General features: G+C 38.6%; 37 protein-coding genes. 27 read left to right on the top strand and 10 right to left on the bottom strand.

What is annotated here, in order from left to right:
• Positions 1-350 precede the first annotated feature (350 nt).
• The 24 genes from I2F54_RS13515 (at position 351) to I2F54_RS13630 (ending at position 42,945) form a co-directional block, all read left to right on the top strand.
• Positions 351-2,123, top strand: a complete 1,773-nt coding sequence (locus tag I2F54_RS13515; protein WP_229097199.1) for a YVTN family beta-propeller repeat-containing protein — start codon at positions 351-353, stop codon at positions 2,121-2,123.
• Positions 2,124-2,148: 25 nt separating this feature from the next.
• Positions 2,149-3,303 carry a chorismate transformation enzyme, FkbO/Hyg5 family gene (locus I2F54_RS13520; RefSeq protein WP_229097200.1) on the top strand — a complete coding sequence of 385 codons (1,155 nt, stop codon included), beginning with the start codon at positions 2,149-2,151 and terminating at the stop codon, positions 3,301-3,303.
• A gap of 29 nt (positions 3,304-3,332) precedes the next feature.
• Positions 3,333-4,013, top strand: a complete 681-nt coding sequence (locus tag I2F54_RS13525) for a cupin domain-containing protein (RefSeq protein WP_022218111.1) — start codon at positions 3,333-3,335, stop codon at positions 4,011-4,013.
• Between the two features lie 13 nt (positions 4,014-4,026).
• Positions 4,027-4,341, top strand: coding sequence for a VOC family protein (locus I2F54_RS13530; RefSeq protein ID WP_022218110.1), 315 nt, complete (start codon positions 4,027-4,029; stop codon positions 4,339-4,341).
• An 18-nt stretch (positions 4,342-4,359) separates the two neighbouring features.
• Positions 4,360-5,367, top strand: coding sequence for a dihydroxyacetone kinase subunit DhaK (locus I2F54_RS13535; RefSeq protein WP_009120459.1), 1,008 nt, complete (start codon positions 4,360-4,362; stop codon positions 5,365-5,367).
• Between the two features lie 2 nt (positions 5,368-5,369).
• Positions 5,370-5,984: a DAK2 domain-containing protein gene (locus I2F54_RS13540; protein WP_022218109.1), complete on the top strand. Its 615-nt coding sequence runs from the start codon at positions 5,370-5,372 to the stop codon at positions 5,982-5,984.
• Between the two features lie 36 nt (positions 5,985-6,020).
• Complete coding sequence (gene lsrF / locus I2F54_RS13545) at positions 6,021-6,896, top strand: 3-hydroxy-5-phosphonooxypentane-2,4-dione thiolase (RefSeq protein ID WP_022218108.1); 876 nt, start codon at positions 6,021-6,023, stop codon at positions 6,894-6,896.
• A 25-nt stretch (positions 6,897-6,921) separates the two neighbouring features.
• Positions 6,922-7,818 (top strand): beta-propeller domain-containing protein, encoded by an 897-nt coding sequence (locus I2F54_RS13550; protein WP_009120456.1) that lies wholly within the window; start codon positions 6,922-6,924, stop codon positions 7,816-7,818.
• Between the two features lie 24 nt (positions 7,819-7,842).
• Positions 7,843-11,835 carry an SUMF1/EgtB/PvdO family nonheme iron enzyme gene (locus I2F54_RS13555; RefSeq protein WP_195501466.1) on the top strand — a complete coding sequence of 1,331 codons (3,993 nt, stop codon included), beginning with the start codon at positions 7,843-7,845 and terminating at the stop codon, positions 11,833-11,835.
• 68 nt (positions 11,836-11,903) lie between these two features.
• Positions 11,904-12,662: a DAHP synthetase I family protein gene (locus I2F54_RS13560; RefSeq protein WP_022218106.1), complete on the top strand. Its 759-nt coding sequence runs from the start codon at positions 11,904-11,906 to the stop codon at positions 12,660-12,662.
• Between the two features lie 96 nt (positions 12,663-12,758).
• Entirely contained in the window at positions 12,759-15,077 is a 2,319-nt protein-coding gene (locus I2F54_RS13565) for a cytochrome c biogenesis protein CcsA (RefSeq protein ID WP_195501467.1), read from the top strand.
• Positions 15,078-15,173: 96 nt separating this feature from the next.
• Positions 15,174-16,310 carry a glycoside hydrolase family 88/105 protein gene (locus I2F54_RS13570; RefSeq protein ID WP_195501468.1) on the top strand — a complete coding sequence of 379 codons (1,137 nt, stop codon included), beginning with the start codon at positions 15,174-15,176 and terminating at the stop codon, positions 16,308-16,310.
• Positions 16,311-16,405: 95 nt separating this feature from the next.
• Positions 16,406-20,494, top strand: a complete 4,089-nt coding sequence (locus I2F54_RS13575; RefSeq protein ID WP_195501469.1) for a hybrid sensor histidine kinase/response regulator transcription factor — start codon at positions 16,406-16,408, stop codon at positions 20,492-20,494.
• A gap of 113 nt (positions 20,495-20,607) precedes the next feature.
• Positions 20,608-22,605: a glycoside hydrolase family 88 protein gene (locus I2F54_RS13580; RefSeq protein ID WP_039950163.1), complete on the top strand. Its 1,998-nt coding sequence runs from the start codon at positions 20,608-20,610 to the stop codon at positions 22,603-22,605.
• 24 nt (positions 22,606-22,629) lie between these two features.
• The gene (locus I2F54_RS13585; protein WP_195501499.1) at positions 22,630-23,853 is read left to right on the top strand and encodes a glycoside hydrolase family protein; all 1,224 of its coding nucleotides are present in this window, start codon (positions 22,630-22,632) and stop codon (positions 23,851-23,853) included.
• A gap of 19 nt (positions 23,854-23,872) precedes the next feature.
• On the top strand, positions 23,873-26,320 hold the full coding sequence (locus tag I2F54_RS13590) for a glycoside hydrolase family 2 TIM barrel-domain containing protein (protein ID WP_195501470.1): 2,448 nt from the start codon (positions 23,873-23,875) through the stop codon (positions 26,318-26,320).
• A 59-nt stretch (positions 26,321-26,379) separates the two neighbouring features.
• On the top strand, positions 26,380-27,486 hold the full coding sequence (locus I2F54_RS13595) for an alginate lyase family protein (RefSeq protein WP_009120447.1): 1,107 nt from the start codon (positions 26,380-26,382) through the stop codon (positions 27,484-27,486).
• Between the two features lie 25 nt (positions 27,487-27,511).
• Positions 27,512-28,813 (top strand): glycoside hydrolase family 88/105 protein, encoded by a 1,302-nt coding sequence (locus I2F54_RS13600; RefSeq protein ID WP_087425213.1) that lies wholly within the window; start codon positions 27,512-27,514, stop codon positions 28,811-28,813.
• 2 nt (positions 28,814-28,815) lie between these two features.
• The gene (locus I2F54_RS13605) at positions 28,816-30,978 is read left to right on the top strand and encodes a polysaccharide lyase 8 family protein (RefSeq protein ID WP_195501471.1); all 2,163 of its coding nucleotides are present in this window, start codon (positions 28,816-28,818) and stop codon (positions 30,976-30,978) included.
• 107 nt (positions 30,979-31,085) lie between these two features.
• Positions 31,086-33,356, top strand: a complete 2,271-nt coding sequence (locus I2F54_RS13610) for a glycosyl hydrolase family 95 catalytic domain-containing protein (protein WP_195501472.1) — start codon at positions 31,086-31,088, stop codon at positions 33,354-33,356.
• 9 nt (positions 33,357-33,365) lie between these two features.
• Positions 33,366-34,922: a hypothetical protein gene (locus tag I2F54_RS13615; protein ID WP_195501500.1), complete on the top strand. Its 1,557-nt coding sequence runs from the start codon at positions 33,366-33,368 to the stop codon at positions 34,920-34,922.
• Positions 34,923-35,179: 257 nt separating this feature from the next.
• A complete protein-coding gene (locus I2F54_RS13620; protein ID WP_118469292.1) occupies positions 35,180-38,341 on the top strand; it encodes a SusC/RagA family TonB-linked outer membrane protein in 3,162 nt (1,053 codons plus the stop codon).
• Between the two features lie 21 nt (positions 38,342-38,362).
• On the top strand, positions 38,363-40,168 hold the full coding sequence (locus I2F54_RS13625) for a RagB/SusD family nutrient uptake outer membrane protein (protein ID WP_195501473.1): 1,806 nt from the start codon (positions 38,363-38,365) through the stop codon (positions 40,166-40,168).
• A gap of 365 nt (positions 40,169-40,533) precedes the next feature.
• Positions 40,534-42,945, top strand: a complete 2,412-nt coding sequence (locus tag I2F54_RS13630; protein ID WP_229097201.1) for a hypothetical protein — start codon at positions 40,534-40,536, stop codon at positions 42,943-42,945.
• Between the two features lie 89 nt (positions 42,946-43,034).
• Here the strand turns inward: I2F54_RS13630 and I2F54_RS13635 are convergent, their stop codons facing one another.
• The 5 genes from I2F54_RS13635 to I2F54_RS13655 all read right to left on the bottom strand — a co-directional run bounded on the left by I2F54_RS13635 (position 43,035) and on the right by I2F54_RS13655 (position 48,906).
• On the bottom strand, positions 43,035-44,117 hold the full coding sequence (locus I2F54_RS13635) for a RagB/SusD family nutrient uptake outer membrane protein (protein WP_229097202.1): 1,083 nt from the start codon (positions 44,115-44,117) through the stop codon (positions 43,035-43,037).
• A gap of 193 nt (positions 44,118-44,310) precedes the next feature.
• Positions 44,311-45,543: a phage integrase SAM-like domain-containing protein gene (locus tag I2F54_RS13640; protein ID WP_195501501.1), complete on the bottom strand. Its 1,233-nt coding sequence runs from the start codon at positions 45,541-45,543 to the stop codon at positions 44,311-44,313.
• A 330-nt stretch (positions 45,544-45,873) separates the two neighbouring features.
• Positions 45,874-46,875, bottom strand: a complete 1,002-nt coding sequence (locus tag I2F54_RS13645) for a uroporphyrinogen decarboxylase family protein (RefSeq protein WP_195501475.1) — start codon at positions 46,873-46,875, stop codon at positions 45,874-45,876.
• Positions 46,876-47,094: 219 nt separating this feature from the next.
• Positions 47,095-47,568 (bottom strand): copper resistance protein NlpE N-terminal domain-containing protein, encoded by a 474-nt coding sequence (locus I2F54_RS13650; protein WP_195501476.1) that lies wholly within the window; start codon positions 47,566-47,568, stop codon positions 47,095-47,097.
• Between the two features lie 42 nt (positions 47,569-47,610).
• The gene (locus I2F54_RS13655) at positions 47,611-48,906 is read right to left on the bottom strand and encodes a hemolysin family protein (RefSeq protein WP_195501477.1); all 1,296 of its coding nucleotides are present in this window, start codon (positions 48,904-48,906) and stop codon (positions 47,611-47,613) included.
• Between the two features lie 93 nt (positions 48,907-48,999).
• Here I2F54_RS13655 and I2F54_RS13660 point away from each other — a divergent pair, with 93 nt between their 5' ends.
• Complete coding sequence (locus I2F54_RS13660) at positions 49,000-49,818, top strand: alpha/beta hydrolase (protein WP_195501478.1); 819 nt, start codon at positions 49,000-49,002, stop codon at positions 49,816-49,818.
• Here the strand turns inward: I2F54_RS13660 and I2F54_RS13665 are convergent, their stop codons facing one another.
• Positions 49,819-50,658, bottom strand: coding sequence for a DUF4595 domain-containing protein (locus I2F54_RS13665; RefSeq protein ID WP_195501479.1), 840 nt, complete (start codon positions 50,656-50,658; stop codon positions 49,819-49,821).
• An 8-nt stretch (positions 50,659-50,666) separates the two neighbouring features.
• A complete protein-coding gene (locus tag I2F54_RS13670; protein WP_195501480.1) occupies positions 50,667-52,097 on the bottom strand; it encodes a S41 family peptidase in 1,431 nt (476 codons plus the stop codon).
• Positions 52,098-52,268: 171 nt separating this feature from the next.
• Here I2F54_RS13670 and I2F54_RS13675 point away from each other — a divergent pair, with 171 nt between their 5' ends.
• Together I2F54_RS13675 and mnmA are read left to right on the top strand one after the other, a co-directional pair.
• Positions 52,269-53,555 (top strand): O-acetylhomoserine aminocarboxypropyltransferase/cysteine synthase family protein, encoded by a 1,287-nt coding sequence (locus I2F54_RS13675; RefSeq protein ID WP_195501481.1) that lies wholly within the window; start codon positions 52,269-52,271, stop codon positions 53,553-53,555.
• Between the two features lie 74 nt (positions 53,556-53,629).
• Positions 53,630-54,727: a tRNA 2-thiouridine(34) synthase MnmA gene (gene mnmA, locus I2F54_RS13680; protein ID WP_195501482.1), complete on the top strand. Its 1,098-nt coding sequence runs from the start codon at positions 53,630-53,632 to the stop codon at positions 54,725-54,727.
• On the opposite strand, the gene I2F54_RS13685 is transcribed toward mnmA, so the two are convergent.
• From I2F54_RS13685 to nhaC, 3 genes are all read right to left on the bottom strand, one after another.
• Positions 54,684-55,346 carry a response regulator transcription factor gene (locus tag I2F54_RS13685; RefSeq protein WP_039950174.1) on the bottom strand — a complete coding sequence of 221 codons (663 nt, stop codon included), beginning with the start codon at positions 55,344-55,346 and terminating at the stop codon, positions 54,684-54,686. The two genes, mnmA and I2F54_RS13685, sit on opposite strands and share 44 nt — an antisense overlap.
• 87 nt (positions 55,347-55,433) lie before the next feature.
• The gene (locus I2F54_RS13690) at positions 55,434-56,024 is read right to left on the bottom strand and encodes a DUF4251 domain-containing protein (RefSeq protein WP_022217625.1); all 591 of its coding nucleotides are present in this window, start codon (positions 56,022-56,024) and stop codon (positions 55,434-55,436) included.
• Positions 56,025-56,086: 62 nt separating this feature from the next.
• Positions 56,087-57,523, bottom strand: a complete 1,437-nt coding sequence (gene nhaC / locus I2F54_RS13695) for a Na+/H+ antiporter NhaC (RefSeq protein ID WP_087413668.1) — start codon at positions 57,521-57,523, stop codon at positions 56,087-56,089.
• Positions 57,524-57,671: the final 148 nt, after the last annotated feature.

Below are 57,671 nucleotides of genomic sequence, written 5' to 3' on the forward strand. Positions count from 1 at the left end.
GGAATAGATAATCCACAGTCGGTAACCGGATAGCCTGCAATTATAAAATGAGAATTTAAACCTTATGTTTCATTTGCCATCTATATAATTTCATTTTTCTCATTTTTTTAAGATACTATATGGAGTAGTACATTTTGAATTTGTTCAAATCAATATTAAGTCAGGAAACTAAGATGGCTGTCTTAAAGTATTTCTATCTATGCCTTCAAACAGATTATACCTAATATTTGATACACAATTGCAATTCAATGAGACGTTATTGATACTCATAAAAAGGTGTTTGCGCTATTTTTGTGAATTGAAAATAACGACTAAATTTAATGTCTATGATATGTAAAAATTACAATTTTATGAAAGCGGTTTTGTTGGTGACTGTATCGGTTGCCTCTTTATTTGCTTTTACTACACATACGGTCGAACAACCGGAAGGCACCCCTTTGTTTATTACAAGTATTGCTCCCTATAAGTCAGGAATGATTGTTGCACAGAAAGGTGTTCGTAAAGTAACACTTTATTCGTCCAATTATAAAGAACGTTTACATGAATGGGAACTAAATGAGATACCGACAGGAGTGACTGTGGATGGTGAGCAGATTATTACGACGGTTGCCGGTGAAAATGAAAACGGTGTTTATCTTTTGTCGGCTTCCGTACCCTCAGAAAAATGTTTTATAAAGACTGCTTCAGGTGCCTGTGCCCCATTAGTAGATACCCGTTCGGGAAAATTATATGTTTGTAATCAGTTTGCAGGAACAATTTCAGAAATAGACCGGAAAGGAAAGAAAGAATTGCGTACAGTGCGTGTATTGCGTGAACCGAAATCTATCGTATTGGATCCGGAAGGGAGATATTTGTTTGTAGCTAATTTTCTTCCGTCACAACGTGCGGATGTAGATACGGTGGCAGCTTGTGTTTCTGTTATTGATATTGCAAGTTTTGAAAAAATAAAAGATATACAGTTGGCTAATGGCAGTAATGCACTGCGAGGTATGACACTTTCTCCTGACAACCGTTATCTGTTGGTGACGCATAATTTGGGTCGTTTTCAGGTTCCGACTTCACAGCTGCAACAAGGATGGATGAATACAAGTGCTGTGAGCCTTGTCAATGTGCAAACATTGAATTTTGAAGGTGCAGTATTGTTGGATGAACCGGAACGCGGTGCTGCCGGTATTTGGGACGTAAAGTGTACGAATGATAAAATTGTAATCAGCCATTCGGGTACTCATGAAATTAGTGTGATTGATTATCAGGAATTTATACAAAAGTTTGAACAATATCCTCAAAAGGATGCTTTGGCGTATGATTTGAGGTTCCTTTATGGTATCCGTCAACGGATTCCTTTAGTTGGTAATGGCCCCAGATGCTTTATTATTAAAGAGGAGCATGCAATCGTACCTACTTATTTTTCAGATACATTAAATATTGTTGATTTGAATACAATTGATATTCAGTCTATTGCTATGGTGAAGAATAGGGTGGAGAGTAGTATTAATAAAGGTGAGAAATATTTTAATGATGCTGCGTATTGTTTTCAAAACTGGCAGTCTTGCAATGGTTGTCATCCCGGGGATGCCCGCATGGATGCAATGAATTGGGATTTGATGAATGATGGAATTGGCAATTCTAAGAATTGTAAAAGTTTATTATTATCTCATGTTACTCCGCCGGCTATGATTTCGGGAATACGCGCTTCTTCTTATGTCGCTGTCCGTACAGGATACAAATATATCCAGTTTATTGATCTTCCGGAGGAATTCGCTACTTGTGTTGATGAGTATTTATTATCATTAAAGCCTCTTCCAAGTCCTTTTTTGATAAACGGCGAACTTTCTGAGAAAGCAAAGCGGGGACGTAAAGTTTTTGAAAAATTTAAATGTGACGAATGTCATTCCGGTCCGTATTATACTGATATGCAGCTGCATCGAATTGGAGAGGACGTAGAGTTTGAGAAAGGTTGGGATACCCCTACTTTGCGTGAAGTATGGCGTACCGCTCCTTACTTGTTTGATGGAAGAGCAGCTACTATGAAAGAGGTTTTTGAGGTGTATAAACATGGTATTGATAAAAAGATATCATCGAAAGAAGCTGATGAATTGGCCGAGTATGTAAATTCACTTTGATGATTATGTGATGAATGACGGGAATATGGTAACGACGGAACAACATATAGAAATTATACATCGTTTTTATCAAGTGGAGAAAGCTTCCTTTGAAGAAATGACAGCATATTTGCTTACTGAATATTTGGCAACTTATATGCCGGTACGCATGGTTTTCTTTGGAGCATCGGCGGATAATAGCGAATATATAGCTCAGTTTAATTATTTAAGAAAGACGGTTAAAAAGTTTTTTGGGGATAAGCAACCGATAGTAAGTTATGTAGCTCAACCTGTCGATACCGGTGGTATGGCTATGGAGATACATGAACTGGTGCTGACAGGGCAGGATATGGTCATTTATCAGAAATGTGCAGATATCCCCTATATAGTAGTGGAACGTAAAGGATATAAGCGCTTATTTTTGGGAGGAGTTACCGGAGATGTGTTACATCAGAATATTCGTGAGCAATCGGATGATGTTTTTAGTCGTATCCGACAGGTACTTGATACTGAGCAGATACCTGTTTCTTCGATTGTACGTCAATGGAATTATATTGAAAAAATTACTAACTATGATAATGTGGGACATCAGCATTATCAGGATTTTAATGATGCCCGTTCTCTGTTTTATACAAATGTGGAATGGGAAACAGGCTATCCTGCCGCTACAGGTATCGGAACTCAGTGCGGGGGAATTATGGTAGATATGGATGTGCTGCTTTGCAAGGATGAAACGATTTTGTTAACAGGAGTGGATAACCCTCTTCAAGTGGCTGCGCATGCCTATTCCCAGCAGGTATTATTAGGTGAGACAATTTTACAAGCAAAGACAACTCCTAAATTTGAACGTGCTAAAGCCATATGGAAAGAAGATCATGGTTTTATTTACATTTCAGGGACTGCCGCAATTCGTGGGGAACAGAGTTTGGAAGGGGTTGGTATTGAAGAACAAACTTTAATAACTCTTGAAAATATAGATTATTTGGTTTCCAATGAGAATCTGCAACGAGCAGGGATTCCAGTTACTAAAAAGGGAGAGCTTACCAATTTTCGTGTATATGTGAAGTATTGGAAGGACTTAGATAAGGTGAGAAGAATATTGGAAGCAAAGTATCCGAAATTACCTGTTATTTATACACTGACAGATGTATGTCGTTCAGAATTGCTGATAGAAATAGAAGGGGTGGGACTATTACAATAAATAAAATTTTAATAAATAAAACTGAGAAAATGAAAGTAAAGAAAGTATTAACATTGGCAATAATTGCCGTTTGCAGTATGGGAATGGTTTCTTGTACAGCAGAAACTAAAAAAACAGAACAAGTTATGGCACAGGAAAAGACTACGTATCAGAAGAAGTACACGAATGCTGATTTTTACAAAGATGGCAAGTTTGATCAAGAAGCTGCAAAAAAAGCTTTTCTTGATATGTTTGATTTCTATGGTGTTCCTTTTACTCCACTAATGGAGAAGGATATCTGGTTTACGGATTTCGGGTTAGGTGATTTCGAACATGTAGGTATGGGTGGTATTTTCTGGATTAATGATCCTGAATATGGCTATTTTGCTCATAATATTTATTTATTGCCGGGACAGATGATTCCGGAACATGCACATGTTAAGACAAAGTTCCCTGCAAAACATGAATCATGGATGGTTAATCATGGTTGGGTTTATAACTTTTCCGAACTTGGAGATGAAACCCCAAATGCCCCTGAGGTTCCTGCAAGCCATGGCCCTATTAAGAGCAAAAATTTTGTTGTACAGAAAGTGGGGGATGTTTTGCGTCTGAAACAATTGGAATCATATCATTTTATGATGGCCGGTCCTGAAGGTGCTATTGTTGAGGAATGGGCATGTTATCATGACAATGATGGTTTACGTTTCACAAATACAAAAGCTGCTTTATAATAAATGTAATACCATGAGAAAGATAAATCATATTGGAATCCCGGTTCAGAAGCCGGTTTCCGGGGAGGTGTATAATGAGGGGATGCAAGTGTACCTGACAGATTTTACAAAGAGTCCCAATAAAATAGAGTTTCTTCGTTTTGATAAAGACAGTTGGATGCCGGAGAAGATTCAGACATTGGCTCATATCGCTTATGAAGTTGACAATTTGGATGGTGAGCTGGAGAATGCAAAGGTTTTGCTTCCCAAAACTATTGTGAATGAGCATCTGACGATTGCTTTTATCGAAGAAGAGGGCATTGCGTTGGAGTTAATGCAGTTTAATTAATATAAATAACAGGAAACTATGATTCATAAATTTATAAATGATCCGGATAATCTTACTTCTGAACTATTGGAAGGTTATGTAATGGCATATAGCGATCAGGTGGCTATTGGCGGAGAAAATATAATTGTACGTGCGCATGCCAAGTCGGAGGATAAAGTAGCCATAATTACTCTGGGAGGTTCAGGCCATGAACCGGCTTTGAGCGGATTTGTCGGTGACGGTATGTTGGACTGCTCGGTTGTAGGGGATATTTTTGCAGCGCCGGGTGCTCAGCGTGTTTTTCAGGCACTGCAATTATTCAAGCGTGAAGCCGGTATATTGTTGGTTGTTTTAAATCATTCCGGTGACGTGATGAGTGCCAACATGGCATGTCAGTTGGCGGAACGTGTAGGAATTAAAGTAAAGACTATTTTGACGCATGATGATATTAGTGCAGGTTTGGATACGCCTGACGAAGATCGACGTGGTTTGGCCGGTTGTATTCCATTGATTAAAATAGTAGGTGCAGCTGCTGAGGAAGGTAAGTCTTTAGATGAAATTATTGAAATAGGTGAACGTTTTAACAAAAAGGTTGCAACGCTGGCTGTTGCCATGAAGTCTTGTACTCATCCTCAGAACGGAATGATGATTTCTGAGTTGCCCGACGGGGAAATAGAAATTGGAATGGGACAACATGGCGAAGGTGGCGGTGGACGCAAACAATTAGTATCTGCTGATGAAACAGCAGAGGAAATGATTGGTTTGCTTATGAAGAAATTACAACCGAAAGCTGGTGATAAAGCATTACTGATTATTAATGGTGTCGGTGCTACTACTCACATGGAAATGAACATCGTTTATCGTAAAGCACATCAAGTTCTTGAGAATGCAGGTATTGAAGTAGTATCAAGCCGTATCGGTGAGTTGTTGACCGTTCAGGAACAGGCAGGCTTTCAAATGATTTGCGGTTTATTGGATGCGGATCATGTTGATTATTTGAATAACAAGATGTCGAATGCTCCATATTGGACAACTATTGGTAAGTAGGCATGGATAAATTAACAGTAGAAGATTTTAAAAAGATGCTCCGTAATGCGTTGACATGCATTACGGAACGTGCTGATGAGTTTTCGCAACTGGATGCGGTATTAGGAGACGGTGATCATGGAACGGCTATCGTTCAGGCAATGTCCGCTATTGTTGAGTCCGCCGAAAAAGGTACGGAGTTTAAAACCATGTTGAATGATATGGGATTTAATGTCATGTTGCAAATCAGCGGTTCTACCAGTACTCTGTTAGGCGGATTTTTCCTGGGTATGAGCGATTGTGCAGAGGGAAAGGAATTGGATGTGGAAGCTGTGAAAAGAATGTTTGCGGGAGGTTTGTCCGGTGTAAAGAAACAGACTAAAGCCCAGCGTGGTGACAAAACAATGATGGATGCATTAATTCCTGCAGTAGAGGCAATGCAGGCTGTTGAAACTGAAGATGTAAAAGTTGTTTTGACAATGGGTGCCCAAGCTGCTTTGAAAGGTGCGGAAGCAACCAAAGATATGAAAGCGAATTTCGGGCGTGCCCGTAATTATGGCGAACGTTCTATTGGTTATGCTGATTCGGGAGCTTCATCCTGGTCTTGTATGTTTGATGCTTTTGCAAAGGCGCTATAAATAGAATAAAAGATAGAAAGATAAAAAGATAAGAAAATGGCTGATTTAGATGATTTGAGAGAAGGCTGTAATTTTGGTTTAGGAATTCAGACAGCCGATAGGAGTTTTCATGTAAAAGGTGCAGAAAATCTTCCTTGGGGGATGAAGGACCGCCTATCCCGTATTTTTAATCCAAAGACAGGTAAGACTGTGATGCTTGCTTGTGATCATGGTTTTATTATGGGACCTACTTCCGGTTTGGAGCGTATAGATTTAAATATTGTTCCATTGATTGAATATGCGGATTGTTTGATGTGTACGCGTGGCATCCTTCGTTCTGTGATACCACCTACTGCTAATAAGCCAATTTGTTTACGTTCGGATGCGGGCACTTCTATCCTGACATCATTAAATGATAATGTATTGATTGATGTTGAAGACGCTATTCGTATGAACGTATCAGCAATGGCAGTTATGTTGGCTATTGGAGACACTGAGCATGAAGCTACTACTGTAGCCAACCTGTATAAGGCCGTAGATAAAGGTACCCGTTATGGTATTCCGGTAATGGGAGTAACTGCTGTAGGCAAGGATATGGCACGTGATGCACGTTATTTTGGATTGGCTTCTCGTATAGCTGCAGAGAACGGTGCCAATATTGTAAAAACCTATTATTGTGATGGTTTTGAAAAAGTAGCTGCTGCCTGTCCTGTACCGGTAGTGATTGCCGGTGGTAAGAAGTTGCCGGAACTGGAAGCGCTTGAACTTTGCTATAATGCTATTAATGAAGGTGCTGCAGGTGTAGATATGGGGCGGAATGTATTTCAGTCGGAGGCTCCGGCTGCAATGATACAGGCGGTTAGCGCCGTGGTACACGATAATATGAAGCCGATACAGGCTTTTGAATTGTTTAATGAACTGAAGAGTAAGTAACAACGATTACTTAAAAAAGAAGGTAATGAGGCTTTATTTATTAGTTATAGCCGTTTGGATATGTGGTTTTCGGGCGGCGGCACAGGATAAAATCCTGGTCGCTGGCTCAGGAAATCCGTTTGTACAACTTGTGGATAAACAAACCGGTAAAGTGGAATGGCAGCATGCTTTGGAAAAAGGGGAAGAATGTAATACAGTTGCTTTAACCAACGAAGGTAATGTGTTATATTCTTATAAACGAGGTGCTAAAGTGGTGACATGGGATCACCGGGTAATATGGGATTATCAGGTATCCGGTAAGGCTGAACTTCAATCTGCGACTTTGTTACGTAATGGTGGTATTTTGCTAGGTATCTGTGGTAACCCGGCTGAGTTTATCGAATTAGATAAGGATGGGAGAGAAATAAATAAAACTAAAATTGATTTGGGAATAGACAAGCCGCACAGCCAATTCCGACAGATATTCCAGCTTAAGAATAAGAATTATCTGATTCCGGTGATGGCAAAACAGAAGATAATGGAAATAAATCGGAAAGGAAGACTCGTAGCCGAATACGATATAACTGGAAAGGCATTTTCTTCACTGGAGTTAACAGACGGTAATTTACTGTTACCTTGTGGGGACAATCATTGTTATATAATAGTGGATCGATATACAGGGAAAGAATTAAAGCGAGTTACAAGTGATGATATAAAAGGTGCTTCACTTTGGTTTGTTGCACAAATACTGGAACTGAAAAATAAAAACTTACTGATATGTAATTGGGGGGGGCATACGAAAGGTACCATAGTCGATGTACCGCAATTGATTGAGATTGATAAAGACGGTAATGTGGTATGGACTTTGAATAATAAGCAAGATATAGATAAAGTTTCTACTGCATGTTATTTGGAAGGTTTCCACTTACCCGACTTGAAATAGAAAATTAACTTTAAACAAAGTATTATGAATAAGAAACTGATAGTAATGTCTGTGTGTATTGCTTTATCGCTCCCGATTATGGCTCAGCGGAAAGTAAAGACAAAGGTTAATGCACCTGCTACATGGGCGGAAAGTATTGCGGCAGCTAAAAAACAAGCAAATTCAGAAATGCAGAGGACCTGTTTACCGGTTGTTTCACAAGTGATAAAAGCGAAAACTGCAGCAGTTCCTTTTACTGCAGATGTGACAGGATTGGAGGAAATGGTACTATATACTTGGGGTACTGTAGATGGTACCAACGATGATCAGGCTGTATGGGCTAATGCTAAACTTATTGCGGCAGACGGCTCTTCTATTTGGTTGAATGATTTGAAAGATACATTCAAAAATACTGGCAGCGGTCGTCTTCGTTTTAATGAGAATGCGAAGGGACAGACGGTTATAATGCGAGGTAAACAGTATAGACGTACGATTATGGCTAATGCGAATTCACAAATAGTGGTTCCTCTGAATAAACGCTATGTACGGTTTGAGGCTGAAATCGGGTTAGAGAATCGTTCTTCGTCCGGTACGGCTGTTTTTCGTTTGCAAGGTATTACAGGTGCGGAAGCTGCAACTGATATTATAAAAAAATATCCTATGGAATCTACCCAGTTCCTGCCTTTTGCCGGTAGTGATATGAAGGCCTTGATTACTACTAATGATGCATCCATAGAAAAACATATAGCGACAGCTGTTGTAGATTTGTTGAATGATAAATCCTATTTTACTGCACAAATAGCTCAAGTTACCGCCAAGACTTCTTTGGATGAGCAGGTAATTGGATATTTGAATGTGGCTCAAGACGCAATGAAAGTCTACCAATTACAAAATGCATTAAGCTGGCTCAATATACGTGCGATTGAAGAAGCGTACAATGATATGGCTAAATCAAAAACTTTTGATAAAGTAGCCAATCAGGCTAAATTAGTACAACTGAAACAACTTATAGCAAGTGGATTTTCAGGTATTTATAAAAATGATGCGGCCTCTTTACAAGCTGCTAGTAAAGCTTTAAGTTTGAAAAGAGAGATATTGTTGGCAAATCCTGTTTTGGATATAGATAAGATTATAGTAGGCCGTTATAAAATTGGTACTACAGCCCGTCAGGTAAATCCTCGTGCATTGGGTACCCAGAATAACAATTGGTCTAACCAAACCTCTGCATCCCGTGGTGGGTTTAATGCGGAAATAGCAGAATTATCTAATTTGCGTGGTGATATTAAGACGCGTACAATTTTCAAACCTAATAACGGTTCCTCTGTTCCCGATTTGAAATTACATTGGGATGCTGAGCGTTTGATGTTCTCTATGGTAGATACAGACAAACGTTGGCAAGTTTTTGAAGTGAAGTTGGATGGTACAGGATTAAAGAAGTTGATTGAAACTCCTGAAAAAGATTTAGAATTTTTTGATGCTACTTATCTGCCTTCCGGTAAGATTATTGCGGTTTCCAATATTGGTTATAATGGTGTCCCGTGCGTAAACGGTAATGACGAAGTCGGTAATATGTGTTTGTACGATCCGAAGGATGGTTCATTACGTCGTTTAACTTTTGATCAAGATGCCAACTGGGCTCCTACAGTGATGAATAACGGGCGTATCATGTATACTCGTTGGGAATATACAGATCTGACTCACTATTTTTCCCGCTTTGTCATGCATATGAATCCGGATGGAACCGAACAAAAGTCATTATATGGTAGCGGTTCTTATTTTCCGAATAGTACTTTTGATGCTAAACCTCTTCCCGGACACCCCTCTCAATTCATCGGTGTCATCTCAGGACATCATGGCGTAACGCGTTCAGGACGTTTGATGTTGTTTGATCCGTCTAAGAGTCGTAAATCTGAAAAAGGCATGTTGCAAGAGCTACCTTTCCGTGACCGTAAAATAGAGCCTATTGTCAAAGATCGTTTAGTTGATGGTGTATGGCCACAGTTTATCAAGCCTTATCCCTTGACTGATAAATATTTTTTAGTAACTGCCAAATTGGATGAAAATTCACTTTGGGGTATCTATTTGATTGATGTATATGATAATCTTACATTGATTGTGGAGTTTGAGGGTGAAGGACTGATTTGCCCGATTCCGGTAAAGAAAACTCCAATACCTCCGGTAATACCTGATAAGATTACTCCGGGTAGTAAAGAAGCTACTGTATTTATTCAGGATATATACGAAGGAGAAGGCTTGAAAGGAGTACCTCGAGGTACAGTAAAATCATTCCGGGTATTAGCGTATGAATATGCCTACAATAAAACTCCATCCGATCATTGGGCCCAAGGTGTTCAGAGTGGTTGGGATATTAAACGTCTGTTAGGTACAGTTCCGGTGGAAGAAGATGGTTCGGCGATTTTTAAAATTCCGGCGAATACTCCAATTTCATTACAACCGTTGGATTCGGAAGGGCGTGCTGTTCAGTGGATGCGTAGTTGGCTTACCGGCATGCCTGGTGAAACAGTTTCGTGCGTAGGTTGTCATGAAGACCAAAATCAATTACCAATTCCAAAGCGTGTGAAAGCTTCACAAATAGCTCCACATATTATTGCTAAGCCAGAAGGAGGGCAACGCTCTTTCACTTTTGATCTTGAAATACAGCCTATTTTAGACCGTGCTTGTGTTGCTTGCCATGATGGATCGAATAATTTGGCTGATTTTAGAGGTGGGCGTATTGATAAATTCTCCGGATTTGGTGAAAGTTATCTGAATCTACATCCTTATGTATATCGTCAGGGGCCGGAAGCTGAAATTGAAGTTCTTAATCCCTATGAGTATCATGCTTCTGTCAGTCCGCTTGTGAAAATATTGAAGACGGGGCATCATGGTGTGGAGTTGACTGATAAAGAGTGGAAAATTTTGTATAATTGGATTGATTTCAATGCTCCTTATCATGGAAAGTTTAATGCTAATATTTTTAAAGGTGTAGAACAAATTTCCCGTCGTACGGAGTTAGCTGAAAAGTATGCTAATGCTGGTGTTGATTGGCAGTCCGAACTCCGTTCATATGCCCAATATTTGGAATCACAGGAGAAACCGCTTCCTGTAAAGCCAGAAAAGAGGGAGTTTAAGGATAAAGAAGTAAAAGTAAAAGGGTGGCCTTTTGATAAAAACGTTGCTCAAGCAATGACCATGAAGGGGGGTGATGCCAGGATGAGTATCGAGTTAGCACCGGGTATTAAAATGAATTTCGTTCGTATACCGGCCGGTTCATTTGTGATGGGCAGTAATCGTGGCCATTCAGATTATTCTCCGGCTCATAAACAAGTCGTGAAAAAATCTTTTTGGATGGGAGAGATAGAGGTGAGTAACGAACAGTTCCGTACAATTTTCCCTGAACATGATAGCCGTTTTGACAGACAATTATGGAAGGATCATGTACATCAAGGATATCCAGCTAATAAGCCTGAGCAACCGGCTATTCGTGTCAGTTGGGAAGAAGCAATGGATTTCTGTAAAAAACTGAGTGAAAAAACAGGTAGAAATATAACATTACCTACTGAGGCGCAATGGGAGTGGGCATGTCGTGCTGGTAGTGATGACACTTTTTGGTATGGTTCTTTGAATGCTGATTTCAGTAAATTTGAGAATATGGCAGATAAACAACTGAATAAAATGGCTGTTCGTGGAGTGGATCCTCAACCAATGTCAGAGAATGATTCTTGGTACAAGTATTATACTTATCAGCCTAAAGAAAATGGAGTAGATGACGGTAATATGTTACAAGTAAAAGGTGGCAGTTATCAGGCTAATTCATTTGGCCTATATGATATGCAGGGTAATGTTGCAGAGTGGACCCGCTCAGATTATCTGCCTTATCCTTATAATGAGAAAGCACAAGGTAATGGTATAGAGAAAGTTGTGCGTGGCGGCTCTTGGAATGATCATCCTAAGACTAGTACTGCCTATTATCGCAGGGCTTATCTTCCTTGGCAGAAAGTGTATAACGTTGGTTTCAGGGTGATAATAGAAGAGTGATAAATGACTGATAAACCGACGCTATCCTTAATTTTGAAGGAAATGCGTCGGTTCTTTTTTAGATTGCTATGAGGAAGGAACAGAATAAAATAGGTTTGGTTGCTGGTCCGTGTAGTGCGGAGACTCGTGTACAAATGTTGGAAACGGCAAGAGCCTTGAAGCATATAGGTATTAAAACAATACGTGCCGGATTATGGAAGCCTCGTTCCCGTTTCGGTTCATTTGAAGGAGTAGGCAGTTGTGGATTGGTATGGCTGAATGAGATACAGCAGGAACTGGGACTAAAAGTTATGACTGAGGTGGCTTTGCCTTCTCATGTAGAAGAAACGATGAAGGCCGGGATAGATATGGTATGGATTGGAGCACGTACTACGGTCAATCCATTTATGATGAATGAATTAGCAGAGTCATTGCGTGGCTGTAATATTCCTGTATGGGTGAAAAATCCGGTGTGTCCTGATATTGAGTTGTGGGTTGGTGCTGTGGAACGTCTTCTACATGCCGGTTTGAAAGACATTCGGATAATTCATCGTGGATTTTGTGCGATAGACCATCTTCCTTATCGTAATGTGCCGCTTTGGGAACAGGCAGAGCATTTTCGCACTCGTTTACCAGATATGCCTTTTTATTGTGACCCGAGCCATATAGCGGGAAAACGCGAATTATTATTATCTGTTTGCGAGAAAGCTTTATCTTTGCATGTAGATGGATTGTTTATAGAGTCGCATTGCTGTCCGCAAAAGGCTTTATCAGATGCATCTCAGCAATTGACACCGGATGCTTTGGCTGAACTACTGAATTTGTTAAATGTGCCGATAGAGAAATAATAAGCTATGAGAAAATGCCTCTTTTCCGTTAGATGCTTGTTCGTATCATGGAGAGCTACCCTGATACTGTTAGTAATATATGCAGTTTTATTGGCTATGGCCACATTCATAGAGAAAGTACAAGGGACATCGGTTGCCAGAGAGCTTATTTATAATCAACCGCTTTTTTACTTTCTGCAATTATTAATGGTTTTGCAATTTATTGCAGTAGGTATTCATAAGCGTCTTTGGAGGCAGCGTAAGTATGGTATTGTGTTGCTTCATGTAGCGTTTATCGTGATTTTGGCAGGTGCATTGGTTACAAATATGTTTGGTTTTGAGGGAATTATCCATATTCGTGAAGGAGAAACGACTTCAGTATTACATCAACAGGAGGGGATACGGAAACTTCCTTTTTCTCTTCGTTTAGATGACTTTAATTTAGTACGTTATCCGGGGTCTCATAGTCCGTCTTCTTTTGAAAGCTTTCTGACTGTTTTTTCAGATGACGGAGCCCGTATTGAACACATCTATATGAATAAAGTGATTTATGAACAGGGATACCGACTTTATCAATCCTCTTATGATACTGATGAATTGGGGACCATATTGTCTGTGAATCATGATAACTGGGGAACAGGGATTACATATTTGGGTTATCTGTTGTTGCTTGTGGGGATACTGTTGAGCTTACTTGATTCCAATTCTCATGTTCGTTGGTTGGTTAGGCAGTTAAAAAAAACGGTTCCGATATTGTTATTTTGTTATTTTCCTATGTTTCTTTTTGCACAAGAGAATATAACCGGTCACATGTATGAAAGTACTATTCCAGTTACACAGGCGGAGATGTGGGGACGTATGCAGATTCAATGTTCTACCGGACGTGTTGAGCCAATAAATACATATACCTCTAAATTGCTGCGTAAAATTTATCGTAATGATAATTTCAAAGGACTACGTCCGGAACAGGTTATTTTAGGATTTTTGATAAATCCCGAATATTGGGGGAATGTACCTTTAATCCGTCAAACTAATGTAGAGTTGGCCGAGAAATTAGCATTACCGTCGGATAAATATCTTAAGTTTTTTGATTTGTTTGATGAAGAGGGGCAGTATATTATAGCGGAGGCTGTAGACAGTGCTTATTCACATCCGGTAGCCGAACGCTCACGTATAGAGAAAGATTTGCTGAAATTAGATGAAAGGGTTAATATTCTTTATTCATTGCAACAAGGTAGGATGTTTGCTCTTTTTCCTTTACCGGATGATAGGAATGGTAAGTGGTATTCGCCTAATGATGATTTATCGTTATTTTCCGGTAAAGATTCTATGTTTGTGTCGAAGATCTTTTATTGGTATATAGATGAGGCAGTTAGAGCTTTGGATACACAAGACTGGGCTCAGGCGAATGAAGTTCTGTCTATGATTAATGTGTATCAGCAGAGAAGAAGTTCCGTAGGGTTATTGACGGATAAACAAGTGGCGTGGGAACTCTTTTATAATCGTGCCGATTTATTTTTTCTCTCGGCAATAGGATATATGGGAGTTGGTTTACTTTTACTTTTATTCTCTGTTTGGTGTTTGCTGAAATCCAAACGATGGTTGAGAACTGTTACTGTTGTTTTAATGGTAGCAATCATAGCTTTATTTTTGTTACATACTTTTGGGATAGGGGTTCGTTGGTATATCTCGGGACGGGCTCCTTGGGCAAATGCATATGAGTCCATGATTTACGTTGCATGGGCTACAGCTTTGGCGGGACTTTTATTTATACGTCGTTCATTCATGACATTGGCATTAGCCGCTTTTTTTGCTGGTATTATACTATTTGTGGCTAATCTTAATTTTATGGATCCGGAGATAACTCCTTTAGTACCAGTATTGAAATCTTATTGGTTGATGATTCATGTTGCTGTAATTACGGCAAGTTATGGTTTCTTTGGTATGAGTTTCTTTTTGGGATTACTATCATTGGGATTCATGGCAGTGGGCGAGAGGTCGGCTATATTACAAATCCATATACGTGAATTACGTTTTATAAATGAGATATCCCTTTATATTGGACTATATTTGCTTACAGCAGGTATCTTTCTGGGAGCTGTTTGGGCAAATGAGTCTTGGGGACGTTATTGGGGATGGGATCCGAAAGAAACTTGGGCTCTTATTACTATGATTGTCTATGCTTTTGTTCTGCACGCGCGTTTCATACCGTCGTTACGTTCAGACTATGTGTTTAGCATAATGTCGGTTTTTGCATTATCTTCGGTGTTAATGACCTATTTTGGGGTGAATTATTATTTATCGGGTTTACACTCGTATGGCAGTGGTGATGTGCCACCTGGATTACATATTATATTTTTTGTCTTTAGTGTGATTCTGTTGCTGGTCTTTTATATCGGTTATAAGCAAAGGAAGCTTGGCGAACGGACACTATGATATAAAATTTAAAGTGTTTGGAATAATATCACAAAACTCATTATAGGAAACTGCTTACATTTGACGTCAAATTATTAATTATTAAATAATACTGTGATGATACAAAGTAAATTTTTAGTTGTTCTTATGAGTGTGCTTTTATTGTGTGGTTCCATGGGAGCTCAAGATGTTTCTATAGATAAACGTATGAAAGAGGCGGATCCAAAAAATATAGGAACTCGCGTCGTTAATAAATTTATAGTGACACCACATACCCGTTTTGGCAATCCTCGTGCAGAAAAAGCTCCTAATTATATTACTTATCCAGATGCATGTGCTTGGTTGGGCGCATTGTGGTTTAGTAAAACAATTCAAGACAAAGATATGCAACGAAAACTTAAAGAACGTTTTGAACCCTTGTTCACTACAGAGAAACATTTGATGCCACGTATGAACCATGTGGATCATAATGTAGTTGGTGCCGTACCTTTGGAAATTTATATGCAGAAGCTTGGAGATAAGAAGTATTATGATTTGGGTATGAAATATGCTGATAGTCAGTGGGTGGTTCCTGCAGATGCTAAGCCAGAACAAAAAGCCTACGCCGATCAAGGTTATTCATGGCAGACACGCGTATGGATTGATGATATGTTTATGATTACAACTATCCAGTCACAGGCTTATCTTGCTACAGGAAACCGTAAATATATCGATAGAGCTGCGGCGGAAATGGTGATGTATTTGGAAAAAATACAACGTCCTAACGGTTTATTCTATCACGCGCCTACAGCTCCTTTCTTCTGGGCTCGGGGAAATGGTTGGATGGCTGCTGGTATGTCACGCTTACTTTCTGTCTTACCGGGAGATAATCCCGATCGTCCTATAATTATGAAAGCCTACCAAAAAATGATGAATACGTTGTTGGAGAATCAAGATGCAGACGGAATGTGGCATCAACTTATTGATGAACCTGCTTCATATAAAGAAACATCAGGTACAGCTATGTTTACGTATGCTATGTTGGTGGGAGTAAAGCGCGGATGGTTGGATAAGAAGATCTATGAACCTGCTGCTATGAAAGGTTGGTTGGCGCTGATTTCATATTTGAATGCTGACGACGAATTGACTAATGTTTGTGAGGGTACGAATATAAAGAATGACAAAAATCATTATATGACCCGTAAACAGATAACAGGCGATTTGCATGCACATGCGCCATTATTATGGTGTGCTACGGAGTTACTCACTAAATAGGACTTATTATAAATATACAGTAGAATATACTTTGCATAATGAAAAATTAGCGTATTTTTGTGTCACAGTAATACATTGAAAACACATTTAAAAATATGAAGAGGTTTATTCTATTGCTATTTTCATTATTGGTAATCTTGTGGGGAAATGCTCAGAATAATGGGACATTCTATTTTTCAAATCTTAATTTGAAAGATGGTTTGTCTCAGATTTCTGTTCTTAAGATATTGCAAGATTCAAAGGGATTTATGTGGTTCGCTACCCGTAACGGTCTCAATCGTTATGATGGTAGCGAATTTATTATATACAGACATGTTCCAGGAGATTCATTGAGCTTAAGTGATAATTATATCATATCGCTTGCAGAGGATCATAATCATAATTTGTGGATAGGTACATCACGCGGATTAAATAAATTAGACTTGAAAACCAATCGTATAAAACAGTATACGAATGAGAAGTATGGTGCATTGGCGAAAACAGAGATTCGTAGCTTGCTTGTTGATAGCCGTAATCGTATATGGGTGGGTACATCAATAGGTTTATTCCTTTATATACCTGAAATAGATGTGTTTCAACGTATTGATCTGAATGGTAAGATAAAGAATGAGTTTATTGCTGTAATGTATGAGACTAAGAATCACAAGATATTGATAGGAACTTCTACCAAAGGGTTGTTTGTATGTGATATGGATATGAAAGTACAGAAGAACTATACATCAACAACTTCTTTTCTCTGTTTACCCAATAATAATGTATCTGCTTTATATGAAGATTCTAAAGGATATATTTGGGGAGGAAGTAATCTTAGCGGACTGTTCCGAATGAATATTGATAAAGATGAAATTGTACATTATCATAAAGGTAATAGTGTATTGACTACTAATAGTGTTCGTTGTATTGCAGAGGCTCATGGTATATTATTGGTAGGAACTTTTGATGGGCTTTATACGATAGACCTTTCAGATGATTCTTTTTGGAAACATACAGATGCTTCTCTGGAAAAAGGTAATTTGAGCCATTTTTCTATTTATTCTTTGTTTGTAGATAGCAGTCAAACTATATGGGTCGGTACCTATGCTGGTGGTGTAAGTTATTCGAATAAATTTAATAATCGTTTTGATTTTCATGATCCTACCAGTGTGTTTGATGCTTTATTTGGTATATATGGTAGTATGGTTTGTACGGAAGGTGGGTGTTTGTATATGGCTACAGAGGGGCGTGGTTTACTCGATTATAATTTGAAATCAGGTAGATATTATTATTACCCTATAGACAATGCATCTCGCTTACAGTATAGTCAAAATATAATCAAAGGGTTGTTATTGGATGGAGAGACTTTGTGGTGTGGAACAAACAAGGGAGCTATTTATAAGTTTGATACACGGACGAAAAAATACCAGTTATATTATCAATATCCTAAAGATATGTCTATCTATGCCATGATCCCAGCTAGCGATGGTGGATTGTGGCTGGTAGGTTCAGATCCTAAAATTGGATTGATGCATCTATCTGCGCAAAAAGAGTTGCAAGACACTTTTCCTTCCAAAGGGGGAGAATTGTGCCATGTCCCTAGTTCGCGTTGTATATTGAAACTTAGAGATGGAGTACTGTTAGTTGGCACGCGTAATGATGGTTTGGTGAAGTACGATGTTGTAAACAAAGAATTTACTTACTATGATACGGATTCCCCAAAACCATTTGGACTTTTGAGCAATTATGTAACTAGTATTATCAGAGATACTTTGGGACGTGTTTGGGTAGGTACTTTTGGCGGTGGTATATTGTTGTACGATGAGACAAAAGGAATTTTGAAAACGATTACTCAAGAACAGGGCTTGATTGATAATGATGTTTGTGCTATAGTGGAAGATAAGGAGCATAAATTATGGATAAGTACTAGTAATGGTATTTCTAAATATGACCCTGATAATGACAAGTTCGTGAATTATAATTCTTTGAATGGTGTAGGAGTGTACGAGTTTACTTTGCATAGTGGTACACTTTTGGCTAACGGAGAAGTATGTTTTAGTGGTAATAATGGTTTTGTAACTTTTAATCCACATGAATTGCAACAGAATTCATATGTTCCACCTTTGGTTTTTACGCGTTTGGTAGTAAATAATGAGATAATCAATGTAGGAGATGAAACAGGAATACTTTCTTCTGTTTTGGATGATGTGGTAGAAATCGAATTAAATTATGATCAGAATAATATATCTATAGGTTATTGTGCTTTAAATTTTGTTTTCGCAAGACAGAACCAGTATGCTATTTTTTTGGAAGGGTATGATAAAGAGTGGAATTATATTGGTAATCGTAGAGAGGCGTATTATACGAATTTGAGTCCAGGCACTTATGAATTTGAGGTGAAAGCGTCTAATAATGATGGAGTGTGGAGTCAAGAAACTCGTAAGATTCGTATCATAGTTCATCCACCTTTTTGGAAGACATGGTATGCTTATTTATTCTACGTAGTAGTTTTTATTTCTGTGTTGGTATTAATAATGTATTATATATCAAAAAAACAAAAATTGGAACGTGAATTACAGTTTCAACAGAAAGAACAGCAACAGTTGGAAGAATTTCATCAAGCAAAGATTCGTATGTTTACGAATTTTTCACACGAGCTTCGTACGCCACTTACTTTAATTATAGCTCCTTTACAAGAATTAGTAGCTATGCCTGAATTTTCTTCGCTAGTAAAAAACAAACTTGGTTTGATATTTAGTAATGCTCAACGTTTATTGTTGCTGGTTAATCAGCTAATGGATTTGCGTAAAAATCAAGAAGGAAAACTTAAGTTACATATTACAAAGACGGATATGTATCCCTTTTTGTTGGAGATTTATTATGCATTTAATCATTTGGCTGTAAAGAAATCCATCTCTTTTGTTTTTGAAAAAAAAGAAGAAAACTTATTGGCATGGTTTGATAAAATGCTGATTGAAAAAGTGGTATTTAATTTATTATCTAATGCTATAAAATTCACTCCAAGTGGTGGGAATATTGTATTCTCTTTATCAAAAACGATTTTGTCAGCTTTACCGGTTGAGTCTCAAAAAGAATTAGCACTACCTATAAAGACAGAGTTTGTATGTTTATCTGTTGCTGATTCAGGAAAAGGTATTTCGAAAGAAGATATGAAAAATATATTTGCCCCTTTCTATCAAGGTGAAGATGAAAATAAAGAAAATGTAGGTACAGGTATTGGTTTAAGTTTAACACGGTCCATTGTACATTTACATCATGGAATTATTACAGTTTCGAATAACCGTCCTACGGGAACCGTTTTCAAAGTATATATTCCTATCAGTAGCTTTGCTTATAATACCAATGAACTAGTTAAAGAGGATATAGTTGAAGATGTTATTCCTGCAGATAAAAGTGCTCATTTTGATATTCAAAAGAAATGGACTGTATTATTGGCAGAGGATAATGAGGAGGTTAGACAATATGTCAAGGAAAGTTTGGAACCTTATTTTTATGTATTGGATGTAGGTAACGGAAAAGATGCATTGGATTTAAGTCTTGAAAAATATCCGGATTTAATACTTAGTGATATTATGATGCCGGGAATGGATGGTTTAGAGTTATGTTCTCGTGTAAAGCAGGATTTACAGTTAGGACATATTCCGGTAATCTTAATGACAGCTAAATCAATGGTGGTACATATTAAAGAGGGCTTTTCTGTGGGAGCTGATGATTATATAGTAAAGCCATTCAGTATGGACGTACTCATTTGTCGTATTAATAATATTTTAGAATCTCGTGAAAAGCTCAAAAAATTATATGGTAGAAAATTCTCGCCAGAAGCAATGGGTATTGAAATTGTTTCCGGTGATGATCGTTTTACTCAGAGTTTTTTTGAATTGATTGAGAAAAATATTTCTAATCCGGATTTAGGTATTGATTTGTTAAGTCAGGAATTGGGCTTAAGTCGTGCTAATCTTTATCGGAAATTAAAGGCTGTAACAGAACTCTCGCCAACTGAGCTGATTCGTAATAAACGTCTGGAGGTTGCAGCCAAATTGTTATTGGAGACAAACTACACTGTATCAGAGGTTGCGGTTTATACAGGGTTTAATAGTCATGCTTATTTTACAAATTGTTTTAAATCATTTTATGGTTATTCCCCTTCTGAGTGGGTACAGAGGCATAATGATAAGGAGGAGGGTAGGTAATATTGTATGATTTAATCATCTTTGGAATAGAATCTTAAATGAATAAGACAATATTTTAAGTTGCGCTAGGATAAATCTCTTATCTTAGCGCAAACTTTTTATAGGGAACATACATGAAAAACGTCTTACTTATTATCTGTTTAATTTTACCATCGTGGCTTTTGGCACAATTACCGGGACACAATCCGAAATTGTGGTCGAGAGGTATTGCACAGACGGTTATGACACGTTATCCTTCTGCTGTTACAATACCCTTTAAGCCTTGGTGCTATCCGCAAGGATATTTCCTAATGGGGTTGGATAAACTATGGCAAGTTACTGGTGATACGAAATATTATAACTATATACTGAATTGGGCCAATGAAATGGTACGTCCGGATGGAAGCTTAGTGTATTTTAGTGGTCGTAGTATGGATGATATGATGGCTGGAGCTGTCATAGTATGGGCATATAGATATACTGGTGAAGAAAAATTCAAAAAAGCAGCTGACTTTATAAGGAAAAGTTATGATAGTTATCCACGTACATCTGATGGAATATTTTGGCATGGTAGAGGAACTGTCGGACAAATATGGGTTGATGGTGTCTTTATGGGACAAATGTTTTTGACAAAATATGGATATTATATTGGCGATTCTAAATACTGTTTTGATGAAGCGGCCAGGCAATTGATTGGTATGCATCAGCACCTAATGAAAGAAAATTCAGGTTTGCTTTATCATGGCTGGGATGAAGATAAAGATGCGCATTGGGCTAACTTGTCTACGGGTATGTCCTCAGAAGTTTGGAGTGAAGGTTTAGGCTGGTATGCATTAATATTGGTGGAAACATTAGAGATTTTTCCTAAGAAACATCCACAATATCAAAAAATAGTGGATATAACCCGTAATCTAATGCAAGGGTTGAAAGATAATCAAGATGTTAATAGTGGATTGTGGTATCAAATAGTTGATAAAGGCAATCGATTTGATAATTGGCAAGAGACTTCTGGAAGTGGTATGTTTATTTATTCTATGCAGCGTGCTATAGAATTAGGCATAATTCAGGAAAAGGAGTATGCTAATTGTATAAAAAGGGGATATATAGGTCTGTTGTCTAAGGTTAGGATTAATAAAGATGATGGGTTGATAGATTTATGTGATGCAAATAATGGATTGGGAATTCAAAAAGATTATGATGCTTATGTAACACGTCCAAGAAAACGGAACGGGCAGGAGGTTATATCTTCTTTTTTATGGGCGACAACTATTGTAGAGAATAAAAAAGATAGAATCTCTTATGTAAAGCCTTCGCCTTGTGAGACGTTTGTGTGTACGGATTATTCTCAAGGTAAGGTGTTTGTTTTTGAGAAAGGAGAAAAAGTGTGGGAGCACGATGCGCCTTTGTCTAATGATATATGGGTATTAGATAATGGAAATTTATTATTTACTAAAGGCAATGGAGTTTTGGAAGTGACAAGGAATAACGATACTATTTTTCAATATACATCGCAAAGTCATGTATTTGCGTGTCAAAGACTTACTAATGGAAACACTTTTGTAGGGGAATGTGAATCAGGACGTTTGTTGGAGGTTGATTCTAATGGAAAGATAGTAAAGGACTTATCAATTCTTCCTTTAGGAACGACAAATGGTAAGAAGTCTTTTATGCGAAATGCCCGTAAATTGGAAAATGGGCATTATCTGGTAGCTCACTATGGTGGTAAGCGGGTTGTTGAATATGATGAAAATGGTAATATCTATTGGGAAGTTCCTGTTTCGGGTGGCGCCCATTCTGTAATTCGTTTACCCAATGGTAATACCTTAGTCGCAGTTACAGATATGGATAAGAACCCTCGTATTGTTGAATTTAATTCTGATAAAAATATTGTTTGGGAATTTTCTAATAAAGATATAGAGGGAGCTCCTCTGAGATTTTTATCAGGAATGCAGTATATTCCTGGTATGGGGATTGTTTTTACAAATTGGACTGGTCATGTAAAAGAGAAAGTACCCTATATATATTGGGTTGATTGGAATAAAAATATAATAGAAACCTTTGGACCATGTGCAGATATTGAGTCTGTATCGTCAGTATTTATACCTTTGAAAAACGAAAAAGTATATCATTAATATAAATAATATAGATAAAGTATGATGAATTTTAAGACAGGATTATTATCCTTATTAGTGTTTTGTGGAGCTTGTAGTCAGGTTTCTCAGAAAGAAGATATTGTGAAAGATAGTTTTGATTTTGCAGGACAACAATTGAAGTTTGCGTTTACAACGATTGACTCAGTAAGAGTAAAGCAGATAGAAGCGGGTTCAAAAAAGAAATTAGTTTCCCCCCGTACGATTGATGATGATGGTTCCTTTAAAATGGTAGCTTCTAAAGATTGGACTAGCGGATTTTTTCCTGGTGAATTATGGTATATGTATGAGTATACAAAAGACGACTACTGGAAAAGTAAAGCACAAGAATTTACTGCTAATATAGAGGATCAGAAGACAAATGGTGGTACACACGATATGGGCTTTAAAATGTATTGCAGTTTTGGAAATGGGTATCGGTTGACGCAAAATACTGCTTATAAAAATATATTATTAGAGTCTGCGACTACTTTGATTACTCGTTATAAACCGACAATTGGTTGTATTCGTTCCTGGGATCACAGTCGTGATAAGTGGCAATGTCCTGTTATTATTGATAATATGATGAATTTAGAATTATTATATTGGGCATTTAAAGAAACCGGCGACTCTGTTTATTATGATATTGCTACGAACCATGCACGTACAACAATTAAAAATCATTTCCGTGATGATTATAGTTCCTATCATGTGATTGATTATGACACAATTAATGGTGAAGTTCTTCATAAACATACACATCAAGGATATAATCATGAATCTGCTTGGGGCAGAGGACAGGCTTGGGGATTGTATGGTTATACGATGTGTTATCGTGAAACGAAATTACCGGAATTCTTAACTCAGGCTGAGAATATAGCAGATTATATTTTTACAAATCCAACGCTACCTGACGATATGGTGACTTATTGGGATTTTAATGCTCCTAATATTCCAAACGAACCGCGTGATGCTTCTGCTGCTGCTGTAATGGCATGTGCACTGTATGAGTTATCTATGTATAATGTGGAAAAGGCTACTCAATATAAACAATGGGCAGATACAATTATAAATAATTTAAGTAAAAATTATAGAGCTCCTTTGAACGGAAATTATGGATTTATCTTACTTCATAGCACGGGAGCACATAATTTTGAACGTGATGTTCCTTTGGTATATGCAGATTACTATTTTTTAGAAGCATTGTTGAAAAAAGAAAAACTGGAAAAGGAAGGTACTGCGATTCTATAAATAGAGTAGTCAATAGGGTATGAAACGTTTTATATTATTGTTAGTGATATATGGTTTTGTTGTAGGGGATTTATATGCTAAAGTGCCTACAACATGCCATAAAATTCGTTTGAAGGATAATTGGGAATTTCTTCGGCAAGATGTAGGTAATATATGGGAGCTGGTGAGACCGGTGAAAAAAGGGCAACCGGAAGAACAACCTATATGGACTCAAGTAACTCTTCCGCATTGTTTTAATGCGGAAGATGCTGTTGATCCTAATGTGAATTATTACCAGGGTCCTGGTTGGTATAGGACTTGTTTAAAACTGAATAATCCTTATCAGAATGGGCGTCTCCTATTGGAGTTTGAAGGTGCCGGGCAAAAAACAGATGTATATATTTATATGACGAAAGTTGGTAGCCATGTTGGTGGCTATGATAGCTGGAATGTAGATATAACGGATGCTGTTCAAACATTTTTGTTAAGCAAGGATGCAGAACGATTTGGTGGAAAAATACCTTTAAGTATTCGTTGTGATAATACGCGGGATGCTGAAATGATTCCTTCTGATTTATCGGATTTTAATTTGTATGGGGGAATCTATCGTTATTTAAATTTAGTGTATTTGCCTGAGGTGTCAGTTGCCTCTTTAAAAATAGTACCTACATTAGATACTAAAATGAAAAAAGCCAGTTTGGATATATCTGGATTGTTTTATAATCCGACAGATATACGCCAAGCTTCAGTTGAGGTTTTTGTAAAAAATCCACAAGGAAAAATTGTTTATGTTCAGAGTCTTGGTGATGTTACCCCGTTGGGTGAGTTTTCCATACAAGGTATTAATTTAGATAACCCTTATCTTTGGGATGTAATATCTCCTCAGTTATATACTTGTGAAGTTGTTGTTACTGCAAATGGACAAAAAATGACAGCCATGGAAAAGTTTGGCTTTCGTTCATTTGAGTTCATAGAGAAAGGCCCTTTCTTTTTAAATGGTAAACGTCTTTTATTAAGAGGGACACATCGACATGAAGATCATGCTGGAGTAGGCGCAGCAATGACTGAGGAACAGATGATACAGGAAATGAAAATGATGAAAGACATGGGAGTTAATTTTATACGGCTTGGTCATTATCAACAGTCAGAAATAATTCTCAATCTTTGTGATGAATTGGGGATTTTAGTATGGGAAGAGATTCCTTGGTGCCGTGGTGGAGTTGGTAATGAAACATATCGTAGGCAGACTAAGCGTATGTTAAATAATATGATTATCCAACATTATAATCATCCTTCTGTTATTATTTGGGGATTGGGTAATGAAAATGATTGGCCAAATGATTTTCCTGTGTTTAAACAGAATGAAATTCGTAAGTTGATGAGTGAGTTGAATACTATTGCACATCAATTGGATAAGACTCGTAAGACCGCTATTCGGCGTTGTGATTTCTGTAGTGATATTGTTGATGTATATTCTCCCTCAGTATGGGCGGGATGGTATCGTGGTAACTATACAGACTATCAAAAAATGTCTAAAGAGGAAATGGAAAAAGTTAGGCATTTCCTACATGTGGAGTGGGGAGGAGACAGTCACGCTGGACGACATGCAGAAGCTGTTGCTCCTTTACGTAAAGAAGGAGAAGTGGAGGGTGATGCGGCCTTGAACGGCTCAGCTTTAGTACTGAAAAAAGGTGATTGGTCGGAAACTTATATTGTAAAATTGATTGATTGGCATTTGAAGGAACAAGAAAATATGCCATGGCTTACTGGTACTGCTTACTGGCCTTTTAAAGATTTTTCTACTCCGGTACGTCCTGCTAACCCTATTCCTTATGTGAACCAGAAAGGGGTGATAGAACGTGACTTTACTCCTAAAGAAAGTTATTATGTTTTTCAGTCTTATTGGACAAAAAAGCCTATGTTGCATATTTATGGACATAGTTGGCCTGTCAGATGGGGAAATGATGGAGATGAAAAAGAAATATTGGTATATTCAAATTGTTCGAAAGTCGAATTATTTGTAAATGGGGAAAGCCAAGGTATCCACCAACGTGATAGTCAAGATTTTCCTGCTGCAGGATTACGCTGGAATGTCAAGTTAAAGAATGGACTTAACTCTCTTCGTGCAGTTACAGTTGATACAAAAGAATCATTAACGGATGAATTGACTTTTGAATATCAAACGGAGAAATGGGGAAAAGCTACTGCTTTTCAAGTTAAGGCTACTCCGTTGAAAAGCGGTATTATAAAAGTTGAGGCACAATTAGTGGATGATAAGGGTATAAGATGCTTGGACTCCAGAGAATTTATTTATTTTGATATTGCTGGTGATGGTAAATTGATTCAGAATCAGGGAACGGTTACTGGTTCTCGTAAAATACAAGCTAGAAATGGTCGAGCTCAGATTTTAGTACAGACGCATCAGGGAACTTCGTGTGTGGCTGTAAAAGCAAATAATGTTCAAACTTCTTTTATTACGGTAAAATAGATATGAGACAGATAACTATAGTAATATTTACGGTAATCCTATTTTTTTTATCATCTTGTATGCCTTATGATAGTAAGAAATATGTAGAAGAGATATTAAAAGATGATATTTTGGAGCAAGCAGCCATGAATCTTCAGGAAAGTCCTGTTACAATTACTTCTTTTATTGCCGAACGCAGTGTGGGGGACTGTCACGACTTTTATTCGGAAGGGGATTATTGGTGGCCTAATCCTTTGGATCTTGAGGGTCCCTATGTGCGACGCGATGGGCAGACTAATCCTGAAAATTTTGTGGCTCATCGCCAAGCTATGATACGTTTTAGTTCTATTGTCGGAAATCTTACCTCTGCTTATTTGCTAACTAAGGATAATAGGTATGTGGAAAACGTGATGGAACATGTTCGTGCATGGTTTGTAAATGAACAAACTTTTATGAGGCCTAAGTTACAATATGCCCAAGCCATCAAAGGTATCACAACTGGACGAGGGATTGGTATTATAGATACAGTACATCTTATGGAGGTTGCTCAATCTTTATATCGGTTGGAAATAGCCGGGGTACTTTCTAAGAAAGATATTGAAGATACTAAAAAGTGGTTTTCTGATTATTTGAAATGGATGTCTAATCATCCGTATGGGAAAGATGAAATGAATGCGGACAATAATCATGGAACCTGTTGGGTGATGCAAGCTGCTGTTTTTGCACGTTATGTTGGAGATGGTGATATGATGAATTTTTGTCGAAATCGTTTTAAGAACATTCTCTTACCGAATCAGATGAGTGAAAATGGTAGCTTTCCACGTGAACTTGCTCGTACGAAGCCATATGGATATTCTTTATTTAATCTGGATGCAATGGCAACAATTTGCCAAACACTTTCTAGTGAAGCAGATAATCTTTGGAGTTATACGATAGATGGTGTTAAGAATATAAATAAAGGAATAGATTTTATTTATCCTTATATTGTAAATAAAGATAATTGGCCTTTTGCACGCGATGTTATGTATTGGGAAGAGTGGCCAGTGGCACATCCTTTTCTAATTTTTGGAGCTTTGCAAACAAATAATAAAGATTGGATTACTACTTGGGGCAATTTGGAGCATTTTCCAACCACGGATGAAGTAGTTCGTAATTTACCTGTGAGAAATCCTTTACTTTGGATTTGATGGTACAATATAAAATCAAAATATTATGAAATTAATAAAGGAAATAGGGGCTGTTATTTGTTTATGGTGTATTACTTTTTCTATAAATGCCCAAAATAGAGTTGTAACTCAACATTCCGTAGGAACTGTTGTTGAGGGAGAGGTTACAATGAAAGTAGTTCAAGATATAACAACACGTTATCGGCGTACTACATCTCAAGGGGTAGAAAACGCCAAATTGGATTATTCGCCTGATATCCAATTGAAACAATTGGCACTTCCTTTATCGGAAACAGTGATGGCACGTTATCCTGACTATCGTATGGCTTATTGGAAAAATTATACATATGTACAAGGGTATATGTTTGAAGCTATGGACCGTTTAGGGCAAGTTACGGGTGATGCAAAGTATATTGATTATATGAGAAAATATATAGATCATTTTCTAGATAAGGACGGTAATTACCAAGGGGATCAATTAACCAATCTGGACAATTTTATGACCGGCTCTGCTTTTTGTACCTTGTATGGACGTACTGGAGAGGAAAGATATAAAAAGGCTGCATTACAAATATTGAAAGCTGTGGGAACATATCCTAGTTCTGACGGGCAATTTTGGCATGGTAACCGTAATCCCAATATGTGGATTGATGGTGTATTTATGATGCAAATGTTTTTGATCCGTTGTGCTCAATTTGTAGGTGAGGCTGATTATTGTTATAATATTGCATGTCGTAATATTATTGCGGCAGCCCGTCATTTACAACGTCCGGATGGCTTGGTTCTTCATGCATGGACAACAGAGCCGGAGAAAGCCGTATGGGCTAATAAGGAAACAGGGCTTTCCCCAGAGGTTTGGAGCGAGGGTATGGGATGGTATGCGTTGGTTGTCCCTGAATTACTCGCTTTGTTACCAAAGACACATCCTGACTATAGTCAGATATTGGATATCTATTTGAAAATGTGTCGGGGGTTGAAAAATACACAAGATGTAAGGACAGGTGGATGGTATATGGTAGTAGACAAGGGGAATAATCCGTTGAATTTTATAGATCCATCTGGAACTGCGATGTTTACCTATTCTATTCAGCGAGGGATACAATTAGGGGTGTTGAAAATAAAAGAATATGCTTCTGTGGCCCAAAAAGGTTATCAAAGTTTATTTTCTTTTGTACATGTGAACAGTAAAGGATTACTTGATGTAATAGGAGCTTGTGATGGGGTAACAATTAAACAGAATTTTGTAGAGTATGTAACCGTCCCTAAAATATTAAATGCAAAAGAAGCTGTAGCTGGTATATTATGGGCTGCTGTGATTATGGAAACTGAACAATTGAAATCTAATTAGTTATGTTTGCTCGTAAGATCATTATCTGTATATTTCTGTTAGTTTTACCTAGGACAGTAGAGGCGGTATCTTATAAAGAGTTATCACGGATAAAGCAGAATTTTTCTGTGATATTGGTTCCTTCGGATACAGACCCTTTTCATTTAAAATCAATACTTTCATCTATTGTCCCAGAAACGGAAGTTTCTGATCAGGTCGTAGTAGAATTGCATCAACGCTACCCTCTTAATGAAGAAAAAATGGCGTTTTATATTTCTTCATTATCTGACATGGGAACATGGCCGGATATAAATTATGAAGATAAAAAGCGTTCAGGCTGGGAGCCGAAATTACATGCGGAACGCATATTAGAGCTGGTGAAACTGTATTATTCAAAACAAACATCTTATTATCAATCTGCGGAAGTGGAAACCGCTATCCATAAAGCATTAGACTATTGGTTCACATCAAAGCCTATATGTTTGAATTGGTGGTACAATCAGATAGGTATTCCAAAAACATTGGGCACTGCGTTTGTTTTATTTGAACAAAAGTTGACCTCTAAAGAAAAAAAGGCTGCTATATCTGTGATGGAAAATGCAAAGTTTGGCATGACTGGTCAAAATAAGGTATGGCTTGCAGGTAATGTAATGATGCGTGCGTTGCTTCAGAATGATGCTGGTTTGGTGAAAATGGCACGAGATACAATTGTATCAGAGATTGTGACTGGCAAAGTAGAGGGTATTAAAGATGATTGGTCTTTTCATCAACATGGTGCTCAACAACAATTTGGTAATTATGGCCTTTCTTTTGTAGCTGGTATGAGTTTCTTCTCGGGAATTTTTTCCGGTACTTCATTGGCCTTTGATGAACGACAGTTAGGAATCATAAGCACTTTAATTGATCAAGGCTATCGTTGGACTGTTTGGAGAGGGAAAATGGATGTGAGTTCATTGGGCCGCCAGCTGTTTCATCATGCTCAAGTTCATAAAGCATTAAGTCTTGCTTTCTCTGCATCAGAATTAGGTGGTGGAGAGTCAAGCTCATGTGCTTCAGTAGCTCGCAATTTATTGCAGGAAAATTATGGGACGATGGATCAAAATCCTTTAATCGGACACAAACATTTTTGGCAATCGGATTATACAATTCATCGCCGACCTCATTGGATGACTTCTGTAAAAATGGCTTCCGACCGTGTGGTTGGAGTTGAAATGATGAATGGAGATAATATGAAAGGTTTTTATATGGCAGATGGTGCTACCTATCTTTATCAGAATGGGGATGAGTATTTGGATATATTTCCTCTTTGGGATTGGCGGCAACTACCGGGAGTAACTACCTTTCGATCTGATGGCCCTATGCCTGTAATCCAAAAATATCACCCTCGTAATGCGGTGTCTTTTGTTGGTGGAATTTCCAATGGAGTACAAGGTGTATCAGCTATGGAGATTAATCGTGCAGGTATCAAGGTACGTAAGTCCTGGATATTTATGAATGATTATGTTCTTTGTTTGGGTACAGGTATTCAAGCTGATAGTAATTTGGTAGTTACTACGGCTCTTGAACAATGTCATAGGAAAGGAGATTTAAAGGTGCTTCAAAATGGGATTTGGAATCAAATTTCTAATCAGTGGCATGTGGTGAGCAGTGAACAACGTTTCTTTCATAATAATGTAGGATATATAACATGGGGAGATAGTACCTCTTGTGTTGCTGAAGTAGCGCAACGTTCTGGACGTTGGCATGATGTAATGCAAATGTATCGCCCTCAGTCGGTAACGGGTGATGTTGTTTCTATTTATTTAGAACATGGCGTTTCTCCTAAGGATAAGAAATATCAGTATCTTATACTTCCTGCCGTAAGCGAAACAGCAGTCAAAAACTTTAATCTATCTTCCATTCGGGTTCTTCATAATGACGAGGGAGCTCAGGTTGTTTACCTGAAAGAGGAAAAAATGTATTGTATAACGGCTTATCAACCGATATCTTTTATTCTCACATCCGGCTGTCCGTTGGATATTTATACCCCTGGGATATATATGCTCCGTGAAGAAGGAGGGAACTGTAATATATGGTGTACTGATCCGACCCAAGATAGAGATATAATAAATTTAAAATTTAACAGTAAAGAAGTTGTGATTCCTTTAACGGGTAGAAAAGGACAGACAATAAATATAAATCTTTGAGATATAGATATTATTTGTGGTTGAGGTATTATTGCAATCATTTGAAATAATAATGCAAGCCTTATAGATAGAAACCTCTTATTTTTGTTTTAAATAATTATAAGACGATGGATATCTATAAGGTTTTTCTTTTGGTATTAGCATTTGCATTAAATATGACTAAAATTTATAGTCAACAGTCAATGGATCAGTATAAAGTTATATTTACTAATCCGCCACAACATGTACCAACTAGTAAGACTCCTGATGCTCCTATTGCCGGTAATGGTGATATTGGTGTAACGATGGGAGGGGGGCCTGATAGTTTACGTTTTTATATAGGCAAGAATGATTTTTGGAGAGCGTATCCTGTTTATCCTGGTGGTATCGCGCTTCCCGGTGGTTTGGATATTCTGTTTAAAGAATTAAAAGATGCTTCTTATTATGCAGAACAATTGCCAGGAAGTGCAGAAATAAAAGCGACTTTTTCCACTAAAGCTTGTCAGGTACACTTATCTGCATGGGTAGCGGCAACTGCTAATAAGATTATAATTGAATTACGCTCTGATAAAAAACAAATTGCTCATGTACGTCTTTGGACAGTAGAAGGGAATGGAGCTATAACAGCGCATGGAAATAGTCCGGTTACATGGGTGAGTCGTTCATTCCAAACAACAAAGTTACTAAGTTGGCCTACTCATATAGCATTAGCTATGAATACGGAGAAAGATGAATTGATTTTGAATCCGGGTGAAACTGTACGTTTAGTGATCACTGTTTATACGAATCATGATACTGAAAGTTGGAAAAATAAAGCGATATCAGAGGCAATACAAGTAACAGATACTTTTATAAAACAACTGAGGTGGGAGCATCAAACCTGGTGGACAAACTTCTGGAGATTGTCACATATTGATATTGGAGATACATATTTTGAAAAATATTATTATCAGTCGCAATATCTTTTTGCATGTTCATCTCGTAAAGGAAAGTTCGCACCGGGTATTTGGGGACCATTTATTACACAAGATGGAGCTGCGTGGGGTGGTGATTATCATCTAAATTATAATTATCAGGCACCTTATTGGGCTTCATATTCATCTAATCATATTTGCCTAACCGAAAATTTCGACCAACCTTTATTGGATTATATGGAGGCGGGACGGATGTTTGCACGTAAATTGCTGGATTGTGACGGTATTTATTATCCTGTTGGTATAGGCCCTAAAGGGTTATGTACATCGATGTGGCCTTTAACCCCAGAAGAAATGCAGGAGAAATATGCAACACGTGAAAATACGATAGATAACGGGTATAAATTTTTAGGTCAGAAAATAAATGCAGTTTTTAGTGTGGGCAATATGCTAATGCGTTATTATAGTACCTATGACAAGAATTATGCACAAAAAATATATCCTTATTTGCTGGCGTGTGCAGATTTCTGGGAAGATTATCTCACTTTGGAAGATGGGCGTTATGTTATTCGTATGGATCATTTTAATGAAGTAATGCCAAATAAGCGTAACGGTGGAATTTGGCGTGATAAACTTGGAGATTTTAACTCTACACTTTCTCTAGGACTTGTAAGAATGCTTTTTAAGGGTATTTTAGATGTGAGTACTTTTTTGGCTGTGGATGAGGTACGGCATACTCATTGGAACAATATTCTCAAGAAATTAAGTAATTATCCTATAGGTGTATTAGATGGACGTTTGAGTTTAAAAAACATGGAAAGAGGACCTCAAAACAAGGAAGTCATAGCCTCGGGATTAAATAGAGTGTCTATACATGGGTTAATTCTTCCTAGTGGAGTTATGGGACCAATAACCGATTCGGTCTTTAATACTATTTTATTGGGAGACGTGGAACGCTGGTCACACAAACAGCGTATAAAGGGCGATTGGGGAAATACATTGAATAATGGAATTGAAACTTGTTATCCTGGTGCTGTACGTGTAGGCTATCCTTCTGATGAGATTCTTATGCATATGAAAGAAAGAATAGAAATGGCTGTATATCCTAACAGTTGGATTGTACAAGGTGGCGGTGGTATTGAAACCTTTGCTGCAGTACCTTTAACTATCAATGAAATGTTACTTCAAAGTTATGAGGGAGTTATTCGGCTTTTTCCAAATTGGAATTATCAGAAAGATGCCTCTTTTAGGGGGTTAAGAGCGTACGGTGCTTTTTTGGTAACTTCTTCACTTAAGAATGGGATTATACAAAATGTTGATATTATAAGTGAAAGAGGGAGGTTGTGTAAAATAGAAAACCCTTGGAGAAACCAGTCTGTTCAAATTGTTAGAGATGGAAAGTCTGCAGAAATATTATGTGGTAAGTGGTTACAGTTCCCAACTATTATAGGAGAAAAAATAGAAATAAGAGTATATACTAAATAATAAGACATGATGAAATATATGAGTAAATTGATAAGCGGAATCTTAATTGCCGTTTTTAGTATGGGAGTTGTCGCACAAACAAAATTACCACCTGGATGGCAATCTACCTTGGTGAAAGTAACTTCAGATGGTAAATTGGTGTATTATCCGGATAAGCAGGGAAATACTATTCCTGATTTTAGTAGAGTAGGTTATCATCATGGCGATATCTCAATACCTCATTATCCGATAACAAAAATTGTATATCCAATTGAAAATGGGGATAATCGCCAGCATATTCAAAATGCAATTGATGAAATATCCCGTATGGAGCCTGATAAGACTGGACATCGCGGAACAATTTTGTTAAAACGTGGTGTCTATCATATTTATGGAAGTATTCGTATAACGGTTAGTGGTATTATTTTAATGGGAGAGGGGGAGAATATAAATGAAACCCGACTATTGGCGAAAGGTACTGAACGGTTTACTCTAATTCAAGTAAATGGGAGTGGTAGAATAGAAGAAATACCAGGTACCCGTACTAAAATAACGGATACTTTCGTTCCTGTTGGTACTCATTCTTTTCATGTATCGTCATCATCAAACTATAAAGTAGGTGATCGTATAATTGTATATCGCCCAGGAACACAAAATTGGATACATGACATAAAGATGGACCAGATAGTCGAGAGAAAAGGAACTCGCCAATGGACAGCGCAAGAGTATAATCTTTCTTTTGAGCGAGAAATTGTTAAAATAGAAGGTAATTGTATTTATATAGATAATCCAATTGTTATGCAAATGGATGAGAAATATGGAGGTGGTGAAATATTTAAGTATACCTTTGCTGGCCGAATTAGTGAAGTAGGAATAGCTAATATGTGCTTGGAGTCAGAATTCGAACATTATGAAGATAATCATCATGCATGGATAGGTGTACAATTCGATAAAGTTGAAAATTGTTGGGCTCGTAATCTTACTTGTCGTTATTTTGGGTATGCCGCAGTGAGTTGCGAACGTTATGCAAAGAATGTAACCGTGGCAAATTGCCGGTGTTTGGAAACAAAATCAATAATAACAGGTGGTTTGCGTTATTCTTTTAATAATTGGGGACAACAGAATCTTTTTATGAATTGTCAAAGTACGGAAGGACGTCATGATTATGTGACAGGTGCTCGTGTATGTGGACCAAATGTTTTTTATAATTGTACTGCTTTTCAAACTTATGCAGATATAGGTCCTCATCATCGTTGGGCAGTTGGAACTTTATATGATAATATAATAACAGACGGAGAGATAAATGTGCAAGATCGAGGACAAATGGGTAGTGGCCACGGTTGGGCAGGTGTTACACAGGTATTATGGAATTGTCGGGCTAAACGGGCTGCTGTACAGAATCCGTGGACATCTGGTAATAACTACAATATAGGTATGAAAGGGCAAAAATATCCTGGACATTTTACAAATCGTCCGGAAGGGATATGGGAAGGTCAGAATGAATTGAATGTTTTTCCTCGTTCATTATATATAGCACAGTTGATGGCACGCCATAGAAATATGGATTTACTTATATTAATGAAATAAGTGGTTTTTTTATTAATATAAGTATTTGATTGTTGTTATTGATAAATATATTGAGATATTTTTGATAGCATTTGATACAATTCTTAAATTCCGTTTATGAAAATTCCACTTTGTTTGCATTATGAAATAACACGATGTTTAACTTTAAAAATGACGTATTGATATTATGTAAAAACAATGAGACATGCCTTTTCAAAACAGTCTGGGATGAATCAATCCTTAGTTAATTTAAGTCTAATTTTTAATTTAATCTATTAATGAAACAGAAAGAACACAAGTCAAGATCGCTGTCATGGCGTATTTTGTTGGTACTGTTTAGTATTTCTTTGAGCACACTGGCACAAGCCCAAAGCATCACAGTAAAAGGAAACGTGGTAGATCCCAATGGAGAGCCACTGATTGGAGTAACAATCACAGAGCATAACACAACTAATGGCGCTATTACCGATATTAACGGTAATTTCTCTATAACATGTGCCAAGGGAGCTACTTTGAAGTTTAGTTATATTGGTTATAAGGATGTGACTAAAACTGCGACCGGAACGAATCTGAAAGTTGTATTGACCGAAGACTCACAGGCATTGGACGAAGTTGTGGTAGTGGGTTATGGTACACAGAAAAAAGGAAGTGTAACAGGAAGTATCACAAGTGTTGACGCAAAGACCATTGCAGATATTCCAACTGCCAATTTGGCAACGTCTTTAGCAGGACGTTTATCAGGAGTAATGATTTCTTCTACTACAGGTAAGCCTGGCGCAACTAGCAGTTTGAGTATTCGTGCTAAAGGTACTACTAATGATTCAAGCCCATTATATGTTATTGATGGGGTTGTCAGAAATCAAGAGGCATTCGAATCATTGGATGCCAGTGAAGTTGAAAATATATCAGTATTGAAAGATGGGGCTTCTGCTGCAGTGTATGGTGCCCGCGCAGCTAACGGTGTGGTTTTGGTTACAACTAAAAAAGGTAGTACGGGTAAGCCAGTTATAAATTATTCAGGTACCGTTGGTTTTGATAGTCCAACAAAAAATCCTGAAACAATGAGTGCTTATGAACAAGCTATTTTTCTAAATCATAATAGGTACCAAGATTGGGTTGATAAAGGTTCTGATCCCAAAAATCGTCCGGAAAATCAAAAAACATGGTATACAGATGATGAACTCGAGTATCTGAAAGGAGTAAACTATAGTTGGCTGGATGAGATGTGGAGAACCCCGCTCACCACGCGTCATGCCTTAAACATTACAGGTGGTACAGAACGCGTGCGTTATTTTATTGGCGGTGCTTATTATTTTGCAACTGGTGCTTTTGATAATTTGGAATATAATAAAGCAAATTTCCGTGCTAGCATTGATGCTAACATTACGGATAATTTTAAAGTAGGCTTAAATATTAGTACGGATAATAGGAAAGACATCAAGCCTCATTGGAAATCTGACGGTGGACGAGATAACTTGGATAATTTATATTCCAGCATTTTGAAACGTTCGAAAATGAACCCTTTTTATATCAATGGGCTTCCTGTAAAAGCCAATGGTTTGGAACAACATCCTTTGACTCAAATCAGTGAACAGGCAGGTAGAGATACACGTAAATGGATGAATACCAATGTTAATATGTTTGCGGAATATGATGCCCCATTCCTCAAAGGGTTGAAATTTAAATTCCAGTATAGTAGAAACACTTATAATAGACTCTATAAAGAGGTAGCGATGCCATATACTCTTTACACTTTTGAAACAAGTGGAACCAATGGACATTACATTGATCCGAGTAAAAACCCACAAGTTACAGGAACCGACGTACGTGGTGGAGACCGCTTTATCAAAAAAACATCAGCTCTTTACTCTGATTATCAAATGAATTTCTTTGTAACTTATGACCGGACATTCGGTAAACATGACATTGGTGCACTGTTTGTTTACGAACAGGCCGAAGGAGAGAATGAATCTTTTGACGCACAACGTAACGGTCTGTTAACTTGGACAATGCCCGAATTTCATGCTGCGAGCAGTGATGCTTCTCAATCTATAGTAGGTAATGGCTCTGTTGGTGAAAGCGGACGCCTTTCTTATGTCGGACGCTTAAATTATGCTTATGATGATAAATATCTTCTAGAAGCAGCTTTCCGTGTGGATGGTTCCACCAAATTTGCACCCAATAAACGTTGGGGATTTTTTCCTTCTATCTCTGCTGGATGGCGTATATCCAATGAACCGTTTTTTGCTAATAATATAAAATTTATTGACTATCTGAAATTGCGTGGTTCAATAGCTTCTTTAGGTAATGATGCTATTGGTGGATGGGATTGGATGCCCAAGTATAACTTAACGACAGGAGCTATATTCGGTTCACAGAGCTATGGTATCGAGCCGGGTACGTTGGCTAATCCTGACTTGACATGGGAAAAATCCATTTCTTATAATGTAGGTTTTGATGGTCGTTTATTCAATCACTTTGATGTTAGTTTCGAATGGTTTTATAGACATACTTATGATATTCTTGCCGAACGTACCGCAAGTGTACCCACTAGCTTCGGAGCAAAACTTCCTAAAGAAAACTATGCAAAAATTGATGCACGAGGTTTTGAATTTGAAATAGGATATAACGGCCAAGTGAAAGATTTCACATATTGGTTGAAAGGTAACTTTGGCTATGCCAAAAGTTGGTGGGTAGAAAAAGATGAAGCCTCCAATTTAGCTGCTTACAAATCAGAAATAGGACAATCATTAGATCGAGTTTGGGGATATGATTGTCTTGGAATTCTTCGTTCACAAGAAGAAGTAGATCGAGTTAATGAAGAAAATGTAAAGAAATATGGGAAAGAATTACTCATTAAAGGGACTAAATTAGTTCCCGGTATGTTACTTTACAGAGATGTACGTGGAGTAAATAGCGATGAACCAGATGGTCAAATTACAGAAGAAGATATGGTTGTAATCGTTGATAAACAATCTGCTCCTATTACTTATGGATTTACATTAGGTGGTAAATGGAAAGGGTTTACATTGGATATATTCTTCCAAGGGCTAGCAGGTCACGAACGCGTTATTGATGATAGAAAACCTGGTGTGAAAGATTGGACAGGCACATTTGCATATTGGAATGATCATTGGACGGCAGAAAATCCCAATGCGTCAATGCCTTTTACTTTAACTAAAACAAATGGGGAGAAATCTACATTCTGGGTACGTAACGCATCATTTTTACGTTGTAAGAATATCTCTCTTTCATATGATATACCACAATCTATTACCAAAGCCTTAAAATTGGACAAGGTTAAAGTTTTTGTTAACGGAACTAATCTTTTCTTATTACAAGATGGATTAAAAATTGCAGATCCTGAGGTACATAAAGATCATATCAGTTCGTACCCAATCATGAGAAATTTCTCTTTTGGTCTTAACGTAACATTATAATCTCAATAAAAGAAAGACACTATGAAGTCAAAATATATTTTTACTGCAATACTTCTTGTTGGATTAGGAGTAGCAGGATGTAACGATGTTCTTGACAAAAAAAACTTGAACGCAGTAACTGCCGAGGATACATGGAATGATGAAACATTGGCAACGGCATTTTTAGATAAATGCTATGCTGATAATTTGCCAGACTGGTCTGCTGATGTAGCCGATATCAATCAATATAGCGATGAAGGTCGAGGTGGAGAAGATTTCTTCTATGCCGGTCAACTGACATCTGAAGGCGGAGGAGGACCAACTAAAGATTATTGGCCTTATGAAGGAATTTATAAACTAAATGTACTATTAGATAATATTAATACAGGAACATTATCTGAAGATGTGCGTAAAAAGATAGAGGCGCAAGCTCTTTTCCTACGTTCATATCGTTATTTTGAATTAGTGAAAAGATATGGTGGCGTACCATTGATTCTGTCTGTACAAGATAGAAAGGAATCAGAAGTGCCACGTGAAAAAACATCCGTGTGTATTAGCCAGATTGTAAATGATTTAAGTACTGCGGCAACAGTACTTCCCAAATCTTGGAGTGGATCTGATGCAGGACGTATTACGAGAGGGGCTGCATTGGCATTGAAAGGTCGTGTTTTACTGTTCTATGCCAGCAAGCAATTCAACAGAAATAATGATGCGGCACGTTGGCAGGCAGCCTATGATGCTAACTTAGCAGCGAAAGAACAATTGGAAAAAGATGGATATGGATTAAATTCTACTTATGATGGTACATGGAAAGACAATTCCGATGCAAGTGAATTATCTAAAGAAGTCATTTTCTCTAAACGCTATTCTTATCCTGCTAATAAGTCAGATATAAATGCAGGTGTGCGTCCTTTGGATTACTCCCAAGGCGCTACTGGCTGGAACCAGCCTACCCTTGATCTGGTTTTGGCATATCCCATGGCTGATGGTACTGTACCCGGGGTAGATATTGACGGAGATGGAGTAAAAGAGCCCTTTGACCCTACAGCGACAGATGAAAGAGGTTTGTTTTGGGTAGGACGTGATCCCCGTTTTTATAAAACAATTGTAACTAATGGCATGGTATATCCGTTAGCTGATAATCAATATCCCGAACAACGCCAATTCACTTATAAGGGGGGAGAAATTGAAATTGCAAACTCTACAAAAACCGGTTTTTACTCTTGCAAATTCATAAATCCAGCAGTGAAGAAAGTAGATGTACGTAACTATGATCTTGATTTAGTAGAAATTCGTTATGCAGAAGTTTTATTAAATTTAGCAGAATGTGCAGCTGAAGTTGGGAATAAAGATCCTGAAGTTTATACTATTTTAAAAGAGATTCGTAAACGAGCTGGTATCACGGCTAACGCTGATGAACTCTATGGTCTAAAAGCTAATATGACTAAACAAGAACTGATTGATGCTGTTCTTTTTGAACGTCGTATTGAATTAGCCTATGAAGGTAAACGTTTCTGGGATATGCGCCGTCGAATGATGTTTAGTGATCCGGAGTACAAAGGATACGCGCGTGAAAGAATTGAAATAGAACTCACTGATGCTAAAAAAGAATTATCGCTAAATGATTTGGCAAAAGATTTTGCAAATGGTGGAGGTGAGAGCAAATTAAACTCTGTGGACTACTTCAAGTATTTCAAAACAATTGTTACCAAGATAGATAATAAATTCCAATGGGATGTTGATGACAATCATTATTTCTTTGCCTTACCTAAAAAACATCTTGAACAGAATGCAAAATTAGAGCAAACTAAGGGCTGGAATGATGGTACTTTTGATCCATTGTTATAATTCTCAATTCTGATTTTCAAAGAACTATGTATTGTTTCTTAATATGAAATAGTTTCTATAATCACAGCAAGATTAATCTTGCTGTGATTTTATTTATATATGCTATTGATACACATATATTTTGTGAAAGCATATATTATTTCAAAGCCTTTCAATAAATTACATAATTTATATAATATAAAAATCTTACTTAAAAGCTCATTCTATATTCTCCTTTTTAATATCTAATGGTATTGTAAGTTTTTGAGATTATATCTATATATCAAATAATTCACAATGTTTTTATTAACTCGAATTTAACTAAAATGTGACATAATATGAGAAGATTGGGATTTCTTATGTGTTTGTTATGTTCCGTATTCACAATGGCACAACAACAGATTATAAAAAGTAAATGGGTTTATACGGATGATACCGGCAAACTAATATATAAACAGACGAAAAAAGGAGATCGTATTGCAGATTTCTCTTTCGCGGGATATAAAGGTGGTGGAGTTACATTACCGTATATACCGGCAAAATTGACTGTACATCCATTAGGAGACAATGAAGATTGTACAAATCATATTCAAAAAGCTATTGATATAGTTTCTGAATTACCTCAAAATGCACATGGTTTTAGAGGAGCTGTTTTGTTAGCTCCTGGGCGCTATGTCTGTAATGGTTCTCTTCAAATCAAGGCTGATGGAGTTGTATTACGTGGTAGTGGAAGTGATCCCAGTGGGAGTGTGATTGTAATGGCAGGCGGTAAGCATACAGCCATCATATTAAATAATAAACTTCACCAACGTGTAGGGAATCGGATAGGGGAAATATCTTCCGGAGAAGCCTGCATCAAAGTTATAGATAAATATATTCCTGCAGGTGCATACAAACTCACAGTTGATAATGTTTCAAGGCTTTCTGTGGGTGACAATATAGAGATTCGTAAGCCTGTGACTGAGAAATGGATTAAATTTATGAAAATGGATAATTTGGTTCGCGATGGAAAAGCTCAGACTTGGATTAAGGCTGGCAAGTTTTTAATAGCTGAACGAACGATTGCAGCCATTGACGGTAATATTATTACACTAACCGTACCACTCATTGATTGCTATGATTCCAATTACACGGATGATAATACAACCATAGTCGTCGCAAATAATGTTGGCCGCCTCAAACAATGCGGAGTAGAAAATATCCGTATTGAATCACCGGCCCAAGCGGTCAATCATTCTAAAGCATTATATTATGCATTAAGAATAAATGGTGAAGATTGTTGGGCTAAAGATATTAATGCTATGGAAACGATGGAAAGTATTGGTATAGGCGGGCGACGAATTACATTACAACAAGTAAATGTAATAAGAAAAGCATTGCATCAAGGGGCATCCAAACCGGCAGAATTTGCTCCAAATGGTGGCCAGATTCTATTAGATCGCTGCTCTGTTGAAGGGGATAACATATGGTTTGCAGCCTTGGGAGCCGGACAAACAGGCCCTATCGTATTTCTAAATTGTACCTTTAAAGGTAACGGGCGAATTGAAGGACACCAGCGTTGGAGTACCGGTATATTATTGGATAATTGTAGCCTGCCTAACGGTGGTATTGATTTTAAAAATCGAGGTTCAATGGGTTCAGGGCATGGCTGGGGAACTGCCTGGTCCGTAGCTTGGAATTGTACAGCTAAAAGTTATGTTAATCAACTTCCACCGGGTACATATAATTGGGTCATTGGTAGTAAGGGAGAAAGTACACCATTACGTCGTCCGTTCAATCAGTCTGGGCCAACACTCCCCGTTGGAATTTTTGATTCGCATAACATTTCTGTTACGCCACAAAGCCTTTATTTGGCCCAGTTAAAAGAAAGGCTAGGAAATACCGCACTACAAAATATTGGATATGGTCTGTCCGAACAAAATCCGATACCAAAAGAGACAGATTATATTTTCCAAGGTGGAATGCAGGCTGACGCTTCATTAAGGGATCGAGATTTCAATGCTATACATGAATATATGCGTTCTTTGGGTTGGGATTATTCCGAACATCCTAATATATCTAAACATGATCATTATCAAGGGATACACTGTGAAGTCATTTTCGATAGAACTTTGCAACAGTATGTATTCAATTTTATTAATCATGCTAATACCGAAGTATTGGATAGTGACCGTGGAAGATTATTAAGTGATCGACAAAGGAATGAAATGAAAAGTCAAACCAATTATAATTGGCATAAATTAAATGGAAATTGGAATGAATGGCAACGGTTAGAATGGAAATTCCGTATATCAAAAGATTTTCGTCCTTCTACGAGTTTTTGTCATTTACATCAACTGAAAGCACAAGAAGGAAATAATGGTGCACCACTTATTACCATAAGTACTCGCTGTGACAAAGACGGTAACAATAAACGTGTACAAATCATTCATACCGGAGATAATAAAAAAAGTAGTAAAGGGGTTATTATAGACAACCTGCCACTATCGGATTTTGAAGAAGAATGGATACAGGTAGAAACAGAAATGCATTATACCCATCATGGCGTATTCCGTATAAAGCTTACTCGTATTAGTGATGGAAAAATACTCGTCAATCAATCTTTTTCCGATATTGATTTATGGAGAAAAGGGGCTACCAATATTCGTAATAAATTCGGCATATATCGTAGTTTAGGAAGAAAGATGAAAAGTTCTTCTGATCGTCCTGATAATGGTATTAAAGATGAAAACCTACAATTAGCGGATTTTAAAGTGTACGAAGCGTTTACTAACTTTAATCCTCAACCTCATGATTAAATAAATATAATTGTAATCAAATAAAATAATAAAGCCTACTTCATAATTTGAAATAGGCTTTATTAAAAGGTTATAATTTTCTCACTTGATCAATTCCATGGTGCATTCTGTTCCCATACATCTCCCATAATATCCATTTGAGATTGAGGAATAGGCCATAGATTACCATCAAACTTTCTCATTCTACCGCTCTCATCATATTGAACAGTAGGAATTACATCTTTTGCAATATCCCATCTAATGATATCGTAATAACGGATTCCTTCGTAAGCCAATTCTACACGACGTTCATTACGAATAATCTCACGCGTTAATTGAGGTTTGACTGGCATATTCACACCCGGACGCTGGCGCACATCATTTAATGCTTTCAGTGCTAAAGGATCATTTCCCTGTCCACTTTCGAACATTGCTTCAGCGTACATCAATAACAAGTCTGCATAACGCATTTTTACTATATGCTGATCACTCAAAGTAGATGCTTTAGGTACTTCAACATTAGGGTTGACATATTTTTTGAAAGCCAACTGTGTAAAAGGAATAAGTCCTTCGGCTTTATTACCATCTTCTTCAAATTTACCAGATTTATTATTATTGGGCCAAGGATCACCAATTTCATACATAGTCATTTTTATACGAGGATCGTTAGGCTCATAAGAAGCACGTAAATTAAAACTAGGGAATATAGTCATACGACTTCCTACCATTTGGTCTAATGCATGGAAATCATCTGGTGCTTTAAATTGAATAGAGAACATAATTTCTGGATTATTTTCTTGTTTTCCAAAGAAAATACCTGCATAGTCGTCAGCTAAGTCGAATGGATTATTAGGGTCATGAATATAATCACCAGCTAATTTAGCAACATCACTATAGCGTTGATCATTTAATAATATACGACATTTTAAAACAACTGCAGAACCTTGAACTGCATGTCCATCTGTATATGCAATATTAGGTAACCATTTAATAGCAAAATCAATATCCTCTAGCATTTGTTTAACCACTTCTGCACGAGGAGTACGTGGCATTCGATCATAACCACTACCAACTTCAGCACCTTGAAGCATGAGAGGCACATCACCGTAATGGACAACTAATTCATTATAAAAGAATGTACGAATAAATAAGGCTTCTGCCTTTAATTTATTAAAATCAGCCTCAGAATACAAATCTTTTACTTTATCAAAATTATCAATACGTCATTTTTAAAGTTAAACATCGTGTTATTTCATAATGCAAACAAAGTGGAATTTTCATAAACGGAATTTAAGAATTGTATCAAATGCTATCAAAAATATTTCAAGATACATCTACATTAATGTGTCTGTTTTTAGGTTAGGGACATACAATTTGCATATACTATTATGGAAGGAATTTTGTTAGGAGAGCCGAGTTCTTCCTTCTTTCATCTACTTCGAAACTGGCAAGATAATTTTCTGTAATGGTAATATTTGAATGTCCAAGGCTTTCAGATATATAGGCTATATTGACACCACTGCGTTTTAATACTGTTGCATATGAGTGGCGGGCTGAATAAGTTGTTATTCGAGGAATACCAGTAGCATTCGTTATTTTCCGAAGTATTTGATTACATTCAGTGACGATTTCTCTAATTAATTTCACTTTTTCGAAAGGATCTTCCGTTCCTTTGGCAAAAGGAAAAATGTAGTTATTTGGGGAGGTGTTGGTGTTTCCCCATTTATTAATAATAGTTTGCATTTCTGGAGTAATTACCGCATGTATGATTTTACCATATTTAGTGTTTCTTGCGGTTTTGGCACGTATAAAGCATATTTCTCCATTTATAATATTGGAATACTGTAGAAAAACCATATCTCTGAAGTTGATGCCATTACATAAATAAGAGAAGAACCATAGATCACGATACATTTCAGTTGCTTTTGTTCCGTCTGTATATGTTATTAATTTCTTGATCTGTTCTAAAGTAAGAGCTAATTTTCGTCCGCTGCCACTTGGTACTTCATACTTGCCTTTTCCGAAGGGATATTGGCTTTCTTTAATAATACCATCTTTACGCGCCATGTTCATGATACATTTTAAATTTCGGAAATAGAAACTCATGCTGGAATAACTGCTGCCTGCTGATAACCAGAAATGTTCACATCGATTAAGCCAGTTTATGCTGATTTCTTGGAATGATATTTGTTTGCCTGCAAATTGTTCTATTTTGTGCAAAGTTCCTTTGTAAGAGAAATAGGTGTTAGCCTGCCCATTGCTCTTTAGTTCTTCCATTTTTTTGAGAAACACAGAGTTAACTGATATTCCTGAATATCTGCCGAGTCTGGCATTTAAGATATCAAAGCTGAATTCACCACGAAATGCCAAAGTTTCAACTTGCTGCCTGACGAGAGAAAAGCTGTTTTCTACATTATGGCGTATAGATGACAACTTACGGGTTTTACTGCGAGGTAACTGTTCCCACTCTCTGATAGATACTTCTTGGCCAGTAGAATAGTATTTTTGCTTACGATTATAAATGACTTGTACTTTGATTGGAAATAATCCACTCTTTTTTACTTTTCTTTTGTCTAATACGGTGAGTACGGATATACCGTCTTTTGAATATTTGTACATAGCTAATGAATTTTGATAGTTAATATGATTTTGTGAAGTAGTATGCAGTAACATACAATTTGCATACAAAGTTGGAAAATGTAGGGAAAGCAAAATGCTTTTTATATGAAAAGCAATAACGATTGAATTTTAATTAACTATCGGAGTTTTTTAGCTTTGATATATTTCTTTCTTTTTAGAGATCATAGGATATGTATGTCTAGATGAAACTATATGATACATAAAAAGCGAATGTCTCACAACATTCGCTTTTCTAAAACAATCTAATCCAAATAATCATCTATGAGATAATACCTATTAACCTTACTATGAATTTAAAAAGCCTATGAATTATTCGTGAGTATGATGTGATGTTTGTATTGCAGCTCTGACGTTATCCATTGGTGTTTTAGGTAAAATTGTGCAATCGGCTCCTAAAATGAAGCGTTTGCCACCTAGATCATGTTTTAATGCATTAACTTCGTTTATAACCTGTTTTGTCGTTCCCTCTAAAATTGTTCCTTTTCGATACAGTCCACCCATCGCCGGACGTTTAAATAATTGTTCGCAATCTTTGAGGCTAAATGGCTTACCATTTACTTCTATGGGGGCATTAACGATTTGTCCCGGATATGAAATAAAGCGAGTCAAATCATCATAGCTACCCTCATAGTCGCAAATGTGAAGAATATTTAGTTTTGTGTTTGTGTTGCATTCTTGCATAACTTTCAAATCGTATGGCTTTACAAATGTCTCAAAAAAATTAGGTACTTCATAGAATTTTTGTTCTCCGCCTTGAGTTGGGGTATAGAAGCCATCTACACCTATTTGCTTACACGCTTTCACATATCCAATGAGAGCATCTGTGAAATACCCTAATGCTTGTTTAATACGTTCCGGCTCTTTTTGAGCATAAGCTATTACAGTTTTTGCCCCTACTGTTTGTACCAACATTTGGAAAGGAGAGTAGACTGTCGGAAGTATCATGGTATTTGCTCCGGCTATATCATAAATACCTTTCACGATATGTAAAGTAGGAGTAAAAAAATCATTAGGAAGTGGTCTGATTTTATCCCAATCTTCAGGCTTTTCAATTTGAATACGTCCATAACCTTGCTCAAATTGAATTTTTACAAAATCCATTCCTGTTGAAAGGAAATAACGAAGGTGGGCGTTAATTGCATTTTCTCCTACTTTAGCATCTTTTCCAAAATGCATAAAGAAAGCACTGGGTACATAGGATTTATCTAATGTTCCATCAAGAAACTGCTGCATTATTTCCCTTTTGTTAGTTGGCTTTTGTGCTTGAACCAAGGTCGTGATACATAATAATATAAAAAATAAATTTCTCATATGTGTTTTTCATTTATAAGTTTGATGTTACAAAGATAGCCGGAAGGGTAATGTGAGGCTTTCAATATCGTTTCAATACTTTTCTATTTTGTATCAAACTGTATTTTATAGCTTATTTTTTCCAAAATACTATTGCCGATGTCTCAATGCTGTTAGGATAAAAAAAGGAACTAACCTCTCAGATTAGTTCCTTTATGTTTAGCGAATATATACTATTGTTTATTTCACCTGAATAATATCATAATTCAAATCGCTTACAGCCTCTTGCAGACTATCGTTTACCAATCTTAAAGTAGTGTCATTTACAACAACGAAATATACGGGCGCCTCTCCGTCATTAGGCGTCAACTTATACGCGGTTTTCTTGTTGTTATTAACATCTTTCTGAATAACCTGGCGTTTTCCTGTAGAAGTGAAGGATTTATTCTTTCCTTGTCCTTCCGCATCCAGGTAGGTCGTAACTAATGTATAACCGCTTTCACCGTCCGGACCTATACTGTCTACACTCAGCACATACTGAATACCCGGGCCGTCGGCTGCCGGAAGTATACCTTCGTAAACGGCTACTACAGAGGAATCGTTTGCTGCAACAGTCATGACACCTTCACTCATGGTATCGTTGTTTTGATTTCCTTTTGATTGGCAGGATACCAATGCAGCGGCAATCGCTGCAATCATCATTACTTTTTTCATTGCTTTAATGGTTTAAGTTAATATTAAGAAACGCCAATAGCGTTATTCTTCATTATCATCTCGTTTAACAACGAGCAGTTTATCTACTCTTCCACGATCCATATCCACTATTTCAAACTCCAGGTTTTTATAGCAGAATATGTCACCGGCTTTGGGAACTCGTCCGATGAGGAACATTGCAAGTCCGCTTAAGGTGGTAAAGTCCTCTTCTTTCAAATCATCATAATTCAGTATTCCCATTGCTTCCATAAAGTCATCCAAATTCATTGACGCCTCTACCAGCATGGAACCGTCTGCTCTGGTGATTATATCTTCTTCTTCCGTTTCATTCTCTTCCAAGATATCGCCGAAGATACTTTCCGTCAAATCGTGCAAAGTGATAATACCTTCCGTATTTCCATACTCGTCTACAACAACTCCGAACTTGTTTTTGTTCTTCTTAAAGAGCTCTAAAACTTTTTTTGCATATAAACTTTCAGGAATAAACAGAGGCGGGCGTGCAATTGTACGAAGATTGAACGGCTCTTCGCCACCCAACATCAGAATAATATCTTTGACGGAAACCACTCCTACAATCTCGTCCTTACCGCTTTCCACCAACAGGTACTTGCTGAAATGTTCTTCGTGGATAATCCGCAGAACCTCTTCTTGCGTATCTGTAGGGTGTAATACGATCACATCGCGTCGGTGCGTCATCAGGTCGTTGGCTCTTTTATCCGAGAAGCGGAAAACATCACGCAGCATTTCGGTTTCGTCTTTGTCGATAACACCTTGTTCAGAGCTTTGGTGTAAAATCATTTTCAGTTCCTCTTGCGTCATTTGCCGTTCTTCTCCGTCTTTCATGCCGATAAGTTTGTTTGTCAGTTTGGTTGAGGCACTGAGCAAGCATACAAACGGGTAGGACACCTTAGTAAGAACAATCATAAACGGACTGAGTAAAGTGGCATAGCGTTCCGGATTGTTTAAAGCCATGGATTTGGGAACCAACTCTCCGATAATCAGTGACAAGTAAGTAATAACAGCTACGGTGGTAATCATAGCCAAGTCTTTGGCATAAGATTCCAAACCGGGTATCATGGCAAATAGCGGAGCAACATCGTCGGCTATGGCCACACCGCCGTATGCACCCGATATGATACCGATCAGCGTAATACCGATTTGAATGGTGGAGAGAAACTTTTCAGGTTCTTCCAATTGTTTCAGAACCCCCTTTGCACTTTTGTTTCCCTTACTTACAAGGGTCTCTAAGCGTGCTTTACTTGAAGATACTAATGCGATTTCATACATGGCAAAGATGCCATTCAAGATAAGTAAAAATAGAATAATAATAAATTCCATGTTTGGATTACAAATAGTTTGTGCGCAAAGATAACGTTTTTCAAATATTTATTGTTAATATTGTCGTCTCTTAAGAAGATTAAACATTTTAACATGAAAAGCAGACATTTTCTATTGGTATTCTTGCTGCAAGTGGTAGCGATAAGTGTACAGGCTGCACGTGTAGATACAGTGTTCGTAAAAAGCCCTTCGATGAACAAGGACATAAAGGTGGTTTATATTCTTCCGGACAAAACTATGGCAGAGCATCCTCAGGCCTGTCCGGTGATATATTTATTGCATGGATATAGCGGTAATGCACGTTCATGGATCGGGCTGAAGCCGGAGTTGCCTCAAATAGCCGATGAAAAGGGTATTATATTTGTATGCCCTGACGGGAAGAACAGTTGGTATTGGGATAGTCCTAAGAACCCCGCTTATCGTTATGAAACTTTTATCTCTTCGGAATTGGTGAATTATACCGATACGCATTATGCTACAATTCCTGAAAAAAAGGCGCGCGCTATCAGTGGCTTGAGTATGGGCGGACATGGCGCGTTATGGAATGCTATCCGTCATAAAGATATATTCGGCGCGGCGGGGAGTATGAGCGGTGGGGTAGATATCCGGCCGTTTCCCAATAATTGGGAAATGAAAAAACAATTGGGGGAGCTTACTGCAAATGAGGCGGTATGGAATAGTCACACAGTAATCAATCAGGTTGATAAACTGGCAAATGGGGATTTGGCTTTGATTATAGATTGCGGTGAGAGCGATTTCTTTCTTGAGGTAAATAAGGAATTGCACAAACGGCTATTGGCATACAAAATAGACCATGACTTCATAACACGTCCCGGAGGTCATACCGGTACGTATTGGAATAACTCTCTGGATTATCACATATTGTTCTTCTGTAAATTCTTCAACAGATAATTATTCAATTACATAGTGTACGGTGCGGATATAATCCGTGCCGTAACTGTTTATAACTTCTTTGCAGTAAGTTATGATATTACGTTTATCAAAAGAATAGGTATACTTTGTAACTTCTTTACTTGCTGTATTTCCGTCAGGGATAATCCGGTCTATTAGAATATTGAAAGGTTCTCCCAGTAATTTCCCATACAAAGCGGCAGAATGTAGAGACAGCGGATACAAGCCGGTAAAGAACAGACAAGGAACTTCTGATACATTATTGGTTTCGTTAGTAGCCGGAGTAGTAGCCGTATACGCTTGCTCGTAAGTATCTACTTTTTGTGTAATGCGCAATGCCTGATAGTTGTTGTAATCTATATCGATGGATGCGTATATTTCGCCGTTTACATTTTCTGTTATGTTTTCCAAATAGTATTCGCCTTCCGGAGCAACGAAGTATGAGAAAATATAGGTACGCGTTGTGCCTGTTTCCTGTCGTGTACATGAGGTGGCATATCCGTTGTCATCTAAAAGGTAAGTGGACACATTGCCAAAATTATCTGTTACTACGGCTTGATGCTCATTATAGGTCACCGATGCCGTATTTTCTATTTTCATCGGTTCTCCTTGAACGGAATAGCTTTGTACGGTAGTGAAGTCAGTCAGTTTCCCTTGGCTATATGAGTAGGTCTGGGTGGTAGTAACCGTAGGTGTTCCCGCTTCGTAAGGGCTGTCTTCCGACAATTGTATTTTAGAAAAAGCCATGGCAGGGTTGCTACTGTTGGCGGAATCATTATTGTCTTCACAAGCTGTTAGTACTGTGAACGCAACCAATAATGTAAAGACAATTTTCTTCATTACTTTTATTATTTAATAATCAACCCCTTGCGAATATTCTTTTTGGTAGTAAAACTCTTCACTGCGGTTTCGGTCGTTTGAGATTTCGGTAACTCAATAACCCCTGCTATAACCCCCAGGGCTGTATTGAGCAATATCTCATTGGGATCGCCTAAGGGAAGATAATATTGCAAATAAGATGTTTCGTTGATGGAAATGTCCGGTTTGAAGCCTGTACTGTAATTTGCTTCTCCATTGGAGTTGAATACTTCACATACTACCGGACGTAATGCCCAGGGATATTTCGGATTGATGAAAGTTTCCGTAGCTACATATTCTCCTTTGGTTGTTTGTCCGATAAGGACTATTGTCATATAGGGTTTCAGGCAGTTGATAAGCATTTCCGCAGCACCGGCTGTAGTTCCGCTCGTGATGATATAGACTTTGGGCAGATTCAGATTGGCTCCGCCTTGCAAGAGTTGGGAATCCAATATCAGGTCACGGTTCTTGGAACTTTGCTTGTCATTGTATTGCAGGAAAGCGAAAGGACTTTCCAGTCTATCGGCAGGTACGAGAATGTCTGCGAGAAGTTGCACGCACTCCATTTCTCCACCGGAGTTGTAGCGAAGGTCTAATATAAAATTATTAATGTTAAGCTGTTTGCACTGTTGGGAGAAAGTCCGTAATTCATTGTTATACTTTTCATTGCTTTCTGCAGTACCGGCAGTGAAAGAGTTATATGCTAAATAGGCTATTTTATAGTCAGTACCTTCCAATGCTATAACCCCATTTACATAAACAGGACTTTCCGTCACCGGACGCACGGCCGGTAGCGTAACATCTCCTATTTCCTGTATGACGCCTACTCCTTTATCATCCTCATCATCTTCCGCATCCTCACTGTCTCCGTCTTCGGTTTCCGTATCTCCCTCTGTGTCTTCGTTATTTTCATCTTTTACTATCACATACTTTCCGATGTGCAATGTTCGCGCTCCACCATCCGTCAGTCTTTCTTCTGTCTTTTTAGTGATGGAGTCGCCGTCCACAAGCATAATCCAACTGCCACGTTCCAGTCCGGCTTCCTCTGCGGGTGAATTCTTGGCTACATACGAAACAAGTGCATTATAAGTCGTATCGCTGGTAGCTATTTTATATAATGTATAATCAAAACCGTAACTTGGCAGAGGGGTATCCATTATCGTGTCAACGGTGGAAAAGCCTTTATCATTCTTCGATAAGATACTTTTTAAGAAAGCCTCCGGACCTTGAAAATAGTTCAGACCTTTGGAAGCAGGAATGTCCTCATACCATAAGTAGACTTCCCGCATCAGGCTGTCCATCCACAGATCGCGTCCTGTCAGCGGATAGTATTCCTTCCAGCGATCTTCCCCGCAGGAAAACAGGCTTGTCAGTACGAGGAGTCCCGGTAATGGGAAAAGTAACAGTTTCCTTAGCTTCATCAGTCTCTATATCATTTGGTTTTCGCCCACAAAAATAGCGAATAGTTCTTTTATCTACCACAAATATGGTATAAAATTCCCTATCATGTGTCATAGGCGGCCTGCTTTTATCCCTCTATCTTTGCAACATTCAACCAAGAGGAATCATTTCACCTATAAATACAAATGACGATGGAAACAAAGAAATTACATTTTGAAACGCTGCAGCTTCATGTGGGACAAGAACAACCTGACCCGGCCACGGATGCGCGTGCCGTACCTATTTATCAAACCACCTCGTATGTGTTTCGTAACTCGGCTCATGCAGCCGCCCGTTTTGGCTTGCAAGAACCAGGCAATATTTACGGCAGGCTGACCAATTCCACACAAGGAGTGTTTGAGCAACGTGTTGCCGCCCTTGAAGGCGGTGTTGCCGGGTTGGCGGTCGCGTCCGGTGCGGCGGCTGTAACCTATGCTTTCGAGAATATCACGCGTGCGGGTGATCATATCGTGGCAGCTAAAACCATTTATGGCGGAACATACAATCTGCTGGCGCATACATTACCGGCTTACGGTGTCACGGCCACTTTTGTTGATCCGGGTGATTTGTCCAACTTCGAGAAAGCTATCCGGGAAAATACGAAAGCCGTCTTTATCGAGACATTGGGAAATCCTAATTCCAATATCATTGATATTGACGCCGTTGCCGAGATTGCCCATCGTCATAAAATCCCTTTGATTATCGACAATACCTTCGGTACTCCTTATTTGATTCGTCCTATCGAGCATGGTGCTGATATTGTAGTGCATTCCGCCACGAAGTTTATAGGCGGACATGGTACTTCTTTAGGCGGTGTTATTGTAGATGGTGGCAAGTTCGACTGGGTGGCTTCCGGTAAATTCCCGCAACTGACCGAACCCGATCCGAGCTATCATGGCGTACGTTTTGTCGACGCGGCGGGCGCGGCTGCATACGCCGTTCGTATCCGTGCCGTTTTATTGCGCGATACCGGCGCCGCCATCAGTCCTTTCAATGCTTTTATTCTTTTGCAGGGTTTGGAAACCCTCTCTCTGCGTGTGGAACGCCATGTGGAGAATGCGCTGAAAGTTGTGGAATTCTTGAGGAGCCATCCAAAAGTGGCGGCTGTGAACCATCCGTCTTTACCAAATCATCCGGACCACGTGCTATATCAAAAGTATTTTCCCAAAGGCGCAGGTTCCATCTTTACCTTTGAGGTAAAGGGTGGAGAGAAAGAGGCTCAGACGTTTATTGACAGTCTGCAGATATTCTCATTATTAGCCAATGTGGCAGATGTAAAGTCACTTGTTATACATCCCGCTACTACCACTCATTCGCAGTTGAACGAACAGGAGTTGGCGGAGCAGGGTATCAAGCCGGGAACGGTACGCCTTTCCATCGGGACGGAGCATATAGATGATTTGTTGGATGATTTGTCGCAGGCGTTGGAGAGAATTTAAGCTCGGAACAAAAGAACATTTCGTCCGATGAAACCATTTATTCATCGGATGAAAACTTCAGATACAGTATAAATATGAATATTGCCGTTTTATTATCCGGAGGTGTCGACAGTTCTGTTGTCGTACACCTTCTTTGCGAACAAGGCTACCGTCCTTCCCTGTTTTATATAAAGATAGGGAAGGATGATGCCGATTATATGGACTGTTCGGCAGAGGAAGACCTGGAGATGGCTTCTGCCGTAGCGCGCCGTTACGGTCTTTCGCTGGAAGTCGTTGATTTACATCGGGAGTACTGGGATAATGTAGCCGCTTATGCTATTGAAAAAGTTCGCCGCGGGTTCACTCCGAATCCGGATGTGATGTGCAACAAGCTGATTAAGTTCGGCTGCTTTGAACAGCAAGTTGGCAAGGATTTCGACTTTACGGCAACCGGGCATTACGCCACTACTGTCCTGCGGAATGGAAAGACCTGGTTGGGAACAGCCCTCGATCCGATAAAAGACCAGACGGACTTTCTTGCGCAGATAGACTACCTGCAAGTTTCCAAACTGATGTTTCCGTTGGGCGGACTGATGAAACGGGAAGTGCGTGACATTGCTCTGAGAGCCAAGCTACCCAGCGCCCGAAGACGGGATAGCCAGGGAATCTGTTTCTTGGGGAAGATTAATTATAATGACTTTGTCCGCCGTTTTTTGGGAGAAAAGGAAGGCCGGATTGTTGAGCTGGAAACGGGAAAGATATTGGGTGCGCATCGTGGTTATTGGTTTCATACTATCGGCCAGCGTAAAGGGTTGGGGCTGAGCGGCGGGCCTTGGTTTGTGGTGCGTAAAGATACGGATGAGAATGTAATTTATGTATCGCGCGGATATGATACGGAATTGCAATACGGACACGAGTTCGGTATGCAGGATTTCCATTTTATTACGGAAAATCCGTGGGAAGGTGTCAAAGAAGCGATTCCGGTTACGTTCAAGATACGCCATACTCCCGAGTTTATCAGAGGCAAGCTGTTACGGGATGAAACAGGCTGTCTTATTGTTTCCGAAGAGAAGTTGCAGGGTATAGCTCCCGGGCAATTTGGCGTTGTATATGATGAGGCTGCCAAACTTTGTATCGGAAGCGGGGAAATCAGATATAGTACTCCACCAAATCCACAATACCCGCTTTCATAGCATATTTCGTAGCTTCGTGGGCGTTGTTCACACTCAGTTTTCTGAAGATATTCTTCCGGTGGCTGTTCACGGTATGGAAACTGAGGTTTCTTTCGGCTGCTATTTCTTTGGTAGTTTTTCCTAATGCAATCTCTTTCAGAATGCTTCTTTCGGCGGGCGTCAGTAGCGCGTCTTGCAGAGCGGGGTGGGGAGCGGCCGGCTGATTATTTCCCGATAGTAATAAGTTGCTGACGTGGTTGCATATGAAACGTTCCTTGCGTGATGCGCATTGCAGTGCGGTGAGTATCTCTTCTCTGGAATTGTCCTTCAACACTACTCCGAACGCCATGCTGCTGAACAAAACCTGTCGCAGAAAGCTGACGCTCAGCTCGTCGGAAAACAGTAACCAGTCCGCCGTCTTGAAGCGTTCGTGCAATACAATCAGTTCATCGGCGCCGGTGAAGTCAAACAGCGTATAGTCCAATATTACCACCGCCTCGGGATGTAACCTCAACTGTTGTATAAGCTCTGCTTTATTGTCGGCTTCCAGCAGCAAGGCGGTGTCCTTCTGTTTGCTCAACAGAAACATCATGCCTGCTTTGGTTATATCTTGATTGTCCGCGATGATAAATTCTCTCATGATGCATACATATAAAAAAACTCCGCTGCAAATGTACACTTTTTAAGTGATTTGCAGCGGAGTTGAGAATATATATTGTAACAGGCTTTACCAAGAACGTCCCTTGAAGATATTCGATTGGTTCAACGGCAACAGGTTGCCACTTAAAGTCATAGTGTTGGAGTTGAAGTTCGGGCTGATGGTAACGGTTGCATTATTGCCGCCGTTGGTCAGCGTAAGGAATATCTGCGCGGAGATGCCGATACCCTGGATGCTGAAATTACAATTGATGTTACCGCGTTTGTCGGTAGACATTTTCATTTCCGATACGGTGCCGTCTACTGTTACGCCGCCAATACCGTTAGGACCGGGATAGACAGTGTTGAAAGCCACCTGTACCGTACCGCGTCCCTGATTCACCAATACGAAATTCGTGTTGGAGGTGACGAAAGCCGTTTGTCCGTTGCGGAACATTACTTGATTGGCTTCCAATACAAACTTTTGCGCTTTCAGCGCTGCTACGGCATCATCGTAGGAAACGGCGTCGGCTGCCTGTTGTTCCGCTTTCAGGCGGGCGCGTTCCGCGTCTCTCTGGGCTTTACGATCTGCACGGCGTTGCGCGCTACTCTCTTGTGCATACACGGTAGTTGTTACCATGCTTACCAATACTAATGCTGCTAATGCAATAAACTTTTTCATACTTAATTTTTGTTTAGGTTTAAATTATATTGTTCGTTATAAGTTTATTGCAAGAACAATGCCTACCCGGGATTGTTCACTGTTTTTTTAATTATTTTATATCCCGTGGCTGCAACAAGTATACTCATTAGCGGACTGATAAGGTTGAAAAAGCAGTAAGGAAGGTAGGTCAGCGTGGATACGCTTAGGATGGTGGCTTGCGTCATTCCGCACGTGTTCCACGGAATGAGAACCGAGGTTACGGTAACGGCGTCTTCCGTAGTGCGGCTTAGCAAACGGCTTTCATATCCTTTCTTCTCATATATATTGCTGAACATGTTTCCGGTGAGGATAATGCTGATGTATTGGTCTGCCGTAGCAAGATTAAGGAATATTCCCGAACCGACGGTGGATGCCACTACGCTGACGGTGCTTTTCATGAACCGGACAAATACGGAAGTAATGCTTCCCAGCATCCCGCTTGCCGTCATTGCTCCGCCAAAACACATGGCGCAAAGAATCAGCCATATCGTATTCATCATTCCCGCCATGCCTCGTGTGGCAATCAACTCTGTCAACATGGCACTGTCACTTTGGAGGCCGGTACTGCCATATAGGCTCATCATCGTTCCCTCAAACAGATTATTATTCCCGGAAATCTCATGTAGCAGTTCGGGTTGGAATATGATGGCAAAAGCGGCAGCCAGCAAAGTGGATAAGAACAGGGTGATGATAGAGGGTATTTTACGCGCAATCAGTACTCCCGTCAGCACCGGAACAACCAGCAGCCATGGAGTAATGTGGAATTTGGCATCCAGCGATGCGGCAAACTCGGCTATCTGTTCCGTACCGCTGGTTTCGTATGTGAATCCCATTATCGTAAATATAACCAGCGTGATAACGAGTGACGGAATGGTGGTAATCATCATATAGCGGATGTGGCGGAACAACGGAGTTTCTGTGACCGATGCGGCAAGTACCGTAGTATCCGACAGGGGAGATACCTTATCGCCGAAGTAAGCTCCTGAAATGATGGCGCCTGCAATCCAACCTTCCTCAAATCCTTGCGCCTTGCCTATTCCCAACAGGGCGATGCCGATGGTGGCGATGGTAGTCCATGAGCTCCCCGTCATGATGGATACCAGTGCGCAGATAATACAGGTAGAGGCAAGGAAGAAGTCCGGATGTATAATCTGCATTCCGTAGTAGATGAGGGTAGGGACTACGCCGCTAATCATCCATGCACCGCTCAGCGCACCGATAATCAGCAATATGATAATGGCGGAAGATACTCCCGCGATGTTATTGGTAATGGCTATCTCATAATCCTTCCAGGGAATCCGGTAAAAAGCCACTCCTATAAATACGCAAGCGGCCGTAGTAGTAAGTAAGGACACCTGACTTCCGCCGTTCAGCGCGTCACTGCCAAAAGTGCGGATGGTAGCGAACAGCATTCCTATTAAGATAAGGATAGGGAGAAGGGATACGAGAGGAGAAGGTATTTTCTTTGTTGAACTCATGCGATATGTTACTGTAAATATGATGTGACAAAAGTATAACAAAACCACCGAATATCTTTCCTTTTCCCTTTTCTGCAAATAAATATTATTAATTCTTTGCGTTTACTTGGAAATTTGATAGTATATTTGACTTTCCATTGATGCTTTT

This window comes from Bacteroides clarus (assembly GCF_015555825.1).
GTDB classification, from domain to species: Bacteria; Bacteroidota; Bacteroidia; order Bacteroidales; family Bacteroidaceae; genus Bacteroides; species Bacteroides clarus.

What these genes read in the sequence shown, in the direction of transcription:
- I2F54_RS13515 (WP_229097199.1), top strand. Translation starts at nt 351, where the DNA reads ATGAAAGCGGTTTTGTTGGTGACTGTATCGGTTGCCTCTTTATTTGCT.
- I2F54_RS13520 (WP_229097200.1), top strand. Translation starts at nt 2,149, where the DNA reads ATGGTAACGACGGAACAACATATAGAAATTATACATCGTTTTTATCAA.
- I2F54_RS13525 (WP_022218111.1), top strand. Translation starts at nt 3,333, where the DNA reads ATGAAAGTAAAGAAAGTATTAACATTGGCAATAATTGCCGTTTGCAGT.
- I2F54_RS13530 (WP_022218110.1), top strand. Translation starts at nt 4,027, where the DNA reads ATGAGAAAGATAAATCATATTGGAATCCCGGTTCAGAAGCCGGTTTCC.
- I2F54_RS13535 (WP_009120459.1), top strand. Translation starts at nt 4,360, where the DNA reads ATGATTCATAAATTTATAAATGATCCGGATAATCTTACTTCTGAACTA.
- I2F54_RS13540 (WP_022218109.1), top strand. Translation starts at nt 5,370, where the DNA reads ATGGATAAATTAACAGTAGAAGATTTTAAAAAGATGCTCCGTAATGCG.
- lsrF (WP_022218108.1), top strand. Translation starts at nt 6,021, where the DNA reads ATGGCTGATTTAGATGATTTGAGAGAAGGCTGTAATTTTGGTTTAGGA.
- I2F54_RS13550 (WP_009120456.1), top strand. Translation starts at nt 6,922, where the DNA reads ATGAGGCTTTATTTATTAGTTATAGCCGTTTGGATATGTGGTTTTCGG.
- I2F54_RS13555 (WP_195501466.1), top strand. Translation starts at nt 7,843, where the DNA reads ATGAATAAGAAACTGATAGTAATGTCTGTGTGTATTGCTTTATCGCTC.
- I2F54_RS13560 (WP_022218106.1), top strand. Translation starts at nt 11,904, where the DNA reads ATGAGGAAGGAACAGAATAAAATAGGTTTGGTTGCTGGTCCGTGTAGT.
- I2F54_RS13565 (WP_195501467.1), top strand. Translation starts at nt 12,759, where the DNA reads ATGGCCACATTCATAGAGAAAGTACAAGGGACATCGGTTGCCAGAGAG.
- I2F54_RS13570 (WP_195501468.1), top strand. Translation starts at nt 15,174, where the DNA reads ATGATACAAAGTAAATTTTTAGTTGTTCTTATGAGTGTGCTTTTATTG.
- I2F54_RS13575 (WP_195501469.1), top strand. Translation starts at nt 16,406, where the DNA reads ATGAAGAGGTTTATTCTATTGCTATTTTCATTATTGGTAATCTTGTGG.
- I2F54_RS13580 (WP_039950163.1), top strand. Translation starts at nt 20,608, where the DNA reads ATGAAAAACGTCTTACTTATTATCTGTTTAATTTTACCATCGTGGCTT.
- I2F54_RS13585 (WP_195501499.1), top strand. Translation starts at nt 22,630, where the DNA reads ATGAATTTTAAGACAGGATTATTATCCTTATTAGTGTTTTGTGGAGCT.
- I2F54_RS13590 (WP_195501470.1), top strand. Translation starts at nt 23,873, where the DNA reads ATGAAACGTTTTATATTATTGTTAGTGATATATGGTTTTGTTGTAGGG.
- I2F54_RS13595 (WP_009120447.1), top strand. Translation starts at nt 26,380, where the DNA reads ATGCCTTATGATAGTAAGAAATATGTAGAAGAGATATTAAAAGATGAT.
- I2F54_RS13600 (WP_087425213.1), top strand. Translation starts at nt 27,512, where the DNA reads ATGAAATTAATAAAGGAAATAGGGGCTGTTATTTGTTTATGGTGTATT.
- I2F54_RS13605 (WP_195501471.1), top strand. Translation starts at nt 28,816, where the DNA reads ATGTTTGCTCGTAAGATCATTATCTGTATATTTCTGTTAGTTTTACCT.
- I2F54_RS13610 (WP_195501472.1), top strand. Translation starts at nt 31,086, where the DNA reads ATGGATATCTATAAGGTTTTTCTTTTGGTATTAGCATTTGCATTAAAT.
- I2F54_RS13615 (WP_195501500.1), top strand. Translation starts at nt 33,366, where the DNA reads ATGAAATATATGAGTAAATTGATAAGCGGAATCTTAATTGCCGTTTTT.
- I2F54_RS13620 (WP_118469292.1), top strand. Translation starts at nt 35,180, where the DNA reads ATGAAACAGAAAGAACACAAGTCAAGATCGCTGTCATGGCGTATTTTG.
- I2F54_RS13625 (WP_195501473.1), top strand. Translation starts at nt 38,363, where the DNA reads ATGAAGTCAAAATATATTTTTACTGCAATACTTCTTGTTGGATTAGGA.
- I2F54_RS13630 (WP_229097201.1), top strand. Translation starts at nt 40,534, where the DNA reads ATGGCACAACAACAGATTATAAAAAGTAAATGGGTTTATACGGATGAT.
- I2F54_RS13640 (WP_195501501.1), bottom strand. Translation starts at nt 45,543, where the DNA reads ATGTACAAATATTCAAAAGACGGTATATCCGTACTCACCGTATTAGAC.
- I2F54_RS13645 (WP_195501475.1), bottom strand. Translation starts at nt 46,875, where the DNA reads ATGAGAAATTTATTTTTTATATTATTATGTATCACGACCTTGGTTCAA.
- I2F54_RS13650 (WP_195501476.1), bottom strand. Translation starts at nt 47,568, where the DNA reads ATGAAAAAAGTAATGATGATTGCAGCGATTGCCGCTGCATTGGTATCC.
- I2F54_RS13655 (WP_195501477.1), bottom strand. Translation starts at nt 48,906, where the DNA reads ATGGAATTTATTATTATTCTATTTTTACTTATCTTGAATGGCATCTTT.
- I2F54_RS13660 (WP_195501478.1), top strand. Translation starts at nt 49,000, where the DNA reads ATGAAAAGCAGACATTTTCTATTGGTATTCTTGCTGCAAGTGGTAGCG.
- I2F54_RS13665 (WP_195501479.1), bottom strand. Translation starts at nt 50,658, where the DNA reads ATGAAGAAAATTGTCTTTACATTATTGGTTGCGTTCACAGTACTAACA.
- I2F54_RS13670 (WP_195501480.1), bottom strand. Translation starts at nt 52,097, where the DNA reads ATGAAGCTAAGGAAACTGTTACTTTTCCCATTACCGGGACTCCTCGTA.
- I2F54_RS13675 (WP_195501481.1), top strand. Translation starts at nt 52,269, where the DNA reads ATGGAAACAAAGAAATTACATTTTGAAACGCTGCAGCTTCATGTGGGA.
- mnmA (WP_195501482.1), top strand. Translation starts at nt 53,630, where the DNA reads ATGAATATTGCCGTTTTATTATCCGGAGGTGTCGACAGTTCTGTTGTC.
- I2F54_RS13685 (WP_039950174.1), bottom strand. Translation starts at nt 55,346, where the DNA reads ATGAGAGAATTTATCATCGCGGACAATCAAGATATAACCAAAGCAGGC.
- I2F54_RS13690 (WP_022217625.1), bottom strand. Translation starts at nt 56,024, where the DNA reads ATGAAAAAGTTTATTGCATTAGCAGCATTAGTATTGGTAAGCATGGTA.
- nhaC (WP_087413668.1), bottom strand. Translation starts at nt 57,523, where the DNA reads ATGAGTTCAACAAAGAAAATACCTTCTCCTCTCGTATCCCTTCTCCCT.